Here is a 57,671-nt window from a genome sequence, read left to right on the forward strand (position 1 = left end):
CCAAAAAACTTTGAAGAAAATCCCTCCAAAGCCTTGACGAAAAACATAGGGACACCCCCCTGGCCCACAGGGTGGGGCCCGGGATCCTGCCGTTGTAGCTCCAGCCCGGGAAGTTGACCCCGGGGGCAATCTCGAAGTCCTGGTCCACGGCGACGATGTCCCATTCGCGCAGGGTGCGCCCGTCGGGCAGGGTGCTGGTCTTGCCGCGGTCGAAGTCCCGCAGGATCGCGGTGGGGTCGATCCCAGCACGCTCCGGCGGCACGGATCCTCCCGCGAACCCGGCATGCCCGGCATGGTTGGTCATCATGCTCTGGCTCGTGTCGGGAATCGAGCTGGCAGGTTTGGAGCCTTCGCCCAACAACGGTGCCGGGTCGCCGCCCGCGGAGCCGGAGTGCTGGCCATGCCCGCCATTGGCCTGCAATGCCGAGAGAGCCGGCACCGCGGCAAGGGCTGCGGTGCCGAAGAGCATCGAGCGCCTGTTGAGAAGCTTCTCCAGGCTAAGGTTCGGCATACCGACTCCAATGGTTTCGACGTTGAAAACAAAAATGTTCGGCTAGTCTAACATTCGGAGTTCGACGGGTAACACGGAGTCATGCTTCTTACGGATTTGTCGTCCTGGATCAGGACTACCTGAAGTTCATCTGGTCCGTCACGGAATGGTCCGACGCCCCGATTAGCGTCGGGGTCCTGGCCGAGCACCCTAGAATCCGCCCGTCTACCGCCTCCGAGAACAACAAAAACGATCTACCAAGACTTGGTCGTGCACGCACCGTAGGGCAGCATCGAACTGAAGGGCGATGGCCGAAAACACGCCCTCGCAATGGTCCGCAGGCATCGGCTCCTGGAAACCTTTCAGGTGGTCAGGGTTCTTAACTACGGTTGGGGCGGGGTCCGCGATGAAGCCGAAATCCTCGAGCATGGGGTCTCGGGCAAACTGATCGCCAAGATCGACAGTCACCTGGACCGCCCCACCCGCGACCCCCACGGCGAGCCGATGCCTTCCCTCGAGGGTCAGGCGCACCGGCCGGAGGCAAGACAGCTCTCCGCCGCGGTCGCCGTCACCCGTATGCGGATCTGACCACCATTCGACTGCGTGGACACGAACAGGACATCGACCTCGGCACACCAGCCGCGGACGCGATCTGGGTCCTCGCCCCCTAGCCCGATCCCGACCGCGGTCCAACCGGCGTTATTCGATGCGAGCACGGCAGCGTTGACCCTCGAGCGTTTAGCATGCGCCTAGATAGCAACTGTTAGCTTTGTTTGGCTCTGGCGCGAATTTTGTGAATGGTTGCAGATCTTCGTTGCGTGCGCCGTTCCCATACCAAGACAAGGTGCTGGTCAAACAGATGTACCGCGTAGACGGGATAATGAGGGTGTCGGTCCGAACCCGCGCGAATTGTGCTCCCGTGCCCAGACTGCAAAGTGGTGTCGCTGCAAACAGCTCGGAGCCTCGCTGATTCCAGGGCTTATGTTCGCGCACTGCCACAAGCGAAATTGGCTTGAGGTAATCTAGGAACGCTTCCGACAAGATCGAAATAAGTGGCTCCTACGTACAGGAGTAATTTCTAGCATCCTGGAACGTTCCAAACAAAAAATTCGCGTAGCTCCTTGTAAAGGGCTAAACGAATCTTCTTGGTTGCTCTAGCATTCCGGGACTGTTCGGTGGCGACGTTTCCATATTGTATTGATGATCGATAGGACCGCACCAAGTGCTGGAACTGCGATGACCAGGAACACGAAAACCATCTTTGCTCCTACTGAAAATCGAGGACTGCCTAGAACGAGTGCTGTTACCAACAAGGTCGGATACAGCGCAGAGAATCCGCAAGGCAAAGCTTGCGTTTTCCATGGAAGAACGGGCTTAACGTTCATGTAGTTTTCCTCCTACGAATGAGCAGTTCCCGCGTCAGAAGCTCCTTCCTGTAGCTGCAACCATAGCTCGCATGAACCCAATCCCGCCGAAACGGTGGAAGTTGCCTGCGCTATAGAAGGGATGTTAAAGCCGCCACAGCAACGCCCCACCGGTAAAAATCCTCATCCACTCGCCTGTCCGCTTTTAAAACAGTCCGCTTTTAAAACATGGGCTGCCTCAGTGCCGTAGACGCGAGCGACCTCAACCTGTTACATGATGCCTCGGATCTCTCCGACTCAAGCCTCTCCCAGAAGCTCACACGACTGGCAGATGCAGGTTTCGATGCGATCGAGAAACACCAATCCCGGATAGGCTCAAAGGGAAGATTATTTAGTGTGAGCTGGACAGCGGGACCTAGATCGGTTGAAAACTCCATTGGTGGGTGGATTGGAAGCCGAAGGGCACAAGTTCGCACCGATGGAGTTTGCTGCGTTAGTGCATGAAGAATCTTCGGTGTTAAGTGCCAAGCTGCAGAAAAAGCTACGCGAGGACGATGAACTACGTTATTGATATCGTGCTCAAATCGCAAGGATCAGCACAGGAAGACCCCGCGATTTTGGACAAATGCGTATACATCGATGACGTTGAGAGTGTGCAAGCTTCTTGCGAGGAGTTCAAGGCTGGAAGCTATGGCCGGTAGAAAGAAGGGCGTGAAGCATTCGAGCGCGGCGCAGATGCTCTAGTTGTCGCTCAATGCCAGCCCGCCCGTGAGGCATTTGTGGTCCATGCCCTTCCGCAGCGCGCGAAGATGCCGGCTAATAGTTAGCAAGTTAAATCCGAATCTATGTTCTACTAACATTCGTCTCTGTGACCTCCGCTGGTGGTAAAAGGCAAGACCGGAGCGCAGGCACCTGCTCTCGATGTGAATGGAAAGCCACCTGCTGCTGGAACCGGCAGGATCTCTGTGAGCGGGCTGTGGACATATGCTTGCCATCTAATCCCAAGATTTCCTTGCTTGGCGTTTCGTGCTCGTTCAGCGCGTCGGAGCGGGTGTCGCAAGACGGGAGGTGGACGCCTGCTTTGATTCTGGGCAAATACGCGTTCATGGACCATGCGCGGCACACTGCACACCGCCTTGTCGCAGGACGTGCGCTGGCGGATGGCACCGACCAAAGGGCTCACCCTGCAAAAAGCCGTACCCCGCTGGCGAGAATTTCAGATCAATACCGCAAACCATCGACCCGGCAACATCCCGGATCCATGACTACCTGCAGGCTCAGAGGAGTGCCAGCCGCAAAACGTTGTTCGCCGAACATAATGGCCGTGGCATCGAGACAAGCAACCGGAGCGGAATCCATTTGCTCATGGTCCGGGCGCAGGAAGCACTGATTGGCTTGGGACCGCTTCCCAAGGGAACGGACAAAGTCGCCCAAGACTCCGTGCCTATTGCTTGATCAGTTGGTCCGCACCCGCAATAGGCCACAGTATCCAACGCAAGAACTTCTGGTGCGTCACCTGACCTCGCACTTTCCGGCAACCTTTCGCGATGCTCCCTGGTATAGCGGGCAAACGGTGACCACCATCAGGCACATGGCAGCAGGCATCGGCACTGCTCTCGTGAGTACCGGTATTGATTGCAGGGGCGAGGACTTGTGGGTTGTGGCCGATTCTGCAGTGGAACGGCAAATTGCCGCAGACGAGCGGACTGTATTACCGCAACGCCTGATGGAGGAGCCTTAACGCGTATTACCTGCCTCACGCCGATTGGTCCACGGTAGCTACGAAGGAGGGTGGCAGATCTCACCGGGCAAAATGGCACGTTCCTGCCATTTTGGCTAGCTGGTGGTCAGGCCCGGCGTCCATAGAACGCAAAAGCAGCGCCGACCGATGCCCTCGGTGCGACGCTGCATCAGCGTAATCTAGCATTTTGAAGCGGTGAGCGGACCTAATGTCCGAAGGGATCCTCATCGGTACCCGGCAGCCAGGTAATACCGGGAACGCCCCAACCTAATGACTTCTTCGCCTTCAGCCAGCGCTTATCCCACCGGGGTACCAGCTTGTCCACGTACAGCAAACCGTCCAGGTGATCGAACTCGTGCTGCAAGATTCGAGCGAACCAGCCGGTCGCTTCGAATGAGACCGGCTTGCCAAACTCATCGAAGCCTTCCACCTTGGCGTACTCAGCACGCTTGAGCGGGAAGTTCAGGCCCGGTACGGACAGGCAGCCCTCGGCCTCTTCATCGGGGTCCGGCGTCGCCTGTGAGACCTTAGAGAGCGTGAGTACCGGGTTGATGAGCACCCCGCGCTCTGGAGCCGTATCTTGATCAGCGTAGATGTAGGTAAAGATGCGCAGTCCGACACCGATTTGCGGTGCCGCTAGTCCGACACCGTGGGCCGCATCCATGGTGGCATGCATATCAGCGACAAGTTGACGCAACTGGTCATCAAATTCGGTGACCTCAGCTGCGCGTCGGTGCAGCACTGGTTCTCCATATACGGTGATTTGCCGAATGGGCACGTGATAGGTCCTTTCCCAAGGTGCTAAGAAGTCTTCTCCAATAGTTTCACGGCTGATCTTATTTGTGCCACTGCAACAGTCCATCAAAAGCTCGCGGGCCACTGTATGCGCCGCGAGGCTGATGGTGTAAACACCAACGGATAGCTCGCTGGCCCACGGGTTTTCCGCGGATTCACTGGCAGTCAATACTCTCTGCAGGCGACGAGACAGTAATCGCGGGGGCAGGAACACGTGACCAGTGACTCAGCATTAAACTTGCGAATACTCCGCATGGACCGGGAGCACAATATGGCTTTCGGCCGATATTCGAATCCATCTTCGAATAATCTTGAGCGGACCTGCTCGACGCTCTTGGAGTCTTTTAAATGTGGAAGGCCAACGACCCCATGTCGTCAGCCTTCCGGTGAGCTTCCTAGGCGCTCATCCTGATGCGAGTGACTAAAAAGCGTTTCCCCAAAGGTCGAATTGTGAATCCCCCAAGATTCCCCATACATGCCTCGACCCTGTGAGGTTTAGTCTAGAGTGGCGTGGGCCCTATTTTTAGCAAAAGACCGGGACTAAGTATGCCTTTGCCAAGATACAGGTACCGAACCGGAAGTCTCGTCGAGAATTTCGTCGGTAATCGGCGTTGCATCGCTGACCGGAAGCAATTGGCGGCGATCGGTGATGCCCAGCTTCGTGTAGGAACGCTGCAAGTGTCCTTCGACCGTCCGAGGCGAGAGGAATAGCTCCTCTGCGATCTCCTGGTTGCTCGCGCCACGGGCTGCTAATACGCAGGTAGCGTACTCCCGCACGGTTAGCAGTGAGCGGACGATGCGCCCACGACCCAGCGACGGTGTGTTGACCTCTGCTAGCGGGCTAGCCAGTTCCGCAGAGAGAGCCACCAGCCGCGTCGCGAGCTTCCGCTGGCCCAAGTCTCTGGCCCGGACCGCGGCGCGATGGGCGACTTCACCTGCATAAAGCAGCCGGCCGGCCGAAACATGAGCTTCGGCTAGCAAGCGTACGTCTGCTTCGGTGGGCGAATCCATGACCCGCGCATACTCGGCGAACGTTTGCGCCATAGGCCCCTGAACCTGCGCGGCAGTTTCACTGAGCTGTGTCGCATCCTCTACGAGGTGCAGTCTCCAGGCGTCATGGAGCAATTGCATCCGTAGCAGCTTGCGGCCGAATTTATCGGCGAGGGCCAAGCATTGTGCCAAGTGTTCCTGCGCTGCCGCACGGCCTTCAAGCTCCAAGATCACGGGCAGCAGGTAACGCTGGGCCATGGGCCGCATGATCTGCCCCGCTACCTTGGGTGCGGCGCATGCCATGGCGTAGTAGCGACCCGCCTTTGCTGAATCGCCAACCATCACCGCACCGGCTGCGGCAAAGGACGCAGTGAAGCCCGCGACCAGGTATGGGTCGGACACCGAAATCAAAGCCAGGGCCTGCTCCAACGCATCCAGTGCGCGGAGCCCCAGCCCCTGTTCCAAGAACTCGACGCCCCAGCCTGACAAATAGTTCGCCGGATTCAATGCAACGCTCGTGAAGTCTATGGCGGCCAGTGTCTCGGTGAATTCCGGCCCACCGCCTCCGACGCTGGTCATCACCGCCAAGATGGCATAAACCAATTCGGACTGGACGGCAGGGGAGGACTTCTTCCAGAAATCCCCTTTAATCAATCCGGACAGCTCCTGGAGCGAGTCCACCGGTCTGCCGGCGTAGCAATCCTCGATGAGCACATGTGCCAGGCAAGCGGCGCGCAGTTCGGGGGTGATGCTTGAATCCGCCGCATACTCGCGTAGCTTCACGGAATCCATCGCCTGCTGTGCCCTGCTGAGCAGGAGCAATCGGTAGGCCCGGATCTCGGCCGGATTCTCCGGCCAGGAATCAATGATCTCCGTGGCCAAGTCGATGCGGCCCAATCCCGCAAAGGCAATATTGGCCGCAACACCACGCACTTTCGCACTGCCGGTACCGAACAAGGGCTTGAGCACCGCCAACGCTGCCTCCGCCTTGCCCAGCTCGTAAAGGGCGTCAGCCCGAAGTACCAGGATCTTCTCCAGCTTGCGCTCATCCGTGTATGACGAGTGCTCGATCGAATCGGTCAAGGCAACGACCTGCGCAAAATGCCTGGCCTCGGCCGATCCCACCACATCTTCGAATAGCTCGTCCGCTGAAACATCAAGCCCCAGCTGCACCCGATGCCCGGTGAACCATGCACGAGCCTGGGAAGTCAGCTGCTCGCGAGGGAACGCCTTGTCGGCGCGCTGGAGGTAGCCACGCAACTTGGTTTGCGTCAACGTGCTCAAGACCGTCTGCGGAGCCAGCCCGGAACTCAGTGCGACTGCCAATTCGCGCTCGCCGGTCGCGTCATCTTCGGATAGGACGACCAGCTCGACAAGCCTTGAATCCAGCACTTCGGGCAGTGCATCGCCGAGTAGCCGCTTGGCGAGCGGATAATGCAAGCGGCCCGTAACCGCCAGCAATTCGATGGCCTCGCGGATTTCGTGTGGCTGTTCATGCAGTCGGGAGGTGATGAGATCCGAAATCCTGGGTCCCTGAGGGATCCACCGCCGATCCAGGGTCCAATAGGATCTCTGCAGGGTCAGTGCATTCGCAGTTTGGGCATCCAAAGTCAGCTCGCGCAAATGCAAAGCGTTCCCGCCCGAGAATTCCAGGAGAGCTTCGACGGTGCTGGTATTCACCTGGCCGCCGAGCACGCCATTGAGCGTGGCCTCGGCATCTTCATAGGACAGCGCGGAAAGTTCCACGCGCTGGGTCTGCGGGCCGGCACGCAGATCCCGCAAGGACTTGGGGAGCCGGTGAACCGCGGTGGTTGCCATCACTAGGAGGATATTCCGTGTCAGGGATAGCTGTGCCAGCACGGCGGCGCTTTGCTCGTCGGTGTATTCTGCTTGGTCTAGGAATATGCACAGGGGTTGCTTTGAGGTGTACTGGAATAGCTCCGAAAGCATCACACCCGGGGTGAAGTTTGCGTTGCTCGTGGGTAACTGTGCGCAGAGGGCAGTCAGCATCGCGAAGGGAACACCCTGGATCGCCTTGGCAGCAGTGAGCCAATAGACGTTTCCGTCTGCCTCGGCGAGGAGCTGATGTGCGAAGGTCGTGCGTCCGCTCCCGTGTTGCCCAATGACAAATACCGCGGCCCTCTGGGCAGCCGCCGCACGTGCACTTTCGTAAGCACCTTGAAGCGATGGAAGCACCGCCGGTAGCGGGCTGAGCGGACCAGTCATAGGCTCAAGTTAGTACCGTCCAAGCCTGACGGTCAAGTAACCTATCTCAAAAGACAGGTAGCAGTGCGGGTAGGCGGCAGACGCTTGACTCGCCTATCCTACGCGTGCGCCTGATTCGGCGGTGCAAGGGAGGACTATAACCGGCTCCGGCTATGGTCCTGCGTCAGATATCCCCGTCTCTTTCACGAGAACGAAAATCGAGATCAGCAGTTCGCCAAGTTAAGAAAAAAATCAGCCTGATCCAAGTATTTCGTTTTGGATCAGGCTGATTGCCTTTGGGTGAGTAACGGGGCTTGAACCCGCGACCTTCTGGACCACAACCAGACGCTCTACCAACTGAGCTATACCCACCATAATTACTTTGCGACTAGTCGGAAGCTACAAGCTTCGGAACTCGTTTCAAGCAACGAGAAATACTATACATGTATCTGGGGTGAAACTAATAATCGGGGTGTCATCTAGCTAGAGCCATTTTTAAGGAAAACAAAAAACGGTCTGATCCACAACTTTCGTTTTGGATCAGACCGTTTGTCTGGGGTGAGTAACGGGGCTTGAACCCGCGACCTTCTGGACCACAACCAGACGCTCTACCAACTGAGCTATACCCACCATGTTCACTTCGACACTAGTCATTCCGCTTTTGCGAGCTGATTTCGTATCTGGCAACGAGAAATACTATACACATATCGAGGGGGTGAGTGCCAACTTGAAAGCCCCCTAAATCGCTGTGTTGTGCATCACCTGCGATTTAGGGGGCTGACTAGTGCTTACTTTTCCCCGATGGCGCTTACCTGAGCGGCGATTTTGCGTGCCTGATCGCTAGTTGGTCCGGGGGAGGGCACCATGATGGCCGCCCGGTAGTAGCGAAGCTCGTCAATTGAATCCTGGATATCACCTAACGCACGGTGGTTGCCGGTCTTGGCGGGAGCCGCGTAGTGCGCTTTGGTGAACCAGCGTCGGCTCAGTTCCTTCAGGGTGGAGACGTCGATGATGCGGTAATGCAGGTGGTTAATGATTTCTGGCATGTCGCGAGCCAGGAAGTTCTTATCGGTGCCTACGGAGTTTCCTCCAAGCAGGGCCTTGTTGGGCTCTGGGACGTGCTTACGGATGTAGTCCATGACCAGGCGTTGGGCCTGTTCCATTTGCATTCCGCCGTCGAGTTCCACCAGCAAGCCGGAGACCTGATGCATATTGCGAACGAAGTCATCCATCTGTGCCAGAGCCGCATCATCAGGCTTGATGACCACCTGGATGCCCTCGTCAATGATGTTCAAGTCCGAATCGGTAATCAGTACCGCTACCTCGATCAACGCATCATTGACCAGGTCTAAACCGGTCATTTCGCAGTCGATCCATACTATTTTCTCTGAGTTACTAGCCACGGAACCAATCTACCCTCTGAATTGCTAGTGAGGCAGCGCACGGCATGAAAGCAACAGGGATCTCGGTGTCACACCGGTAAGCGGATCGCAGGCGATGCTAAAATCATGGGAGATTTCATGACGTTGAACGATGAGCCTACTGCTGGCTAACCGGATGCAACGTCAATCTTTTTAAACGATCTTTTTGTCCAATCCAGCACGAGGTGTCCCGGTGTCCGCTAGTAAGGCAGAAGTTCTGGCTCCCCAGCCATACGCTGGTGTTAATAAGACATTGCTTAGCGGAATAATCGGCTCCTCGATGATCCTCTTCGGCTCCTTCGGCACGGGTTGGCTGGCCAGCGTTTCACCGCTGAACCGCGATCCTTTTTTCATCATGGTGCGCACCGAGGCCACCGGCGTCACGATTTGCGTGATCCTCTTGGCGCTTGGTTGCTGGTTGCTTTTTCGTGCATGGTGGCGCCTGGGGCAGAAGCTAAAGACCTGGGACGAAGGCTCGCTCAAGATTGTGCAGCGCGCGGTGATGCTCTGGAGCATTCCAATGCTCATCGCACTTCCCATCATGAGCCGAGACGTTTTTGCTTACATTGGACAAGGCCGCCTGGTTGATGCCGGGCAAGATCCTTATGTCGACGGCATTTCAAGTCTGAATAACTGGTTCCAGCTAGGCGCCGACACCATGTGGGCCCAAGATGGAACGCCCTATGGTCCGCTGTTCCTGACCATTGAATACATCGTGGTCAACATCGTTGGCGGGTCTACCGATGCGGCTGTTCTGGCCTTCCGTGCCATCGCGGTCATCGGTGTCCTGCTATGCCTGCGATATGTGCCCAAGCTGGCTGAACTGCATTCGGTTTCCGGCGCCAAAGCGACTTGGATGACCGTGGCAAACCCGCTCTTCCTAGTGAATTTTGTGGCTAGTGCGCATAATGACGCGCTGATGACTGGCCTATCGGTGTGGGCCGTGTATCTGGCGTGCAAACGACACGGCTTCTGGGCGATTGTGGTGCTCGCTGCCTCGATCGGCGTCAAACCCATAACCCTGGTATTGCTGCCGTTTATCGGTTTGCTCTGGGCCGGGCCGGAAGCCAAATGGCCGCGCCGATTCCTCTATTGGTTCTACTCCGGATCCATATTCCTGGTTCTGATGACCCTCGTGGGCTGGCTCAACGGCTACTGGTTTGGCTGGCTGAGCGTGTTGCTGAACTACACCGGAACTGGTGTTTCCATTGTCGCGCCGCTGGGAATGCTCACCATCGCGTTGCAAGGTATTTTCGGGTCATTCGGCATGGAAACCGACTGGATACTGTCGGTCATAAAAACTGGTGGCCGGCTGCTCGGTGTGGGGCTTGCCATCGTGCTGATGTTCCGCGGGAAGTACTCGCATCTGGTCCAACGCATGGGTATCGCGTATGCGGCAATTGTGGTGCTGTCACCGGTAATCCAGCCGTGGTATCTGCTGTGGTTGCTGCCTTTCTTCGCGGCGACCGGATTGCGCGATGACTGGCAGATGCTCTGGCTGCACCTGACCACAATATTCTTCCTGGCCTACCAAGCAGCGGATCAAATTTTCGTCTGGCAGTTCCTCCAAGAAGACCTGGTCCCACGGGTGCAATTGATCTCTTGGGGAATTTCGATCCTCTGTGCGCTATTCCTGGTCTTCTTGGATCCCAAGACTAAAAAAATATGTCCCGAGCTGCTGAGCTCCACAAACTGGCTGAAAAAGAAAGCCAAGTGAGTTTGCTGGTGCACAAACTAATGCGACGAGGCGTCTCGCTGAAAGCTCTGGGATGGCAAGGCTTTGCCGCTTCGGTGTTGATCACCGTGGCTTCTTGGGGCATCGGCTGGTTTCCGCGCAGTCAGCTCTCTCCGTTGGCCCGAAGCGGATTTTTTGTCGAATTCCGCACCGAAGCATGGGGAGTTATCAGCTGTATCATCTTGATGGCCGCCGGTCTGGCCTGGCTAACCAGAGCTTGGATTCTTGCTCGTCCGCTGGTTGATACGGCAGAACTGATCAGTACGCGGCAATTAGCGCAGCTATTCGTTAAGTGGTCTGCACCGTTGATGTTTTCCTTCCCGATTCTCAGTCGGGATGTTTACTCGTATCTGGCCCAGGGCCGGATGCTTCACGCCGATAAGTCTCCCTATCATGAGGGTATTTCGGCACTGCCAGGTTGGTTCGAAGGTGGTTCGGACGGGCTCTGGGCCCAATCACCTTCTCCTTATGGCCCATTCTTCTTGGTGCTGTCACGTATTATTTATTTTGTCTCCAACGGGGTGCCCGAAATTGGAGTAGGGCTCTTGCGCATTACCGCGTTACTCGGGGTCATCGGATGTTTTCATTTCACCGCCAAGCTGGCGAAAAAAATGGGACAAAATCCAAACTGGGCTAACTGGGCCATTGTGGGAAATCCACTATTCTTATTGACCATGATCGGCGGCGCTCACAACGATGCGTTGATGATTGCCGGAGTGTTCAGTGCTTTCGCGCTGGCTTATGACCGTCGTCCCCTCGCAGCCACGTTGGCTTTAGCTATCGCGGTGTCTGTGAAACCGATTGTGCTCTTGGTGCTGCCATTTATAGGGTTGATCCTATTAGGCCGCGATACGTCATTGCGTGCTAAATGCATGGTTTGGCTCAAAGTGCTCTGCTATTGCCTGATTTGGCTAACGATCATCGGAGCGGTGACTAACCTCTGGTTTGGATGGTTGCCGGCAATGTTTACCGCCGGGGACGCAGCCTTCCCCTACGCTCCTGTGGGTTTGACTGGTTGGTTGCTTGGCCTGCTGGTGGGAGTGCTGGGCGGCTCAGCAAGCCAGACACAGAGCATCGTGGTGTTCATTTTTCAGCTTGTTTCAGTGGCAATCGTGGCATGGCTTGCCTTGGCTAAAGACATTTCCCGGCCAGTGCGCCTGGCCGCGTGGGCACTGTCTGCGGTGATCTTGCTCGCACCGATCATCCAGCCTTGGTACATCTTGTGGATGATTGCGCTCTTCGCCATCTCGCATCGTGTCTCATGGTCCTCCGAGAAGCTGATGATCTATTTGGCCAGTTTGATTCTAGTGGTGGTCTTCGTGGATCAACTCTCGATTGAGCAATGGCACATCGTGTGGCTGATGCGGGTATTTGCGGCGGTACTGGCGGTTGGTTTATTTGCCGTCCTCTTCCGCTTCGACCCGAAGACCCGCACTGTCCTCAGTGGAGACACAGGGCCAGCTTCCATTCAGTAACCATCCAGCCAACGATGACTGACCTCACACCGGACGTCACAGGTTGCGTGTATTTTTCTCGGCTTAGATAGAAATATGCAAACGATGTTTTGGCCCGCGACGATCGCCATGCTTGGTGGTGTCCTCTTCTTAGGCGCAGCCGGTATTTTCCTGCTCGCCATCCAGTATCACCGTCATGGGCGGTTATCTTGGCGACGCACGTTGACCACCGGTGCCGCAGTGATCTACGGCTTTGGCCTCTTCAGCTACACGATGCTGCCCCTGCCCGAAACACGTGACGCATTTTGCCGCCCCGGGGTAGCTGTTCCGCAGCTGCAACCGCTGAACTTCCTCAATGACTTTGCGCTCTCATATGAACTGGGAATGCGCCACTTTCTGACCAGCTTTACGCTGTGGCAGGTCCTTTTTAATGTGATCTTGTTCATGCCGCTCGGTATCCTGGCGGTCCGCTGGCTGCGCGGGAACGTATTTCTGGGCACGCTCATTGGACTCACTGCCAGTCTGGCAATTGAGCTGACTCAGTACACCGGGATCTGGGGCCTGTATACCTGTGCCTACCGGGTTGCCGATGTTGACGATCTGCTGCTGAACACCTTCGGCGCGCTGCTTGGATCCATGGTGGCCTACCTGCCGATCTTTGCGTGGCTGACCGGGCCACGAGAACAAAGTGCTATGAAGTCCGGACCGCGCAAGGTGACCAGGCTTCGCCGCTTCATGGCCAACGGTTTTGATATCGCCTTTGTCCTCGGCCTGGTGATGCTCACCACTTTCGTGCTGGAGATCGCCGAAAAACTTGGAGCCCCGCAGGCCTCCTACAACCTGACGCAGCGGTGGATTCCCACGATCTCGGTGCTGCTGGTCTTCTTGCTTCCAACCCTGATGCCAGGCCGCGCGAGCCTAGGGCAGCGCTGTGCCTGGATTCGAGTGGCCGGACATGGCACGCGTCCAGCACCTGCATGGCAGGCAGTGGCGCGCAGCATTCTGGGTCTCGGCGGAATCTCTTTCGCTTTCCAAATTGCCGACAGCATCTGGGCTGCAAGCCCCTGGGCCTGGCTCAGTGCACTGGTACTTGGCTACCTGCTGCTGAGCTCGATTTTCCTCTTATGCGATCCGGCCGGCCGCGGAATAGCCGGCAGGCTCACCGGCACCAGATTCGTTGATCGGCGAATTCACTAATCGTTCACCACCAAGCTGTCAGCTGATGGGGCTAAAATAGTCCAGGTGGCCGGTACTCGATGCAACTGGCAACCACATTCGCTTAAAAGACGTTCCGTTTCATCTCTCCAAAGTTAGGCCTGCCCCGCAGCATGGATACTCAGCAAGAAATTCCGCACGAACCGCACCGCGCCGTCCTCGGCACCGCCGTCGGAGCCACGGTCCTGATCGCGATTGGTGCATTCGTCCTATCCTTCGCGGCGCTGACCGACTTGGCTGAACGCTCCGGCATCCAGTCGAATCTGGCCTGGATCTGGCCAATCATCATCGACGGCATGATTGTCGCAGCCACCGTTGCCATCGTTGCGCTGAACGGTTTTAACCGTAAAGCCATGATCTACCCGTGGTCCTTGCTGTTCTTCGGCGCTATCGTGTCGACCGCAGCGAACTCCACCCATGCGATCCTGACCGTGGATTCCATCGTTAATGGTGTGCCACCGCTGGTATCGGCCCTCGTTGCGGCCATGCCGCCTATCGTGCTGCTGGCCATTACCCACCTGACCGTGCATATGTACCAGAAGAAGTCCGAAGCTGCGAAGCTCCGCGCGGCCTTCGAATATGACGAAGAGCAGATCAATGCTGAGAAGTACGGCGTCGCCTACGATGACGGTTACAACTCCGCACTTTCTGATGCACAGCAGGCAGAAGCCGAGCGCACGGCCCAGCTGGAGCAGGAGCACCAGGACGCTATCGCCCAGGCCCGTGCCGAGGCCATCGCCCAGTCGCGTTCGGAAAAGGTCACCCCGCTGAAACAGGCGCCGGCTCCGGCAGCCGCTAAGCAAGCTGCCGCTGCCAAGCCGGCTGGCGAAGACAAGGCCCCGTTGTACGAGGATATGGCCAAGCGCCTGACCCGCCCATAGCTAGGGCACGCACCGTTTCGACCACCCGCGGCATTTCAAGGCATTAGGAGGCATCACTATGGATCAATTGACCAGCAACACCGAACCGGAACAGTTCAGCGAACAAATCGACGAGGCGGTGTCTCGTTTTGAAACCGTGGGCAGGGAACTCGATGAGGTGCTGCGGGCGATGAAATCAAAAATTCGCTCGCTGTTTATCGATAGTGAAGTCCAACCCTTGTTTGTGACCGGACGGGTGAAAACCGCCGAGTCCTTCCGGGCTAAAGCTTCGCGCCAGCTACAGGAAACTCCGGATTCAACCCCGGTATTGGAGTTCCCTAACCCGCTGCGGGAAATCCATGACATGGTGGGTTTGCGCATCATCGTGATGCTTCCCCACGAAATCCAGCAGGTAGCCACGCTCATCAAGGCGCACCGCGAGGACTTCGACTGCCGCAGTGACCGTGAGAAAGACATCGGTTCGGTGGAATCCGGAACCTATGGCTACTCCTCACGGCACCTGCTGCTCAAAACCCGCAACGAACCGAGCGTGTCAAAGTTCCAAACGGCTTTGGGCAAACCAGTGGTACCCAGCGGCAACTTCGTCTTCGAGGTTCAGATCCGCACGGTGCTCCAGCATGCATGGAGCGAGATGGAACATGACATCCGCTTTAAGCATCCTGGGGAAGCCGCGTGGAACCCGCAGATCGACCGGCATTTCACCGCCACCGCAGCGATGCTCGAAACGGTGGAAAACTACTTCACCGACATTGATGATCTCTACCATCGGATGAACGGCTACCACGACCGCGAAGGCTTGGGCACGGAGAAGCTGACCGGCGAGAAAATCGGCGAAATATGGCAGACGCTGCTTCCGCACGTGGACCGCAAGCGCGACGATGACTGGTCCTGGGCCGCCGAATTGCTCGGCTCCCACGGCATCGATCAAACGTGGCAGCTGGCCGAACTTTTGGATGCAAATGTAGTCACCGAGGTCCGTGCCGCACTGGATCACCGGTATTCTCCGGGGCCAGATAGGCTGCTTGACGACGTGTTGCTTTGGCGTTTTGGCAAGGCACATATCGATAAGACCAGTGGCTCGGATTTGAAACGCGAAGCCTCGCTTCGTCGCAGACTGATCCAAATGAAAGACTTCCGCTCCACGCAGCGCAGCTAGCACAACTGCCCGGCACCCAATATTGGGTGCCGGGCAGTGAGCGTTAAGATGTTGGTTCGCACACAGTAAGCCTGATCCCGCCTATACGACCGGTAGGATAGACAAGTTGCCCTTTATATGGGCGAATAGTTTTTCCTTACCCCGTTTTGAAAGGGCCACACCATATGATTTCCGTAGCCAACCTTGAGCTACGCGTCGGCGCCCGCTTGCTGATGGACGAAGTAAATTTCCGCATCGACAAGGGCGACAAGATCGGACTGGTGGGTCGAAACGGTGCCGGTAAGACCACCATGACCAAGGTCTTGGCCGGAGAATCCCAGCCGGCTAGCGGTAACGTCTCGCTGAAGGGTTCCATTGGCTACCTGCCACAGGATCCGAAGACCGAAGACATGGAGCAGCTGGCGAAGGACCGTATCCTCGCCGCTCGTGGCCTAGACGTTGTACTCAATAAGCTGGCTAAGGCCCGCGATGAGATGGCTAGCGATGACGCGTCCGTAGCGAAGAAGGCCATGGGCCGATATGACCGTCTGGAAGCCGAATTTATGGCTGCCGGCGGCTACTCCGCCGAATCCGAAGCCGCGGCCATCTGTTCTAACCTGGATTTGCCAGAACGTATTCTTGAGCAGCCATTGCGCACCCTATCCGGTGGCCAGCGCCGCCGTGTGGAGCTTGCCCGCATCCTTTACTCGGACGCCGAAACGCTGCTGCTCGATGAGCCAACTAACCACTTGGATGCCGATTCCATCACCTGGTTACGTGACTTCATCAAGAACTACACCGGCGGCGTGCTGATGATCAGTCACGACACCGGCCTGTTGGATGCCACCGTGAACAAGGTGCTTTTCCTTGACGCTAACCGCGCCACCGTTGATGTGTACAACATGAACTGGAAGCGTTACCAGACCCAGCGCGAAACCGATGAGCGTGCTCGTAAGCGCGAGCGCGGCAACATTGAGAAGAAGGCTTCGGTCTTGATGGCTCAGGCTAACAAGATGAAGGCTCGTGCTTCCGGTGCTTCCGCCGCGCAATCGATGCTCAAGCGAGTTGACCGCATGCTTTCGGGCCTGGAAGAAGTGCGCGCGAACGACCGTGTTGCAGCTTTGCGCTTCCCGGATCCTGCCCCTTGTGGCAAGACCCCAATGATGGCCGAGGGCCTATCCAAGGCCTATGGATCCCTGGAAATCTTCACCGATGTGTCGCTGGCTATCGACCGGGGTTCAAAGGTAGTAATCCTGGGCCTTAACGGCGCGGGTAAGACCACCTTGCTGCGTATGCTTGCCGGAGTTTCGGAGCCAGATACCGGAACGATCATCCCGGGACACGGTTTAAAGATCGGTTACTTCGCACAGGAGCACGACACCCTGGATCCAGACGCGACGGTGCTTGAAAATATGCGTCGCAACGCCCCGGATCACCTCGGTGATGCCGACGTGCGTTCGATTCTTGGTTCCTTCATGTTTGTTGGCGATGACGTCTCGAAGCCAGCCGGAGTACTCTCCGGTGGTGAGAAGACCCGTCTGGCCTTGGCCACCATCGTGGCTTCCAGCGCTAACGTGCTGCTACTCGATGAGCCTACTAACAACCTTGACCCGGCCTCGCGCGCCGAGGTACTTGGTGCGCTATCCAGCTTCCCAGGCGCCGTAGTGATGGTCAGCCACGATGAGGGCGCCGTGATGGCACTGAAGCCCGAGCGTGTGGTCATCCTGCCTGATGGCGACGAGGACCTGTTCAACGAGGGCTATCTGGAATTGGTCTCACTGACCTAAGCCAGTACAGCTTAAAAGCCGCGGGTCACCATTCTCTAAAGATGGTGACCCGCGGCTTTTGTGTTGCCCTGATGCTAAAGGGCAAGCCCACGACCGGTGGTCGTGGGCTTGTCGCCTTACTGGGGTTTGTCGCCGTCCTTCGGCGGATCTTCATCAAGCATGAGATCCTCATAGGCCTCATCGGTCAGCGACCCGTCGCGACGGAACTTCTTTTCTTCCTTCGCACGTAGCTTGCGGACCCGGTGAATTGGTTCTTCAAAGCCCAACGCCTGCGCCTCGGCGAGCTCGGCAGCGTCTTCGGCATTGATCTTGCGTTGTTGCTTCGCCGCGTACCAGAAGCCGACGAAGGATAAGATCCCAAAGAAGTACCACTGGAACTCATAGGAAAGGTGCGGACCTTCATCGGTGTCCGGTGCATCCAAGGGCTGTGGTGCTGTGGCCGGAGCCGGATCTTCCTCGTACATGATGCCGTAGGCACCTTCGGAGATCGGGTAGGGGAGTTGCGCGGCGTAGGCGGGCAGATGAATGGATGCGAGCTGGCCATCGGGGGCCCCACGATCCAGTTTGATCTCGCCGGCCTTCAAACGTGCGTTCACGGTGACCGTTCCGGCAGGAGCAGCGGGAACCGTATCGGGGCGACCGCCTTCGGAATTGCCGATAGGTAGGAAGCCGCGGTCGATAATTACCGTAGTGCCGGTTTCGGTGCGGAACGGAACCAGCACCTCATAACCCGGGCGGGAGGCCTTAATCCGGTTGCGCACGATGCGCGTGTCATCGCTGAGGTACTGACCGGTGAGCTCAACAGTCATCCAGGTGTCTTCTTCAGGCAATGAATTAAACTTGTCCAGCGCCTGATCACCGGAAACTGGTGTGGCGTCGTAGTTGTTGTTCACGTGGGAAATGCTGGTGAGCACTTCGGTGCGACGGTCAGACTGCCATTTACCTAGCCCCGCACAGGCTGCAGCAAAAATGACGACGAGTAGCAACCAGCCAACCCAGCGGGTGCTGGCCAAAAAACGGTACATTTACTGAGTAGCTCCTTCGCCCATGGGCAGGGTTTCCTTATAGAGCAAACGCTCCTTCAGATAGGTTTCTAACCACTCGCGGTGCTCAGTACAGGCCAACCAGATCTTTCGGCGCTCGGGAGTATGAATCTTTGGGTTATTCCATAAAATCTGAAAAGCTGCCGGCGCCCGGCATCCCTTACGCGAGCATTGAACTTCGGTAGGCGCAGAACTCGCGCCTGCTAATGAACCGAGAAGATCCATTTATGCCTCCTTAGACGTATCGGACGGGGGAGCAGTATCGGTCAGTGTGCCCTCGATGATCACGATCTCTGGTTCGTCCACCACAGTTGGCCGGACCGTATTTTCGATCTGTTCCGGCTCCTTGCCACTATAAAATTCTGCGGGAGGTTCGCGCCTAGTCAGGTCTGCTCCGCCATTGGCGATGACTACGGCAATATAGGGCAGGATCACTGCTCCGGCGAGCAGCACCCACCGTACCCAGCCTTCGAAGAAGAAGGCCAAGATGAAGCACACCATGCGCACGGTCATGGAAATCGTGTATTTGCGTATGCGCAGGTCGCGCTCCGAGGTGTGTGACTCGCGCGCTTCGGTAATACGGTGAACCGGCTGGTCCTTTGGACCATGGTTCGCATGCTGATGTGACATAGCTTTCGAACTTCGCTCAACGGGGCTATTTCTGTCTTCATTCTCTCACTTGTGTCTGTGAGAACCGAATTTCTACCTACCGTCGAAGCTGTAATACTGCGGGGTAACTAATAGGATTGTTTTCAGACTAGCTACTGACCTAAGCAAAGTGTCTGTTTTGGTGCCCCGTAACCGATGGTGTGCGCCGACGGCATGGATGGAGAATTACATTGAGCACGGAAACCACCAACGGCCGCAGCGTACTGGTGACCGGCGGAAACCGCGGAATTGGCCTAGCCATCGCGCGTTCCTTCGAAGCCAACGGTGACAAGGTTGCCATCACCTACCGCAGTGGCGAGGTTCCCGAAGGACTGCTCGGCGTGAAGGCCGATGTGACCGACAGCGAATCAATCGATGCGGCATTCAAAGAGGTCGAAGCGGCCCACGGACCGGTTGAAGTGCTCATCGCCAACGCCGGTGTAACCAAAGACACGCTGCTGCTGCGCATGAGTGAAGATGACTTCACCTCGGTGATCGACACCAACCTCACCGGCGCCTTCCGTGTGATTAAACGAGCCAGCAAGGGCATGCTTCGCCTCAAGCGTGGCCGTGTGGTGCTGATCTCCTCGGTGGTTGGGCTCTACGGTTCACCGGGCCAGATCAATTACGCTGCGTCCAAGGCCGGTCTGGTGGGCATTGCCCGCTCGCTGACTCGCGAGCTTGGCTCGCGTAATATCACCGCGAACGTGGTGGCGCCGGGCTTTATCAACACCGAAATGACCGCGGTACTTCCAGAAGAAACTCAGAAGTCCTACCTTGCGTCCATTCCGGCCAACCGCTTTGCCGAGCCAGAAGAGGTCGCCAATGTGGTGCGCTGGGTTGCCAGCGATGAAGCTGCCTACATCTCCGGGGCAGTGATCCCCGTTGATGGCGGCCTTGGCATGGGCCACTAGAACTACCCCCAATTTTTAGATACCTAAGGAGTAAGAAGTTGAGCGAATACAAGGGTGCAATCGTCACCGGCTCGTCGCGCGGAATCGGCGCGGTCACCGCACAGGAACTGGCCGCACAGGGCCTGGGAGTGGTCATCAACTACCGCGCCAAGGCACCGCGGGCGAACAAGATCGTGGCAGCTATTGAAGACAAGGGCGGCAAGGCCGTTGCCATCGGCGCGGACCTGACCGCCACCGAGGGCCCACAGGCTCTCGTTGACGCAGCCGTGGAGAACTTCGGAACGCTAGACGTGCTGGTGCTCAACGCCTCCGGTGGCATGGAAACCTCGATGGGGGAGAACTACGCGCTCCGGCTTAACCGCGACGCTCAGGTAGCCATGCTCGAAGCTGCGTTGCCGGCGATGAGCGCGGGCGGCCGTGTGGTCTTCGTGACCAGCCACCAGGCGCATTTCATCAAGCAGGTCTCCACCATGGAAGCCTATGACCAGGTGGCACAGTCCAAGCGCGCCGGTGAAGACGCACTGCGTGAGTTCATTCCAAAGCTGGCCGAGAAGAACATCAATTTTGTGGTGGTCTCCGGTGACATGATCGAGGGCACCATCACCGCCACCTTGCTCAATCGCATGGAGCCAGGTGCAATCGATGCCCGCCGCGAAGCGGCCGGCAAGCTGTACTCAGTTGAAGAGTTTGGTGCCGAAGTTGCCAAGATGGTCTTCGCTGATGTGGAAACCGGACACACCGAACTTGTCGGTGGCGCCGGGGACTTCCTCAAGCAGGCCGAGCAGTAAGAACCTGCTCGCCCAGTAGTTTTTCAGGCCTGTCGTTCACTCCCGCACCGGAGGCGAACGGCAGGCCTTTATGCTGCCCTGCCAGCGCCGTTTAATCCAGCGTCCGGCTCCAGCGGTAGGGCGTCGTGGTGGAGACCTGCAGCAGGCCGTAGCGCGCCAGGATGGGCTTGGAGTAGCCGGTGGAGTCACTGTGGATCAGTGTTTTGCCCAGTTCGAGGGCGGACCGTGCTCTCGCGGCGGTCAGCGCCCGGTAAATTCCTTGTCCACGGTAGGCCGCAACGGTTGCGCCACCCCAGATTCCTGCAAAATCCGTGCCGGGAACCGGTTCGAGGCGGCCAGCACTGAGTATTGTTCCCGTGCTGTCCTCGGCCACCCACAGTTGCATTCCATCCGCGGTGGCCAAGCGGCGGAGGATCGCCTCGGCATGACGGGGCGATACCGCTTCCCCGAAAGTCAGGTCCTGCATCGCGGTCATCGCGCGAACATCATCTTCACAGAAGATCCGACGTAGCGTGACCCCAGCCGGCAGCGGCGTTTCGGCACTCAGATCGGCGGCTCGCCCGATCATTATTGACTCGCTGGCGTCGAGGGCGAAACCGTGTGCGAGCAACTGCTCGTGCAGTCCCGGTGCGTGGTCATGGCCGCGGCTCTTCCATTCGACGTCGTTGATTTCTGGCTGCGCTCGATAGTAGGCGAGCGCCTCGCCGACCAGGGCAGCCAGATTGACGCCGCTCGTGGGAGAAATGTGCCGATAGGTGATGAACCCTTGACCGCCCGTAAAATTGATCAGACGCAGGGGACCTAGACGCTGGACCTTTACGGCGCTGGGAGTCTCCGCGTCGGTACGCAATTGTGCGTCGTAGTAACTGAGGTATTGCCTGGCTAAACTTTCACGCACAAATCCTCCTGCTGGAATCGAGTTCAAAAAAGGCGCCTTTTGACAGATTCAAAAGGCGCCTTGAAATTTTTGAGTTATGGCTTCTCGCCGCACACTACCTTGTGCCATGGCTGGTAGGTCCAGCTCTTGACATCTGGTGGCAGAGTTTTGGAGCCATCAATCGTGCTGCGGTTACGCGTAATGTCGATGCTAAAGCCCTTCTGTCCACCGCGTTCCGAAACACACTTGTCGGCAGGGTTATACCGAGTCTCAGGATTAGTCTTGTTGTACTTGCCCGAGCTCTTCTGGCTGACCTTCCAGTACTTGGTGCTCCACAAGCGGGTGTGGACACGATCGCCGCTGACCCATGCCTGAATCATCACGCCGTAGGGGGTGTTGTTCTTCCACACCATGTCGACCTGGCCCTCCCAGAGGGTGGCTTCACGGCCTGCTGGGTAGCGTTCAAACCACCGAGAGTGCGGCTTATGGGTCACGTCGTCATAGCCGGCGAGGAAGCCGACGTTGTACAGCTGAGTGGAAATCTGCGAGAGACCGCCACCCACTGCCTCGGTACTGAAACCGCTTTCGACCACACCGGAACTGAAATAGCCGTTAGCCACGGTAATCGGGCCAAGGGCCTGAAGCAGTGAGAAGTTCTCCCCAGGCTTGATCACGGTTCCATTGATGCGATTCGATCCGGCATGCAGGTTCTTGGTGCGCACCTTATCGGAGGTTGGATAAGGGGTGGAGAATTCAACGATCTCTTCCTTGATCCCCAACTTCTTGGCATCCGCGGTGGTGAAGTCGGCCTCGGACGTCTTGAGAACCACCTTTGCGGTGCGCTCTTTAGTTTCGGTGGCCGCTAGGACCTTTGCGCCCAATCCCTCAGTCTCCAAGGCCAGACCCGTGGTCGACTTGGTGATGGTTGGCTTGCCGCCGGATAGGGTAATGCGAGCATTCTTTGCGGTGCTGTTGAACTCGGAATTCGTCGTAGCTGCTTTAAAGAGTTTTTTATCATCCAAGGTGATCGCTGGCGTGCCATCCTTGGGCGTGTAGCTTGCCGCCGCCGCGATGGCTGCAGCCGAAATATCGACCTTCTTCTTATCCGAGGTCAAGCTCACTTTGTCCTTCAGCAGAGCTTTGACCTTGTCGTCGTAGAAAGACTGCAGCGTCTCCTCGGAAATTTCCGGCTTGGCGATGTCGCTGGGCAATTCGATCGCCGGTGCGCCGATTCGCCAGTCGCTGGTGAGGACCTGAGCGGCCTCATCTTGTTTCAGGCTCACCCCATCTACGGGCTTGACCAGTGTGGCCTTGCCTTCGGCGAAGGTGATATCGCCTTCGGTCACCTTGGCGTCAGCCTTCTTCGCGAGCGCCGCCAGCTGGGAATTCAGCTTGTCTTGATCTACATCGATGCTGGCGGTGGCCGTGTACTTGCTCGTCAAGCGGTCAATGAGTTCTACCGGGTTTGCCTCGTAGCCGGTCAAATCGGCCACGGTGTCGTCAACGTTGAGCGACAGCCCAGCTTTCACCGGGTCCATCGTGTAGCTTTGCGAGTTGACCAGCACATCGAAAGGCTTCGCAGCCAAAGGAGCAACAGACTTGTTCAGTGCCGCTCGGGCATCATCCTGGTTCATTGATCCGATGCTCACCCCGGCGATGCTGGCGTTCGCTGGAACCTGGGCGCTAATAAGTGCGGCGCCTCCGAAATAGAGTGCTGCTGCCGCCACCACGCAGGAACCAGTGATGATCCAGGGCTTGGCCTTGTTGCGGCCTTGGTCCTTGGTCCGGTTGCTTGGCGATGGCGAGGAGGAACTGTCCGGGGAGGGGGTCTGCACTTGTCTGTTAGCTCTTTCGAAAAGCGATTGGGGCCGGGCACGAGACGCGAATTTCTACTTCGCTGCGCATCGGTGCACCAAAAGAAATACTAACTGTTGGAACAACCGATGCATGGCGTTGCGGGGGTAAACGCCGAAATTGTTATCGACTTGTTGGATTTCACGCGTCAAAGTCCGCTAAAACTAGGTCGGCGATCACATCTAGGCGGCTGAAATCAATGCGCGCACCGGATTGCTCGCGCAAGGCTGGTTTCGCATTAAACGCTACACCCAGTCCGGCAGCGGTGACCATGTCCAGGTCGTTGGCTCCGTCGCCGGCGGCAATAGTTGCTGACATGCTGATTCCGTGTTCGGCAGCCCAAGCGCGCAGCATTTTTTCTTTCATCGCACGGTCAACGATTTGTCCGTGAACTGTGCCATCAAGCAATCCGTCGGTAATTCCCAGCGTATTTGCCAACGCGTGATCCAATTTCAGCTCTTGAGCCAGGGGATCAAGGATCTGCTGGAATCCGCCGGAAACGACACCCACTATGTGACCAGCCGCGTGCATCCGCTGAACTAATTCGCGTGCTCCGTCGGAGTAAATGACTCGTGAAATAACCTCGGGTAGGACCGACTCCGGTAGACCTTTGAGCGTTGCCACGCGTTGGATTAAGGACTGGGCGAAGTCCAATTCACCGCGCATCGCCGCCTCGGTCACGGCCGCTACCTCTTGTTCGCGTCCGGCGTGGGCCGCGAGAAGCTCGATGACTTCCTGTTTGATCAGTGTTGAATCTACGTCCATCAAGAGCAAGATGCGCTTGGCATCGGTCAGCGCGCTGTCCAGAACCGTAACGCACGCTTCGTCGGCGGAAAAAAATCCTGAGTCAACCAAAGTGTCAAAGCTAGCTAGAGCTTCGGTGCGCAAGTCTAAGGCGTCAATGTTTTCGATCCTGGTCTTGGCGACCCAGCGTGTAGCCGACTCGTGCACGCTAAAAATTGCCTCGGCAGCGGCTGGGAGTCGATTAACCAGCTGTGCAAGGAGTTCATCAAAACGATCACGGGGGAGTGCTGGGCGGGATACGAGGGTCAAAGTTGAAGCCATGAACCTATTTTCGGTGGTGCGAGCGAGTACGACCAAACATGACGTCGAAGTAAACGAGGTGAGATAAAACATCAACCCACTTGTACAAGTTAGTTGTAGAATATTTAGATGACCTCATCACCTCCAGATGCCAAGCTTGCAGATGACCTACTTGACGCCATTTATCCGTTATTCGGAATGCTCAATAAGGTTCGAAGTATTTCCGCCGGGAAGCTTGGCATTCTGAGTTTGGCTGAGGAACAAGGCAAAATTACGGCGGCCGCCATGAAAGACAAGCTCGGGGTAAGCCAACAAGCGATCTCCTTGGCTGCTAAGGAGCTGGTTGAAATGGAACTTCTGGTGCGTACCAAAGATCCGGGCGACCTGCGCCGTACGTGGTTCGCGTTGACCGACTCCGGGGCCCAAAAACTTCACGCCGAACGCCAACTGGCACGGGCGGTACTCGCTGACGTGATCAACAAAAATCTCGCTCCAAAACAGCAAGAATCGATCCGCCACGCAATCGACGCACTGACTCATATTTCACGCGGTGGGCATGAATCGAACTAATTCCAATCTTGTCCCCACATTAATTTTTGCGGCGTTATCCACCGCGATTGTCAGTTCCTTGGGGATGCTCTTAGTTCCGTCTATCGCAGCGACCTACCAAATTTCGGTCAGTGCAGCTCAATGGATGTTGACGGTAAACCTCCTAGCCGGTGCGGTGGCTACCCCGGTGATGGGTAGGCTCAGCGATGGACCGCACAAGAAAAAGCTCCTGCTATATTCGCTGGTGATCATTCTGCTTGGCTCCATCCTCGCGGCGCTGGCCCCTACCTTCGGGATATTCCTCATAGGACGTGCCATGCAGGGGCTGACCTATGGCATCGTGCCGGTGACTATCGCCTTAGCTAGGCGTTACTCGGATCCCAAGACCGTGCACCATGCGATTTCTTCGTTATCCGTCACCGTTGCCACCGGTATCGGCATCGGTTATCCACTGACCGGGGTCATCGCCGGGATGTTTAGCTTTCAGTGGGCCTTCTGGTTTGCCGCGGTTTTTGTATTCATCGTGATCTTTGTGGTGCTTCGGATCGTGCCCGACGGACCTGATGAGAATGCGCCCCGCACAAAATTCGACTTTGCCGGTGCGTTGCTCTTGGCTGCGGGCCTTGGCTTGCTCTTACTGGGGATCAGTGAAGGCTCACACTGGGGCTGGATTTCTGCTCGTACCGTCCTGGTACTTGGAGTAGCAATCATCTTGCTGTTCATCTGGGTGAAAACCGAGTTGCGGATAGCTCACCCGCTAATAAACCTGCGCACACTACGCCAAGGCGAAGTGCTGCTAGCTAACTTCGCCGCCATCGGCCTCGGTGCAGCCCTGTACATCGGCATGTCCGTGGCCAGTCTTGTCGCTCAAGCACCGGCAACCACTAACTTCGGGCTTGCACTACCGATCTTGTGGGCCGGATTTGTCATCATGCCACTATCGGTAGGCAGTTTGGTCGCTAACCGTCTGGTGCACCGGCTCGGGCACCGCGTGGGCTACCCAGCATTGTTACCCATCGGCGCGACACTCTTCGCAGCGGCCGCCACGTTCCTCTGGCTAGCGCACGGCGCACTGTGGGAACTGCTGCTGGGAATGTTGGTCTTTGGTCTAGGCATGGGTGCCAGCTACGCGGCCATGCCAGCACTTATCGCGCGGAGCGTCGCGGCCGAACAATTGGGTAGCTCGGTAAGTTTCAACCAGGTGCTGCGCACCGTGGGTAGTTCCTTCGGTACTGCGGTCTCCGCCGCGATCATCGCCATGCACGCAGATTCTTCCGGTGCCACCACAGGTCAGGGCGTCACATTGTCCTTCGCGGTGAGCGCCATTGGCTGCATTTTGCTCGGTCTGGCGCTGACTGTTCATTTCTTTTATCGCAAACAAAAGAGCAACGAGTCTTAATCCACATCGGCAATGGTGTTTTCAATTAGTGAATCAGGCAACGAAAGTCTAGGCTTAAAAACCATGAGCGAAGTGCTAACTTTCAACGATGTCACCGTGGTGCGCGGGCGTAAAGACCTGCTCAAGGACGTGTCCTGGGAAGTCAAAGAAGGCCAGCGGTGGATCGTGCTGGGCCCGAATGGCGCCGGCAAATCAACCCTGATGAACATTGCAGCCACCCGTCTGCACCCCACCCGCGGTACCGCGGGCATTCTGGGAGAAACCATGGGTAAGGTCGACGTTTTCGAACTGCGACCGTTGATCGGCCTAAGCTCCTCACTGGTCGCCAACGCTATCCCGGCCAATGAAACCGCACTAAATGTGGTTCTCACCGCCGCGTACGGCATGACCGGACGCTGGCGTGAGAAGTACGAGAAACTCGACGAACGCCGTGCGTTCTCGATGCTCCACCAGTGGGGCATGTCCACCTTCATGAACCAGCCTTTTGGCAAGCTCTCCGAAGGTGAGCGCAAGCGTGTGCTGATTGCTCGCGCGTTGATGACCGACCCGGAACTGCTGATTCTTGACGAGCCAGCTGCCGGGCTGGACCTGGCAGGACGCGAAGAGCTCGTTGCTCAGCTGACTGAACTTGCGGCGAATGAAGAAGCTCCGGCTTTGGTCTTGGTCACCCACCACCTGGAAGAAATTCCACCGGGCTTCACCCATATATTGATGCTTAACGCAGGTGAAGTAATCGCCGCCGGCGAGATCGCTTCCACCTTGACCGAAGAAAATCTCAAAGCAACCTACGGGATGGATTTGAGCGTGCGCGAAGTGGACGGTCGTTATAGCGCCGTCGCGCGCCGAGTGAACTAGGGGCAACACCACACCGTGATCGATTTTTGGCGTGAAGCGTTAATCCTGTTTGGCGGCCTGTGGGCCGGAACCATCAACACCGTGGTGGGTTCCGGCACCCTGGTGACTTTCCCCATCTTGGTGGCCTTAGGCTTTGCGCCGGTTAACGCGGTGGTATCCAACGCAATGGGTCTGATTGCCGGTGGATTCTCCGGCGCCTGGGGCTACCGTCGGGAAGCTGCCAGCGTCAAAAAAACCTTGTTAAAACTTGTACCGGTCTCCCTGGTCGGGGGACTGATCGGTTCACTGTTACTGTTGAACCTGCCCGAATCGGTGTTCGGCGTGGTGGCTCCGGTCTTGCTGGTCTGCGCGCTGGTGCTGGTGATCTTCCAACCCAAACTCTCCGCATGGGCTAAGACCCGGCAGGCGCAGCGCGGGGGAAATGATCCCGACGATGCCGACCGGGCCAAGATCCCCACTATCCTTTACGTGCTGGTCTTTGTTATCGGCGTGTACGGTGGCTACTTCACCGCCGCCCAGGGTGTCTTGCTTATGGCTGTCTTCGGGGTATTCCTGCAGGCTTCCTTGCAACAGTCCAATGCGATCAAGGTCATTCTTTCGCTGATGGTCAACATCGTGGCAGCCGCCATGTACCTGCTGATCGCCCCGGAACGCATTCACTGGATTGTGGTGCTGCTCATCGCCGTGGGTTCGTTGATCGGTGGATTTATTGGTGCCAAGGTAGGGCGCAAACTTTCTCCCGGCTGGCTTCGAGTCATCATCGTTATTCTTGGCGGTATCGCGCTAGTGAATATGGTGTACAAGTTGGTCGCTGGTGCCTGAGATCGTTAATCCCGAGCGCATTTTGCATATTGCAGACCTGCAAGATGCGCGCCTCGACGAGTACCTGCGACTCTCCGAAGCGCACCTAAGGATGCGCAGTGACGTGGAAAACGGTCTGTATATTGCCGAGAGCACCACGGTGGTTTCCCGCGCAATCAATGCCGGGCACGTTCCACGCAGCTTCTTGCTAGCGGAAAAGCATCTGGATCAGCTGGCGCAAGAATTTGCGCGTTTCCCGGACGTCCCAATTTTTGTCGGTAGTGATGAGCAACTTCAAGACCTGGTAGGTTTCCACCTGCACCGCGGGGCGATGGCCTCGATGAACCGTCCCGAACCGCTGAATTTGAGTGAAGTGCTTGAGCGGAGCTCGCGGATCGCTATCCTCGAAGACATCGCCGATCATACAAACTTAGGCGCGATTATGCGTTCGGCCTCAGGATTGGGCGTGGACGCGGTACTGATTACCCCCAAGTGTGTGGACCCCTGGTATCGCCGAAGCGCACGCGTCTCAATGGGCACCGTCTTTGACCTTCCCTGGGTCAGGCTCACCTCATGGCCCCAGGACATCAACATTCTTAAGGCTCATGGCTACACGATGCTGGCCATGGAGCTCACCGAGGACGCAGTGTCCTTGGCCGAGGTTGAAATGACTGAGGGTAAAAAGTTCGCGATGATCCTGGGCAACGAAGGCAGGGGAGTGACCGAAGAAACCCTGAGCCTGGTGGACCAGGCGGTGTTGATCCCGATGCACCGCGAGGTGTCCTCACTCAATGTTGGGGCGGCTAGCGCCATCGCCTTCTGGGAACTGTGCTCTTCGACACCTAAATGAGTTTCACGCAGCATGCTTGCATGAGATAGGATGGAATGTCTGTGTCTCGGCCTTAGGGTCGAAGACGCAGTAAAATTTCCGAGCAAGTGGTTGCTGGCAAAATCCAGTGGCCTATCAACATAAAGGTGTATAGCTATGAAGGCTGATATTCATCCAAAGTACGGTCCAGTTGTCTTCAACGACCTGGCATCCGGCGAGCAGTTCCTGACCCGTTCGACCCGTTCGTCGGACAAGACCGTTGAGTGGGCAGATGGCAACACCTACCCAGTGATCGACGTCGAAATCTCGGCTGCATCGCACCCGTTCTACACCGGTAAGCAGCGCATCATGGACACCGCTGGCCGTGTCGAGCGCTTCAACGCCCGCTTCAAGGGCTTCGGCGGCAAGAAGTAATTCTTCGCCCCTCGCAAGCTTTTTACGGCACGATTCCAGTTCAACTGGAATCGTGCCGTTTGCGTTTAAGCACAGGTGACAAGACGATAGAATCGACTTATGATGCATCATGGCGAATACAAGGTGGTCGGCGGCAAATTAGTCGTCGTTGATCTCGATAGTGACAACGGGGTGATCGTTAACGCTTCACTTAACGGCGACTTTTTCCTCGAACCGGATGAGGCACTCGAAGACCTCAACGCGGCATTGAACGGTCTGCCTACCGGCGCTAGCCATGGCACCATCCGCGACGCGGTCAACAACAATTTGCGCGAAGGCGCGGTGATGTTCGGTTTTGATGCCGACGCAGTGGCGCGCGCGGTCCGCCGAAGCCTGGGTCACGCCACCAAATGGGAAGATCACCAGTGGGAAATTCTCGGCCCAGAAATCATTCCCGTAGCCGAACAGGTAGCCCTCGACGAGGTGCTCACCCGGCAAATCGGAACCGGTGAGCGAAAGCCTACGATCCGTTTTTGGGACTGGGACGAATCCGCGGTCGTTATCGGCTCCTTCCAATCCTTAAAAAACGAAGTGGACATGGAACAAGCCACACACCACGGCATTAAAGTGGTGCGCCGCATTTCAGGTGGCGGGGCAATGTTCATGGAAGCCGGAAACTGCATTACCTATTCCCTGTACGCCCCAGATTCCTTGGTGGACGGAATGAGCTTTGCCGATTCCTACCCATTCCTTGACGCGTGGGTCATGCAGGCGCTGAAATCACTGGGCATTAATGCCTATTACAAGCCACTGAACGATATCGCCACGCCGAGTGGAAAGATCGGGGGAGCGGCGCAGAAACGTCTGGCTAAGGGCGCCCTGTTGCACCACGTCACCATGAGCTACGACATCGATGCACAGAAGATGGTGCAGGTGTTGCGTATTGGGCGCGAGAAAATCTCGGATAAAGGCATTACCTCGGCCGTTAAGCGAGTGGATCCGCTGAAATCACAGACCAGCGAAGATCGAGCGCAAATCATTTCCACCATGATGGATACCTTTGCAGCTCGTACCAACGCCACCGTTGTTGAGTTAGATGACATAACGCGAAAAGCCGCCCAAGACCTGGCTCAAACTAAGTTTGATACCGAGGCCTGGACGGCTCGCGTTCCGTAAACTACTGGCTAGCGCGGCTGTGCTGCTGCGCGTTGAGGCTTCGTTCAAGCTCTGCGCGCTGTTCGATGAGAATGCGTAGCAGTGCTGCCGGAGCGCCCTGGTGATGTTCCAGCCAGACGTTTCCGGCCTGCAAGGTTGGATTTTCTTCCGGTTCGCCGGTGAGATCCTGCGAACCCGGGTAAAGGCCCTCGATGACGCGAGTGGCAAATTCCATGCTCATCGTTTCAAAGACCGGCAGGATTGCAGCCCAGTAACGCGACTGGAAACCAGCTAGCAGGCTAGCCGAGCCCATCGCAAAACCATCGGCGATAGCCGAAAGTGCATCGTTTGATAATGGACCGTGTTCATCGTGGCCCATCAACACGGTATCAAAAGCAGCTTCTTTCACGTCCGTATCCGGACGGGCAGCCAACGCGGTGCGGACCGCGTTTTGTGCCACGCTCGTAGGATTGCGCTTCGCAGCCTGATGCATCCGCGCTTCGGCCTGCGCGTCCAAGCCGCCCGCGGCCGCCAAAGCAATGTAGCTTGCCCAGCGAAGTTGTTCGTCAACTGTGACCCGGTAAGGATTCTCTTCCTCGGCAAGGAAGGAATCAATCACCTCGCGCGCCACACCGGAGCGCGCCAAGCGAGCTAGCGTGCGCGCGGTAGTGGTCTGCTGGTCGCTACCAGCTTCGAAATTCGCCAGCCAGCCGGTGAGAACTTCGGCAGCACGTTCGCGGATCGAGACTCGCAGTTCCGGGGCAACATATTTCGAGATTGAAGTGACCAGCTGATCAAGCAGCATCGCAAAGACACCGGAATCGGTCACCGTGTGCGCATGTTCCAAAATGGCGTTGACATAGGTCTGAGAAGCTAGCTTTGACTGACGTACGCCGTCCCATAAGGAGGCCCAACTGGTGGCGCGTGGCAAAGATTCCTGCAACGATCCAAGATTTCCCAGCAAGGTTTTCAGTGAATTTTCATCAAACTCAATGAGCGCGTAGGTTTCATCGCCCACGTTGGGCAAGATCAGATCGGGTAGCGGCTGACCGACGAGGAAATCTAGTGCGACGCTATCTCCGGAAAGTTCAACACGCTGTGTTGCGGTGCGCGTGAGCACGCCATCGGTCAGCGTGTAGGCGCCGACGGTGAGCACATGGGGTCGCACAATTGCTTGGCCACTAATCGGATCTATGCCGTGCTGTTCAAGATTCGCAGCGGTCAGGATCCCGGCGTCATCCACGGTGTAGTTCACCGCGAGTTTGGGCACGCCACTAGTCTTCAGCCAGGCATCGGCCCAGCTGCGCATATCGCGTCCGCTGGCTTTTTCTAGTGCCTGCAGGAAGTCTTCCAAGGAGGTGTTGGCGTATTCGTGTTGACGGAAGTACGCACGAGCCGCGTCGCGGAAGGCTTCTGCCCCGACAAAGGCGGCCAACTGCTTGAGCACGCTAGCGCCCTTGGCGTAGGTGATGCCATCGAAGTTCTGGTCTGCAGCCAGCAGATCTGGAATATCGGCCACGATCGGGTGGGTGGTTGGCATCTGATCTGCCACGTAGGCCCACGCCTTACGACGCGCGGCAAAGGTGGTCCATGCGGTGGTGAATTCTGTGGCTTCATCGTTAGCAAGCGTTCCGATATAGTCCGCAAAGGATTCCTTCAACCACAGATCGTCCCACCAGGCCATGGTCACCAGGTCGCCAAACCACATGTGCGCCATTTCGTGCATGAGCGTATTAGCACGCTGCTCATACTGGGCTTCGGTGGCCTGGGAGGTAAATACATAACGTTCGGTGAAGGTGACGAGGCCAGGATTTTCCATGGCACCGAGGTTATATTCCGGAACAAACGCCGAGTCGTATTTGCCCCATGGGTAGGGGTAGTCAAAGAGCTCGTGGAAATAATCCAGGCCTTGGCTGGTGAGCTTGAGAATTTCTTCGCCGTCAAAGTGTTCGGCCAACGAGGCGCGGCAGGTGGCTGCCATTTCAATGTCTAGCGATTCGCCTTCTGCAAGCTTTTGCACGTGGGTACCGCGCACCACATGGTATGGGCCGGCAAGGACCGCGGTGATATAGGTGGAGATCGGGCCGGTTGGTGCGCAGGCGACGGTTTTGGTGCCGTCACCATGATTCATCTCGTCGATGATCTGCTGGTTGCTGGCCAGATGCCAGTCTTCCGGGCCAGTCAAGGTGAATTGGTAGCTGGTTTTGAGATCCGGCTGTTCAAAGCAGGCAAAAACACGGCGTGCTTCCGAGGGCTCAAACTGTGTGTAGAGGTAGGTCTGGCCATCTTGTGGGTCCACGAAGCGGTGCAGTCCCTCGCCGGAACGTGAGTAGCTGGAGCGTCCGGTAATGCGCACGGTATTTGCCGCGTCCGTGCGCAAACCATCGAGGTAGATGCGGGCGTCGAGTACCGCGTCCGCGACGGAGATTTCGGCTCCATTAACCACGATGCTTTCAATCGACTCATGAATGTAGTCAATGAAGGTTTGCGGTGACTTTGAAGAGAAATTCAGTGTTGTGATCGCGGTGTAGGAAGTTTCCTGCGCTTGGGTGGCGTTGCTCAGATCAAGCTCTACGGCTGCATAGTGCCAGCTGATGTTCGCGGCACGCCAAGCGGCCTCATCGCGTCGAAGGTTCTCATTGGGTGCATAGCGTTCTAATGTGTCCACCCTTACAGCTTAGCTGTGAAATGAATGTTTGATAATGCTGAGCTAGACGAAAATTAATTTACCCGGCCGCGCATTACGGCGAGTAGCTGGCGGATTCCTTGGAAATGATCTGCGAGTAACAGGCGCGCGGCATCGATGTCTTTGGCGCGCACCGCATCAAAAATTGCGCGGTGTGCCGCCGCGGTTTCAACCAGTGCTTTAATGCATTATTCAGGCTTGCGAAAAGCCTGGCGATACTCCATCGGGGAGACACCTTTGAGAACACGGAATCGTTGGCGGAAAGTCACAGGCGTTCCAAAACCCACAGCCGCCGAGACCTCAGCAATGGATCCGTGACTTTCCTCAAGGAGCTTGCACGCTTCATCAATACGCCAGCTCATCGCCCATTGGTGTGGTGTACTGCCCGTTTCGGCCAGGAAGTGGCGGAGAAAGGTTCGCTCCGACATACACGCCTCACCGGCAAAATCGCTAAGCGTAAGAGTTCTTGTCGGGTCTTTCATCATTAGAGTGCGAACTGTCATCATCGCTTGACCATCACCGTGCTTCACCGCAACCGGTGTCGTGAGAAATTGTGCCTGACCACCCGTACGATGTGGGGCCATCACCATGGAGCGAGCGATAGTAGAGGCAACCGACGATCCGCAGAACTGACCTATCAGGTGAATGCTTAAATCGATTCCGGCCGCCACACCAGCGGAAGTCCAGACTCTGCTTTCCCCAACAAATAACACTGCGGGGTCGACATTGATTTCTAGGAAGCGACTCGCTAGCTCATCGGTTAAGGCCCAATGAGTGGTAGCGGTAAGACCATCCAATAATCCGGTCTGGGCCAATACAAAAGCGCCCGAACAAAGTGAGGCCACCACTGCTCCGCGTTGATGAGCTTCACGTATCGTTTCCAGATACTGATTGGGTGGTGTGGCTGTGAAGTCTCCAAGCCCGGGGATCAAGATCAGATCTGCATTTTGGGCCCATTCCAGAGTCTCATCAGCCATAGCCTGCGACGAGTCGGTCAGTTCTACCATCCCTTTGTTTATCGCACACCGGCGGAGATCGACGTTCAAGTCAGGCGACGATAAACGCTTTGCCGCCCAGGTCTCGGTCACAATTGAGACATCGAAGAGTCGAGTTCCGGGCATGAGCAAAAGCGCGACATCGATCATAAGCAAAGTATATGGCGATAAACCATCGGACATTGTCAAAACTGTCACTCACTGTGCACCGACCATGTCAGGCAAAGTATTAAACATGGACAACACAGACTTTTTTCAGGCGACGTCTACGTCGTTTTCCTCCGAGAAATTTTCGCAGAGCAGCTGCCCCGACGCTGCGTTAATCATCATCGATGTACAACGAACTTTCGATGATGAATTATTTTGGGGCATCCGGGACAACCCGCATGCTGAAGAGCATATTCAGGAACTTATCCAGAAGTGGGAACAACTGAACATGCCAATAGTCATGGTTACCCATAGTTCAAATCGTCTCGAATCAACTTTTCATCCGGTTCATGACAGTTCAAAACTGAAAGGATTTCTCGATTCCGTGCAACCAACTATTTCGATCACCAAGACGGTGAACTCTGCGTTTTATGGAACACCCGACCTAGCCGAGTGGCTCGAAAAGGAGAATATTCGGCAGGTCGTACTGTGCGGAATTCAAACAAATATGTGCGTCGAAACGACCGCGCGTATGTCCGGAAATCTTGGGTTTCACACCACAGTGGCATTTGATGCTTGCCATACATTCAGTTTGAAAGACGCTGACGGAAAGATGGTGGACGCTGCATCACTCGCCCGTATCAGTGCAATAAATCTTGCACGTGGGGACTTCGCAAGAGTCACATCAACGGAAAGAATTCTGAAGGAATTGGCAAACCGGTAATCACGAATAGTTGGTGGTTTGCTTGGCAGGCCATTGATCCCAGCTGATCCGTGGGTTGAACGGCTATTTTCCTGCGATTGGCTTCCGAGATTTGTGCATCCTGTACTCATACCAAGTCAGCCAGAGGATCAACAGGTCAAAGACGGTTAGAAGCGCCATGCCTAGGCTAAATTTTACGGCAAGCTGATAGACCTGATAGCCAATAAAAATTAGTAAGAATGCCATCATCCATGGGTACGCCCAGAGGAAATTTCGAAGCACCGCCCAAGCCAAAACAACTTTCACGAACCCATGCAGAAGCAAGTAGATAGCACCAAACAAGGAAGCTGAGAGTGTCAGTCCGTGAGCCGCGATAATTAGAGCGTTGGCTACAAGGTCTTGAGGATCCTCAGAAAGTTCGTGCTGGGTGAGAATCCGGACAAAGGTGCCAATTTGGTTCGGTGGAACCAGCAACAAAAGCCCGCCGCCTATTAGCTCGAGTAAACCGTCAAGTCCCTTCAGATCCAAGGTCACGCGAAAGATGCGGTTGAGAGCACTTCCTTTGGTTTCTCCGACACTATTCCCGACGTCTCCAGGCGAGAGGAATACTTCTAATTTGGATTCTGGCACATAGCGGTGTCATTAGAGAATTGAGTGAAGTGTTGCGTTTTCTTCACGAGGTAAGCTTCTGATCCAATGGAAAGATATCCCGAAGAGCAATTGACCAAGGCAGCAACCCGAAATGGCCATGTGGCAGACACGGGACTTCAGCAATGGCTGTCCACGGTGCGCTCGGTACCTGAAACTGCAACGTCCCCAGACTTGGAAAGTTTACGGTTGCCGCGTTCACGCGGGCCAGGTCCCGATCTGTATTCCGTGCGGAACTTTCAAATCCCGAGCCAAAAGACAATTCCGGTTCGGTATTACCAGACGAGGGAGCAGTCGCGGCCATTGGTGGTTTATGTTCATGGCGGTGCATTTACTTTTGGTGATCTCGAATCGCACGACCGAACATGTCGGCGACTAGCAGTACACGGTGATGTCAACGTGATGGCAGTAGATTTTAGGTTGGCACCCGAGCATCCTGCCCCTGCAGCAATTGAAGACGTGGTTGATGTTTTGCGTTGGGCATCAAATGAGCAAAGTCAGATAAATCAGCCAACCATACCGGTGGCTCTTGCCGGCGATAGCTCTGGTGGACTCATTGCCGCCTTAGCAGCGAATGAGTACATTTCAACCGGGGGCCATGTATCCGCAGTGCTACTTGCCTGCCCGAATACTGACCTAACGTTGAGCAGTCCCAGCATACGGACCAAAGGACAGGGTTGGGGTCTTAGCAGTGCAGACTTGCGGTGGTTCATCCAACAGTGGGTTCAGGATCTGGAACCAGAAACGCTAGAGAAATATAGTCCACTGCACGTAGAACTAAGAGCGCTACCCACAACAATGATTGCGATTGCAGAACATGATCCGCTACATGATGAAGGGGCAGAGTTAGCCAAGAAACTGAACCTGCTTGGAGTAGACGTTCAATTACTAGACCATGAGGGCCTAGTGCATGGGTTCTTGAGCCTAGACGAAGTGTCGACTGCAGCTGAAGTGGCAGGCACCAAAATGTTCACGCTTTTTGGACAGGTTTTACACGACCAGTTATCTCGATCGTTGCCCCGAAATAGGGGGCGCTAGATATGGTGGCGTTCACTCACGCAACTATCGCATGCGCGAAGCTGCACGGCCCCAGGAGCAAAATCATCTCTCAGGCAATCCGCTTTAAACCCGTCAGATGGATGCAAGATTTATAGAATCGCGGATTTGCTAGCAAACTCTTTTTCACTCAGGTAGTCTAAAGCGTGGTGTTTGATCGAGTTTATGGTTTCATCTGAAGAACAAGAGGAAGGGAGAAAAAATGCCAAGTAGCGCAAATGAAAAGTTAAGTTGCCCTGCTGGTACTCGTCGTCTTTTTCTTGTTGCTCCAGTCTTGGCCCTTGTATTGACCTTTATGGGCTATTGGTTGGCCAGACCTTTTATCCCTGGACACGTTGCAATCCACATGGGACCCGATGGTGTCGGCTATGGATCCGCATTCCGCATGCTGATGGTTTGCGCAGTTATCGCCGCGGTGGCTTTTGTTGTTGGCGGAATAACAGCGCGAGGATTTTTAGTCGCGGGCCACTGGTACCAGGTAGAAAAGGCCATCGTGATTAGCGTTGAAGCTTTCGCCTATGCAGTGCTCGGTGTTGGGCTGGGCTCGGTTCTGAGCACCCTGGGTGTGGAATCAAACGGCACCAGTTCCCAAAGCGTGGGCTTGGGGCTTTTGTCGTTCGTAATCGTCTTTATTCTTGCCTCGATCATTTACGTCGTGGCACTTCCCAAGGGACGATTTGAAGAACTCCAGGCTCGACAACAACCGACGGATTAACATTCAGTAGTGTTTTCCTACTTGCGGGGCTGTTCATTCGCCTGCGGGTCAGCCTCGCGCACAATGCCCGTGGCAGGTGGAGCCAGTGAACGATACGTTCGTCCATCTCCCGTGTTGATCACGATGGAATGCGGAATGGAATAATCTACTTTTTCGTACCAACCCGGCAACTCTTTGGCCAAGTTGCAAAAGCGACATCTGTAGGACGAATTATGTACCGAGGTTGGTCCGTTCAGATGGCGTTGCACCACGTGGTCAATTTCTTCAGGAACACCGTCACAGTAAGGCGTCATGCAATGGGAATCTCGAATTCGGATGAACTCTTTTAGCGACTCAGGGAATTCACGAGCCTTTGAATCCATAGCGATGAGGTCTTGATTACCGGGTGCGGTGTAGATCCTTTGAATTTCCGGGAAAGTGAAAATTCTGCGGTTCAATTCATCGTCTTTCAGCGTCAGGTGGAATGGATCTTCGAGGTCCACCTTCGCTCCAGCGACTAACTCACGAGCATACTGCGCCGGTATGATTCCGTAGCCCGGCAGGTTTGCCGGCTCATGGCTGCCTGCAAACAGTGTCTTATCGGTCATGATGAGTTTGACGTCCAAGAACAGCGGAACCTTCGGCGGAAAACCTTCCAATTGACTGCAGATGAGCATGTCTGCCTGGAGCTGTTGCTTGGTGCGTGGGTCGTTGCCCATGCGGAAGATTGCCTTGGCGCGTTTTTTGATGGACTTGGCTAAGGCTATGCCTTCGGCCAAGGGCAGCTTCGCACTGAGCATCACACAGTCCTTGCTCTTGCGGAAGCGGACATAACGTTTCGCGGCTTCATCTTCAATCTTGACGGCCTTTTCACTGCTTTGAAATCGCTCGGTGAATTTTCGAACGAGGTCGCTGATGGCCCGCACCCCAAGATTCTCAAACATATCCGTGTGATCAGCGAAAATCGCATCAAATTCACGACGGCCATTCGCGTCAACTTCTTCAAGTGGTTCGGTAATGGCTTTGATCTGGCGCTCGGTCAGATGCCCATGGGCAAAACAATCGAAGAGGTTCGGGGTGTCTTCGAGGAGGATCCGGCAGGCTCTTAGGTAACTACAGGCCCCATTGGTGCTTTGCCGACGATTGATGGCAATAGCCGCTGCGGCGCCACGTTCACTTTGGTATATGTGCACCCCGCGGTCCTCATTTTCACGGACAACTTGCTTCTCGTAAAAGTAAGCCATTCTGGCTTGCTTGGCACTAAAGCTGGCCTTGCGACGTTCAGTCTCGTTAATATACTGGGCGAGTAAAGAATTATCATGAAGAGCGATGGCATCGTCGATGCCGTCATCTATAGCTTGCTCGCTGAGCTCGGTGTAATCGAGCGCCACGGATGTAGGTGGTCTCGTTGGCGGCGGAGCTTCGAACTCCTTGTCAGGACTAGCTTCTTCTTCGTACATAGTTTCACTTTACGCCGTTGTACCGACGTTTTAGGCTCGCAGGAACCGTTTGTGGATAAGTGGGTATATTCTTTTTATACTCAGGTCAGCCGGGTGATCACGAAAAATCTGCCTGGTAAATTTGGCGTAAATCATCAATTGACAGGATGGTACGTAAAATGTTTTTGCATCATGTACAGCTTTCGATGGGATCAGGAAAAGAAACGCTTGCTCGCAGCTTTTACGTAGGGGCCTTAGGCCTCACCGAGGTGCCCAAACCGCCGTCGCTACAGCAGCGCGGCGGGTGCTGGTTTCGAGCGTTCGAAGGCGAACAGGTGGTCGCTGAAGTGCATCTTGGTGTTGATCAAAACTTTGTCCCGAGCGGCAAGGCGCATCCGGCATTTCTAGTCAAGAATATTGCCACATTGGAAGCGATGGCCCGGCGGATTGAATCGGGTGGGCATGAACTGTCTTGGGTGGAGCGGCATAGCTTTGAGGGTTACCAGCGGTTCCACTGCCGTGACCCGTTTGGCAATAGGATCGAAATCCTTGCACGTGATCTCAATAATAATTAAATAGAACAACTCTGATTTGGTAAGCTTAAATCAGGTAGGTAGAAATTTTATGCCACATTTGGGAACTTTCACGAGAGGGTGTCGTGTCCGAAGAGGACCAGAGATATAACCGCAATTGGATCATCGGCATTATCAGTGGATTGCTGATTCTTGCCCTGTTGGCAGGCGCCTGGATGGTTATGGTCAAGGACCAGCTGCCGGCGGAACTCGCGACGCACTGGAATGGCCGCGGCGAGGTAGACGGTTATGATTCCCTCTTAGGTCACGTGCTGACGATGACCTTTTTCTCTGTGTTTGTTGTCGGGGCTATCGGATGCGCGGCGATCATGACCCGCGCTCAGTCGATCATGCTGGCCCGGATTGGTCTCGGATTCGCGGTGGTGCTTGGACTAATGATCAATGGTTTGAGCCTTGCTTTGGTCGTGGGCCAATTGGGGATGGGCTCTGCCCAGTTCGCTTCCGTGCACGGGCTGACACTTGCTGTATCTTTGACCGGATCCGCACTGTTGGGCCTATTAGTATTCTTCGCCTACCGTCCGCGGGAGGTGATGCACGAACAATCACACGAGATCATCGCCGCGGATTTGGAAGCTAACGACCCAGCCTCTGCTGTGACGCTTAGCCAGGCACAGCGCGCGCAGCTCGACGAGGTATCGCAGGTGACGCTGACAGTGCCCGGGATGCGCTGGTTGATTGCCGCAGTTGCGATACTACTGATGCTGATCGGTTGGTACGCCGACCAATTCGTGGTGATTTTCGGCGCGCTGGCCGGCGGCCTGTGCTACTGGTTCTTCTTTGCTGGAGCTTTTGAAGTCGACGGACAAGGCACACGGATTGTGGCTTCCAGATGCTTTAAGGTCATGAAGCTTCAGTACTCGGATATCAAAGCCGTGCACGTGAAAGACGTAAGGGCCTTGGAATACGGTGGGTGGGGCTACCGCTCGGACATCTCGCATAAGGGGTTTTTGACCGGCAATGGGCCGGCCGTCGTCATCGATATGGGCTACTACCAACAGCAGATCATCTCGATGCCGGACGTAGCCACGGCCAGCCAGATTTGTGCGCTCATCAACGCTTATCGACTACTTGAGACGACCAAGGCCGCGACCACCAAGTAGGTAGCCGCGGCCCTGAAGCGAACTTACGCCTTGGACTTCTTCAACGACTTCTCGCTGACCGGAGCATTGTCACTGGCCCGTAGCTTGCGGAAGTACTCCATGGCCTCATCTTGGCGGGTGGCCTCGATACCGGTGGAGATCTCCGCGCGCAGATGCTCCTGAGTGTAGCCAAACGCGTCAACCAGATCCTGAGCATGGGGGCGCAGGCGGTCTAGCAGACGATTGAGGTAACCCGGGAGGGTGCGCGCACGCTGCATGGACAGTCGGCCGTGGGCCAAGAACCAGCCCAGATCATCTTCGATCAAGCTCAGTGCGAAGACATCACGCAACCAGGTCAACACCTCGGCGGTAGTTGGATCCTCAACCTTGGTCAGCGCCGCGGTGAAAGCTTCCCAGCGCAACAGCTGCCCGTGATCACGAGCGGCCGAGATCAGCAGGTCTTGATTCTCGTTGAAAGCCTTGGCGCCCTTGACTTTATCCTTGCCTGCCGCGCGTAAAGCGTTTGCCACCTCTGCAACTTTGGCGTTGACCCGGTCGGTCAACAGCTCGCGCTGGTTCGCCGGATCCTTGAAGAAGTTTGCGCTCTTACGCTCATCGGAGACATCGACGAAGGCCTGGCCCACGCTGCGCAACCCCGAACGGTAGAGCGCTGTGGTACCGACCTGCTTGGCCACGTAACGGGCCATCGCCCCGGTATCTAGCTTGCGGAACTCCGCCGCGTAATCGGTGAGCAGGCGCTTGCCCACCAGCTGCAAGAGCACATTGTTATCCCCTTCGAAGGTCACGTACACATCCAGATCCTGGTAGAGCTGGGTGAAGCGATTCTTGGCGATGTAACCCGAACCGCCGCAGGCTTCGCGTGATTCTTGGATGGTGTCTAACGCGTCCCAGGTGCTCAACGGCTTCAACGCCGCGGCCAGGGTTTCTAGATCTTGACGATCCTCGTCGGTGTCTTCGCGGCCGGAGAAGACCGCGTCAAACTTCGAGAGCAGTTCATCGTGTGCAAAGGACGCGGCGTAGGTGCGTGCCATCCGGGTGATCAGCCGACGCTGATGACGCTGGTAATCCAAGATCGTGGTTTCTTCGGTATCTGAGACGCTGTTGAACTGGCGACGCTGGTTGCCGTAAGTTACGGCGATCTGCAGGGCCATCTTCGAGGCGCCAGTTGCTGCGCCGTCGAGTGAGACTCGACCCTGGACCAGGGTGCCGAGCATCGTGAAGAAGCGTCGGCCGGGGGAGGAGATCGGGGAGCTGTAGCTGCCATCGGCGGCCACATCGCCGTAGCGGTTGAGCAGGTTGGTGCGTGGGATGCGCACGTTGGTGAAGTGCAAACGGCCGTTGTCGATACCGTTCAGTCCGCCCTTAAGCCCGTCATCCTCGCCTCCGACACCTTCAACGAAGCTACCGTCTTCATTGCGGATCGGCACGTAGAAACAGTGCACGCCGTGGTTTACCCCGTTGGTGATCAGCTGCGCGAAGACCGTCGCTGCGGTGCCGTGCAACGCGGCGTTGCCCAAGAATTCTTTCCAGGCAGCGGCGAAGGGCGTGTGGATGACAAACTCTTCGGTTTCCGGGTCATAGGTGGCGGTGGTCGCTACCGCAGCCACGTCGGAGCCGTGGCCGATCTCGGTCATGGCAAACGCGCCAGGTACATCCAGGTTCATTGCGCCCGGCAGCCACTTGGCGTGGTGTTCTTCGGTGCCTAGGTGCATGATGGCACCGGCAAAAAGACCCCACTGCACGCCGGCTTTGATCTGCAGCGAAGGGTCCGCGGCGACAAGTTCCACGAACGCGGCGATGGAGCTTCCGTGGTCATCGAGCCCCCCAAACTTCTTCGGGAATGCGCGCTGTACCGCTTTTTGATCAACTAAGACCTTCAGCTGGCGCAGCACCTGTTCGCGGTGTTCATCCATGGACCACGCAGGGTCACGCTGCAACTGCGGGTCGGCGGCGCGAGCACGCGAAGCCTTGCGGATTTCTGCGTAGGGGCCAAGGAGCTGTTCGGCCAGGGCTTTAACGTTGATGCTGTTCATTTGTTTGCCTTTCATGCGCTGCGTTGGGTGGTGGAGATGCCGTGGGTGAGCCAAGAGCTGAGGGCCTGGGCCATTTCATTCAAAGTTGCTTTGTCTTCGCCTTCGGGCTGGCGCAACCAGATTTCTCCGGCGGAGCGGATCATCCCGAGGGCCGCGCGTGGCCACAATCCGGTGGCCTTGGAGGCACTGTGCGTATTGCCGGCCAGATGTGCGGTTAGCCGCTCATTCATCAATGCGGTGACCTCGTCGAAGAAGGCATTGAGTACTCCCAGGGAGCCGGTTGCCGTGCGATCTGGTGCGGTGAGCACGTCCGGGGCTTGGGCGGTGACAAAAAAGTAAAGGTTCGGACTGCCCTTGGCTAGCTCCAGGTAGGCGGTAACCATTGCGCGTAGCGCCCCGGCTTCGTCTCCCTCGGCCAGGCCCGCGGCGATGATCGAATCGCGGAAGTCTGTGATAACCACCGCGCCGAGCGCTTGGCGCAACCCTTCCTTATCTCCGAAATAGCGGTAGTAGACCGGTTTGGAGGTTTTGGCGTGCGCGGCGATGTCTTCCATGGACACCTGCGGGCCCAGCTTATGTACCGCTTTGCGGGCGAGCTTGAGCAGCTCGGTATGGCGTTGGCTGCGATGCGCCTGCCAGCGGGCCGAACGACCATCGGTGACCGCATCGTTATCTTGGGTGATTTTGTTCACGTAACTCAGAGTATCATGTACTGTTGGTTACAGTAATACTTCTCACAACCCTAGGAGTTCTTCCATGGCCGATCAGCCAGTGCGCCACGCGGTAATCATCGGTGGCAACCGTATTCCCTTTGCCCGGTCAAACACCGCCTACGTGAACGTCTCCAATCAGGACATGTTCACCGCCGCGCTGGAAGGCCTGGTAGCCCGCTTTGGCCTGCAGGGACAGCGCATCGGCGCGGTCTCCGGCGGCGCGGTACTCAAACACTCCAAGGACTTTAACCTGATGCGCGAGTGCGTACTGGGTAGCTCATTGGACGCGGCTACTCCGGCGTACGACGTACAGATGGCTTGCGCCACCGGCATGGAAGCCATCGGTTCGCTGGCAAATAAGATCAAGCTCGGCCAGCTCGACTCGGCCATCGGCGGTGGCGTGGATACCACCAGTGACGCGCCAATTGTGGTCTCCGAGCCATTGCGCGCTATCCTGCTGGAACTTTCGCGGGCGCGCAGCACCAAGGCCAAGCTCAGCGCCTTGGCGAAGATCCGCCCGGCACACCTAGCACCCAGCGCTCCGGGCACCGGTGAACCACGCACCGGGATGTCAATGGGTGAACACCAAGCCATCACCACCCATGCCTGGGGCATCACCCGCGAAGCCCAAGACGAACTAGCGTTGGCCAGCCACAAAAATCTTGCAGCCGCCTATGACCGTGGTTTCTTCGATGATTTGATCACCGCGTTTAACGGGCTAGCCAAGGATAATAACCTGCGCGCCGATTCCTCCATGGACAAGCTGGCAAAGCTTAAGCCAGCCTTCGGCAAGTCGCTGGGGGAGCAGGCCACGATGACCGCTGCGAACTCCACCCCGCTGACCGATGGCGCCTCGGCAGTGCTTTTGGGTAGCGAGGCTTACGCTCAGGAAAACGATCTGCCGATGTTGGCGAACTTTGTAGACTTCGAAGCTGCCGCGGTGGACTTTGTCCACGGTAGCGAAGGACTACTGATGGCTCCTGCCTACGCCACCGCCCGACTGCTCAAGCGCAATAACCTCAGCTTCGAAGATTTTGACTTCTTCGAGATCCACGAGGCCTTTGCCGGCACCGTGCTAGCCACGCTGAAGGCGTGGGAGTCCGAAGAGTTCTGCCGCGAAAAGCTGGGACTAGACGAACCACTAGGCACCGTGGACCGCGCCAAGCTCAACGTGAATGGTTCCTCGCTGGCCGCTGGCCACCCATTCGCCGCCACCGGCGGACGACTGATCGCCAGCACCGCAAAAATGTTGCATGAAAAGGGTTCGGGCCGCGCACTGATCTCCGTGTGTGCCGCCGGTGGTCAGGGTGTTGTTGCAATCTTGGAGGCACGAAAGTAAATGGCTGATAAGTACCTAGAACTAGTGAACAGTGGGATGACCAAGAAGCTTGCGAAGCTGCTTGGACTTCCACGCCCACCGCGCCTGCGCCGCTACGGGGTAGACACCCCGCTGCTTCCCGGTCCGGTATTGGTCTTAGGCACCTCCGCCCGTGCCCAGGAACTCAGCGACGTCATGGTCTCTTGGGGATTGGATGTGCGCCGCCACGATGCGGGGCAGAGCAAACTAGGTGGGCTGGTGTTGCTACTCGATGAGCTGAGCCATCCCGAACAGCTCTCCGCCCTGATGCTTGCCACCGGTGCTGCCTTGCGCAAACTAGTGCCCGGAGCCCGGGTGGTTTCCGTCTCCAAGCCGGCGTTGGCTAACGATGAGCCTGCGGTCGCCGCGGTCCGCCAAGGCATTGATGGCGCGATGCGTTCCTTGGGACGCGAAATGCGCGGTGGAGCCACCGCCAACGGCATCGTCTTAGCTGGTGACACCAGCATTGTCAGCCCGAGCGCACTGGGAGCGCTACGCTTCTTCTTCTCCGGGCGCAGCGCATACGTGGATGGTCAATTTTTGACCGTCCGCACCGAAGCTGGAGAACTTCCCGATGACTTCCGGGCACCACTGGCCGGTAAGGTCGCAGTCGTCACCGGCGCCGCCCGTGGTATCGGCGCGGAGATTGCCCGCACCCTGGCCCGTGACGGTGCCAAGGTGGTCTTAGTTGACATGCCGCAGGCGGGCGACGCGCTCGCAAAGGTGGCAAATCAGGTCGGTGGCACTACGCTGCAGCTAGATGTCACCGCCAAGGATGCTGGCGCACGCATCATGGACCACGCGCTCACTCGGCACGGCTCGCTGGATTTGGTAGTGCACAACGCCGGAATCACCCGGGACAAGCTACTGGCAAATATGGATGCCGCCCGCTGGGATTCGGTGATCGCTGTTAATATCGCCTCGCAGCTGCGCATGAATGAGGTCTTCCTGGCCGCAAAACTACCCGGGCTACGCGTCGTCAGCCTGGCCTCGACCTCCGGCATTGCCGGTAACCGCGGCCAGACAAATTACGCCGCCAGCAAGGGCGGGGTCATCGGCATGGTACGGGCCAGCGCCGCACTATTCGCCGAAAGCGGTGGCTCGATCACCGCCGTGGCACCGGGCTTTATCGAAACCGAGATGACCGCAAAGATCCCGCTGGGCACTCGAACCGTGGCACGCTTGGTGTTGCCTTCGCTCATGCAGGGTGGCTTGCCGGTAGATGTCGCCGAGGCGATTGGATTCCTTGGCTCTGACGCTGCCGCCGGCCTCAACGGCCAGACACTGCGTGTCTGCGGTCAGTCGCTAGTGGGTGCCTAAATGGGTGCCGAAGTAGTTTCCGCGATCCCCTCGATGGGATCGGTTTATGCGCGGGCGGTCAAAACGCTGAACCGTAAGAGTAAGAACCCGGTGTTGCCCGAGGTGACGCTGGTCTTCCAAGGGGCTCAAGCCGACCGGGAAAAACTCGGAGAATTCCGCCGCGCGGTCAAAGCGCCGGCCAACGGTAAACTGCCTAGCCTCTACGTACATTCGCTGGCGTTCCCGCTGGCGATGTCCTTGATGCTACGCGAAGATTTTCCGCTGCCGTTGCTGGGCATGATTCACCTAACCAACCAGGTGGACGTCGCCGAGCCGCTGGGGGACGCCGAGTTATTTGACGTGGAAGTGAACGCCGAGAACTTAGTGGCACACCCCAAGGGGGTCTGCTGCGATCTGCTGGTAAAGATTGTGGTGGACGGGCAAACCCGAATGTTGTTGCGCAGCACCTTCCTGGCTAAAGGCGTCAAAATTGATGGCCAAACGCCGCCGAGTGTGGAGCATAGTGAGTTTAGTGCGCCGCAGCGCACCGCACAATGGAAACTGGGAGCAGGTGCTGGACGGGCATGGGCTTCCGTGGCCGGGGACTACAACCCGATTCACCTCAGTGCACTCAGCGCGAAGGCCCTAGGAATGCCTCGGGCCATTGCCCACGGTATTTATTTGGCGGCTCGCGCGCTGGCAGGAATTGAACCGGCTAGCGGAAACTATTCGTGGCGCATTGAATTTAAAACTCCGGTGCTACTGCCGGCCACCGTAGATCTGGGATTTGAAGCGACCAGCCAGGGGTACAAAGTGCAAGGGTGGAACCCGCGCAAGCTCAAACCACACTTTGAGCTGGACCTGACCCGCAAAGACTAAAATTTAGTGGTCCGTAGCAATTAGCTACGGACCACTAAATTTATACGGCCATTGCGGGGATTCGTGTTGTAGCGTGATGGCTTCCTTCGGCCGCCAAAAGTACGCGGACGGCGCCAATCCAGACCAATGCCGAACCGACTAGATGCAAAACGACCATCAGCTCGGGCAGGTGAGTTAGGGACTGAATGATTCCCAGAGCTCCTTGGCCTAGAAAAACGAGAATAAAAAGCAAGGTCTTGTCTGCGAGGAGCTTCTCGCCGGCCCGCTTCGCACGGCACCATAAGCCGACTGCCAAGCTGAACGCCGCCAGCGCCGCGACACCATGGATCAGGGTGACCCAAATCCAGGAGAACGGCATGCGCGGAACGTTGGCCGAATCGCCGGCGTGAGGGCCTGTACCGGTAACCACGGTTCCCAGAATGACCAGCACCGCGGTCATGGCCAGAAGCCAGCGGGCGAGCACGCGTGAATTCCGCGAACCGGCGGGCAGCTGCGGCTTATCGAGGTTCTGACTTTTCTGCCAGGTGATGGCCGCGGCAGTGAGCAGCCCGGTAGCCGCCAGGAAGTGCCCAGACACCACATACGCATTCAGATCGACCCAGACGGTGATGCCACCGATGACGGCGTTCAAAACCACAAACCAGAACTGCATCCAAGCCCAACGGGTCACCTCCGGAGCCTGCCTGCGTTGCAAGCGAGCGGTAATAATTACCCAGCCCACCACGACGCATAATCCAACGGTCAGCAGTCGATTGACGAACTCGATAATGGCATGCAATCCCATCTGCGCACTCGGTGCTACTGACCCGCCCGCGCAGGTGGGCCAGTCAGGGCAACCGAGCCCCGAGCCAGTAACGCGGACTACACCGCCGCCAAGAATGATCAAGATCGCTGCAATCAGCGCAGCAAGTGATGCGATACGAAGTGAGCGACGTTCTAGTGGGAAACGATGTGCCAGCCAGAAGAAAGGGGTACGCATGTGATCCTTAGAGCTGTTGCGATGGTGTCGGGGCCGGGGTGCTCGCCATGCGATAGCTGGCTAGCGAAGTCACAGCTGCCCGTTCCCAAGTGAACTCACCACTATGTTCAAGCGCTGCGTGCCCAGCCTGGGTGACCATCGCAGGATTGCGCGCGAGTGTCAGTAGCTGTTGTGCCCAAAGATGGGGAGAACAATCTTCCATCAACCAGCCCGATTCACCGTCGTTGACCGCATAAGCCAATCCGCCCACATGGTTTGCGAGAACCGGGGTGCCGCAGGCCTGTGCCTCAGCAGCTACCAACCCGAAGGTTTCTGATAGCGAGGGTACTGCCACCACGTCGGCGTTGGCGAAGACTGCGGCAAGCTGTGCGGGCTGTAGCGGACCGAAGAAGCTCAATACATCGGCGACTGAGTGTTTCTCGGCAAGAGCTGGCAGGTCGTAATCGGCGGAACCAGAATTCGCACCGAACAATGACGCGGTGATTTTCAGTGTCGGGTCCTCGGCGCGGGCGAGGGCGATCGCCTCGATCAGTACATGGGCACCCTTGAGCCGCTGTAGCCTACCAGCGTAAACCAGATGGAGATCATCGGCACCTAACGGGCGGCGGAGTTTGTTCTGGTCGGGGTGGAAAACCTTGTGGTCAACCCCCGGCAGCACCACATCGAGCTTTTCTTTATCTACGCTGTAGAACCGGGAAAGCTGCCTGGCCTCGACCGGAGTGTTTGCGATGATGCGAGTTGCTCCGGCGAGGAGACGGCGCTCGGCTTCCTTGCGCTCTTCGGGCTCGGGAATACCAGACTCAAACTCTTTGGCGGCAGCGGAGGTATGAAGCGAAACAACTAGGGGAATTTTCCATGCTTCGGCTAGTTGTAAACCGACCATCCCAGAGAGCCAGTAATGACCGTGGATGATGTCGATGTTCAGGCCAGCCATATGTTCCTTGAGCAGGGAAGCGGCTTCATCGATGATGTCCGGCAGTTCTTCTTTGGACAACTGAGCCCCAGGACGTATCTGCACCTGATGCATGAAGACGGCCGGGCTCACTTCGCTCGACGTTGATTCATCAGCGGTACGAGTGAACATATGCACCTCATGGCCCAGCGCCCCGAGGGCTAAGGAGAGGTTTCGAATGTATACATTCATGCCACCCGCGTCGCCGGACCCGGGTTGTTCCATGGGCGAGGTGTGCAGGGAAAGCATGGCGATTCGCATTGGGTCTCCAAGATGATGAGCGGATAGCGGGCCGCGCCACCTAGCGAGCAGCCATATTCGATCATATCAACTTGGATGCGACAGCGTATCAAGGGGCTTGTATCCATGCCTCACGACTGTTGTTAGTGCACTGCCGAAGCATGTAATTGTTGTTCGGCTGTAGAGGCTGATCCCGGTTAGTGAGGAAATTTGAAGATGTCGCTCATCGAAAAATGATTAAGGGCGAGTTCGGGAGATATTGCGAAAACGTCGTTATCTTCCAACGCACGATCCTTTAAATACCTCTTTTCGAACGAAGCGAATTGTCGGAGCATCTTAGATAACCACCTGACTCCAAAAATTGGATCTCTCTGTCGAATGAAATCTATTACATGCCAAGCCAGATGGATGGTAAAGGGATTTTTATAATGGCAGGCTCTAGAAAACGAAATTTTGATATTGGTTTAGCGGTTCATGCAAAGATTTAAACATTGTTGATTGTGCTTACTTCAAGTCACATCGTGCGAGTGCGATGAGAAAATTTGGTGCGAAAAGTCAATACCTACTAAACGATTGGAACTACGTAGCGAGTACATATGAGAAGCACGTTTAATGTCACTCTGGGAAGCAAAAACTAGTATTTGCTCGCCCTATTGTGTCCGCTATTTGGGGTAATCTTCAAGTGAATCAACGTAGACTTATCTCAATAGCAAAGTCTTTAAGGAGTACGGCATGTTTAACCCTCTCGATCTGGATGGTAATTCGTCTTCACCGGCAGTAAGCCCGCTTAAATTGGAACCGCCTCAGCCTGTGCCGGAAGTGACGATTCACTCGCCAGAAAAAGTAGGTGGCATGATTCTGGTCGACGTAGATGCGCAAGAGAAACATGCGTTAACTGCAAATAGCTTTGTGGATGATCTTTTGAGCACTCCATTACAAAGTCCAGAGTTTCAGGCAAAGCTGGCACAGCTCACACGTCTTGGTGAAGGGACTATGCAGCTAGCGGGTACCGCCTCCAATCGCATGCTGAAGAGGCCCGCAGCCGCATTGGCTGCGACCGGTGCCGACCCTGCGTCACGTACCGGAAATAGTTTGGTAGAGCTACGCCAGATTGTGACCGAGTTAGATCCGCAACGTCATGATTTGACTGGTGCGAAAAGAATCTTCAAGTTCTTGCCGGGTGGGAACGCCATACAGCGATACTTCTTGAAGTATGAATCGGCGCAAACGCAACTTGATGCGATTACAAAAGCGCTGAAAGGTGGTCAGGACGACTTGCGTCAAGACAACGCGGCCATTCAGACAGAACGTGATGCGCTCTGGGCGGCAATGGGACAACTAGCCAATTATGCAGTCCTGGCGAACCATCTCGCCGACGGTTTAGAACGAAAAATCGAGGGGTTGCAGAATGCGGGTAACTCGGATGATGCCACAACGCTTGAAGTTGAGGCTCTCTTCTACGTCCGCCAACGCCACCAAGACCTACTCACCCAAATGGCTGTTTCTGTCCAAGGTTATCTTGCGCTTGATGTCGTGAAGAAGAACAATCTGGAATTGATCAAGGGAGTTGATCGAGCGCTTGATACGACCCTATCTGCTCTTCGCGTAGCGGTAATTGTTGCGCAGGCTCTTGCACAGCAAAAGATCGTTTTAGCGCAGATCGATGCACTGAATTCGACCACGGCAGACATTATCGTTTCCACGTCGGAACTTCTTCGGTCGCAGGGCACTGCAATCCATAAAAATGCCACACAAGCGACGATCGATCCGGCGAAACTACAGCAGGCCTTCAACAACGTGTTCCAAGCCATGGATGAAATTGACAGATTCAAGATTGAAGCAAACAAATCCATGAAACAGACTGTGCAGGTCCTTGAAGGACAGGTGGAACAGGCAAGGCATCAACTTGAGCGAAGTCACCTGTCAGACAACACGAACACCAGCGTAACGAAGGGGTACTGATGAAACGGTTAACTGGAGGCAATGTTGTAAAAGTTGTACTAGCTTTTCTGTTCTGGTTGTTTGTTTCCTTTTTGGTGCTTGTTATTGGAATATTCGCTAAGCGCAAGAATGTAATTATTGAGGGAGCAATTTACGCGGCTGCCTTCGTCTCGGCGTTCGCTGTACCTTCATCATCACCGATTTTCGGAATTGCTGCTTTTGCTGGGGTGGGATCAATGGTGGCTTCTGCCATTCGATCCTATTTCTTACGGGATCTATGGCTTCCACGTAGGGGTACGGTTATCCCAGTTCAGGAGAGGGCCCGTCCAGTTGTGGCCAATCCATCTCCGCAGTACCAAACGCCTGCGGTAATCCGGAACCCTCAGGCGCCAGATGAAAGGTCAGCGGCGCTGACGTGGGTTAGTTCACAAGCGAAACAGAATAAGCACAGGCTTCCTAATGGAGCCTACGTAACGATATTGGAGACTTGCCAGCTGCTCGATTCCGTAATTGATGCTGAAAATCGTCAGCCATCAGGCGATGCCAGGTTTGAATATGAACTAGACGCTGTTTCGAAAGAATATCTGCCTTCCGTACTTCAAGGATTCCTTGCTATACCTCCGAACATGGTAGAGAACACCCAGCCGAATGGACGAACTCCAAATGATGAGTTCGTTGAACAGCTCCAGCTGTTGTTTAGGCAGGCTGAAACGTTGCATTCAACTCGACACAGCCAGACATCAACAGATTTGACCAGTACCGGTAACTTCTTGAGGGAACGGTTTGGACACCATCAGCAGGGTGGTTTCGACTTCGGAATCAAGTAGCAGCATTCTGAAGTTATTGGTTAATTTTGGCGCCATGACGCTGCACATCAGATATATAGGTGCTCGACATCTCTAGATTTTGCATTAATGAAATACTGAGATGAGAGAGTAATTCAACATTTTCAAAAACTCCCCAACGTTTCTATTGATACATCAGATAGGAACGCTGGGGAGTTTTCTGTAGCTTTCAACTGCCAAGGCAGTTGGACCGTTGTAGTGTTATTTCCTCAGAACATTTCTGGGTATCCATGAAGGATAAGGAGGACTTCCTTGCGGCAGCGCTTTCTATGTTGGATGTTTGAAGAGCGTTTCGGCAGTTCACCCGAGCAGTCAATGCGAATAGCGCTTAGGAGATTGTTGCAACCGCGGTCACTGCTGACCAGGTTGTTGAATCCCAATAACGAAATTTCGGGTGAAGCCCTTGAAAAGTATTTTGGGTAAACGGCTGAAAGTTAGGCAAGCATTATAGTTTCCCCGTTTGTCCCGATTTTGGCCGCATTTCCCTAGCCAACCAGTAGATGAGATTTGGCCTTACTATGCGCATCGTTCCTTTAGGATGCGACCGCTAATATCGTGTTCGGCTTCGGTCATCCAGAGGCCGTATTTGTGCTTGACCTCAACCTGTCGCGTGGTGTATTCGCACCAGTAGCCGCGGTTCGGTGGTAGCCAGGATGCGGCATCGGAGTCACCTTTTGATGCGTTGGTTGGACCATCCACTGCGAGGAGGTTGAGGGGGTCGTTTGAGAATGACACTCTACGTTCGGCTGATAGCTTTTGTGCTCCTTTCTGCCAAGCATCTGAGAGCGCTACGACATGGTCAATCTGGACGGCGTTGCTAGTGCCTTGTCCACGTTGGAATTCAATCGTCTGGCCAGTAAAAGGATCAAGCAAAGTACCGGTAAGAACAACGCATTCGTGTGTGCCCGGCTTATAGGTGTGCACATCTAGGTCGCGGTCAAGGATATCGTTACGGGCGTCGCACCCGTTTCTGTCCGGATCGCCCCACCCGCTACCGAACAGGTCGCGGTCATAACCTGTTTTCGGTGCACGTCCCTTGACCGGAATTTCCGCTAACAGTGAGAGCGTGCCAGTAGCTTGGCCAGTTTTCTTCGCCTTCGGTGCCGTGGACATAGTGGGTTCAGGTGTGCCGAACTCTTTAGGTTCTACTGTTAGTGATTCCGGTGTAGCAGTGGGCTCTTCCGTGCTGATAAGGATCGGTGGTGCTTCGGTACGAATGACTATCTCAGCCGGTATGTTCGGCGAGATTGCACCAGGTGACGGTTCGGCGCTACCGGCCTGGGCGCCACATCCGGCCAGTAACGCTGAAACCAAAGTCACCCCTAGGGTGTTGACTAGCTTTCGCAAGCGACGCCATCCCCATCTCTATCGAGTTTGCCTGAATAGCCTGGATCGCCACGGTAAATTGGCGCGGCGCCAGCGGCTTTCACAGCACTGCAGTTCTGGTAGTAAGTGGAAACCGGTGCAGGTGCTTCATAAGCTTCTTCGATGGCCTCTCGTTCAGCGATACGAGCGGCTTCTTCCCGTTGCGCGATGCGTTTTTCTTCAGCCTTCTGCTCGGCCTTTTTAGCTACGGCCATTTCTGCGGCTTTCTTTTCCGCTACTTTCTTGTCAGCGGCGGCTTTCTCAATGGCTTTCTTTTTCGCGGCAGCCTCTCCTTTCGCTGCTTTTTCTTCAGCTACTTCCTTGGCCGCCAAAATAGTTTTGTCATGGTCATCTTGGTTAGCCCAAAGCAAAACACCAGCTGTGCTTTCGTCGCAGTAGAGCTTCTCCGCTCCCTGCTCCATGAGCAATTCTTCACCCTCGCACTCCTGTCCGACGAAATCAGCAATGGCTGTAGAGGACGGGGACTCTGACGGTGTAGGGCTTGGCGACTCACTGCTAATCACCATAGGATCCGCAACAGCAGGCGCCGGATTGTCAGCGGCATACTGGGATGAGCCGGTGATGGCGGACGCGACGAACAGCAAGACCATTACTCCACCGAACCCGGCGCTTCGTTTACGATCGCGTAGCCAGGGGAGACGTCCGATAATGATGCCGATTATTGCCGCGATGATGCCAAGAATGCTCAGGGCGAAGACTAGCTCTGGTTGAGCGATCATCAATGCGAAAGCAGCTACGATGACTACGGCCAGGATGATCCAGCCTAGTTTCCCCATTCCAGGCTTCTTCTGTTTGACGGGTCGATCGGGCGCGATGGGGCTAGGAAAGTGGTCCATTGATCCTTCTGGAGGGTTGCGAGTGAATACTAATTATTAGTTTGACGAACCCCATGGGTAAAGGCAATTTAAAGGTTTTAAGTTCAAGTTCCCGCGTAATTTATGTACCAGAATGCACGTGAAATCAGTAGCAGAAAATTAACGTGGCATGAAAGTTAATGGCTCGAAAAATAACTAAGAAAAAAACTTTTGCCAGATTTACTGAACATGAGCCTTGCTAGTCCAATAGTAGAGGTTCGACCAACAGGCGACGCAAAAAACAGTTATTAGTCTCCCAGCGGTCAAATTACACACTCCCACGCATTCCCACGAGGTTTACGGGAACCTTGGACCCAACCATCCCGCGCTTCAAAGAAAACTGAATATCTCCAAATGTGTGCAGGTCGAAGCGATTGAACACGTCCTCCGTGGTGTTTCGAGATAAATGCTGAGCGGAGAACGCCGTGACCATCGAGCAAATCGACGAACGGGCATGACGCACGGAGTCGCATTCGGCGAATAACAACGAACTTAATCTAACTGAAAATATCTTCAATGTAGGTAGAGCGGTGACTGGTTAGGCAGCTGCTCAGCCATCGGTGCATGAGCGTAGAAAGTCAGTGCTGTATTTAGTACCACAACCAACGAGATCGGACACTCTGTCTCTGTCGAATGCGCCGCAAAGAGCTAAGTATTGGCCTATGAGCCGGAAATGACGGGTTAAACGCGAAGATGGCCTCGCTCCGAGGAGCGAGGCCGTTTCTATATGCGTGATTACGCCTTCTTGCGAGTCAAGAATCCCCAGATAATGAGAACAATCAACGAGCCGCCGATTGCCAACAGCCAAGTCGACAACGACCAGAACGAGCTAATGTCCGCGTTGAACAACGCGGAGCCGATCCAGCCGCCAACAACGGCGCCAACAACGCCAAGTACCAACGTAGCGATCCAGCCGCCACCCTGCTTACCTGGCTTGATTGCCTTTGCAATCGCACCGGCAATAAGACCCAAAACAATCCAACCAATGAAACCCATGACTATTCCTCTTTCAAGTTATAAGTGACTTCGTTCAGCATCTGGACTGAGATGCACTCGCAGAACATTACCGATGAGTAGCAGTGATTACTAATCAAGAACTGTGTAGCTCCTGTTGTTGGGTCCAACCGACCGGTAAATTCGCGTCGTTGGATTAGTTTCCCGCGAATTGGATAGTGAAGTTTGATCCTGGACTGAGCCTAAATAATCACATGACTATCCAAGTCAGCTGAGGTTTCATGGTTGTAAACATAAAATACCTAATTATGGAGAGTTGCCCGAAAAGCGACATGTGTTGCTTGCGTTACAGGGACCAAAATCACAGTATTTCGGCCAGGTTAGCGAGAGGCAATGCCTGGGACTCGAAGCATTACTCAGGGGAGTGAACGACCTAATCAAGACCTGAATCAACATTGCTGAGCTTCGCTCGAAAATTTTCTGCGTTGGAGGAATCTGCCGGAACCCAGGCGATCTGGCCTATGTGCCATGTCCTACCGCAGTACTTAGATTGGAACTAAGTTGGGGCAGTGAAGTGATCTGGGGAATCTGGTGATGAGTCGCGCCGGCTCGCGAATGCCTTGCGCGGGGTGCTTGTCAATGCTTGTCAGCAGATGACATCTTTATGACTTGAGTTCCATACACACATTTTGGGACTTAACCCAGATTTGGCGTTCCTGTCAACATGGGTAAAAGAAAACCCCGATCGACCGAAGTCAACCGGGGTTTCTACCTGTGCGCGAAAGGGGACTTGAACCCCCACCCCCTTGCGAGGACTAGCACCTCAAGCTAGCGCGTCTACCTATTCCGCCACCCGCGCAGGTCATGCGTTGTCTGCGTTATTACCGCTGGCAACGAAGTAAAACTCTACCACCAGATATTCATGAACTCCAATTCGGCAAGCTCGGGTCCTCGGAGGCTTGATTTTCCCGGAATCTTGCGGATAAATCGCAGTTGAGTAGTGCTTTCGAAAGCGAAATGACGCAATCCGTGTCAAGGGTCACAGGCAAATTCTGTGCGTATCGACCAAATGCGTATCCACGCGGGTATTAGCTTTTGTGCAATAGTGCGCGCAACTGTGCCGGGCTAAGTACTTGATTGAAAATTTCCCCCTCAGGCTCCAGCAAACTGCCTTTGGGTAGCTCCCCAACTAGAACCGGAGTGAAACCTAGGGTTCTGACTAGTCGGGCTACAAGAACCGCATCAGCTTCATGATCCGATGCGACGGCTAAGGCGCGCTGCTGAGCTTGTCGAGTGGAACTGTCCGAATCCAGGTCCCAATGGCTGATGTGATTCAACGCCTTGACGATTCGTGAGCTAGCAAAATGTTGCGCAATAACTTCGGAGCTAGAAAGCCCAGCGGCCTGTCCGTCTTCCAGCCAGCTGGGCAGGGGCATGTCTTCCCAACGGTTTGTTGCATCGATGAGTGTTAGTCCGGCCAAGGATTCACGGTCCACATCATCGAGATCGTCTTGCGGCACCATGAGCACGACTAAGGAAACGTCGGTGCTAATGTCTTTGGCTGGTACTGCGGTGGCCTTTGGGGCATATTGAGCTAGATGATATTTCATCTGGCTCGGTGATCGCGAAGAGGCGATGTTCACTGGAATCCCGACAGTCGCCGCTGCACGCGCCAAAGCGGTGCCGGCTCGCCCAGCGCCTAAGATGCCAATGCGGTTGGTGAAAGGCGCCGTATCTTCCTGAAGGGGACTCAAATTCTTATCCTGGGTAGTCATTGCCTTCAGCGTAGTCGCTGCCGCCTAACTCACGAACGAAAAGAGGCCTTCATCCCGTATTGCTCGGGATGAAGGCCTCTTTGGACGCAACTCGCTAACCGCCGAAGAGCGGTGCGAGGTTCTTGATCAGTTGCTGGATGCCCAGCGCAATGAACAGTATCGCGGTAATAGCCAGAGCAGTGTTGGTGTGCCAACGGTTGGCCCAGCCCTTAGGGATTCGCTTGCCGTTAAGCAGGCCAAGCAAGGTGATCGCCAAGAATGGCATGAACAGCGAGCCGAGCACGCCGTAGGCCAAGATTAGCGCGATTGGCTTGTCCAGCAAGAACAAGACCATTGGCGGGAAGGTCAGCCAGAGTACGTAGAACTTGAAGTACTTGCCACCGGTCATGGTGTCTGGGTGGCCAGCTGGCTTCTTGCGCATGTGGCCCCAGAAGTCAGCGAACATCAGCGAAACACCGTTCCATACACCGATGATCGAGGAGAAGGAAGCGGCCCAGAAGCCCACAAGGAATCCGGTGCCTACAAAGGTGCCGTAACGTTCGTTGAGCACATCACCCAAGTCCAGCAGACCGCGGTCGCCTGCGGACAAGGAAACGCCAGCAGCCTGAACTACTTCGGCGCCCACAATCAGCATGGCAATCACGAAGATGCCGGTCATGACGTAAGCCATCGAGTTGTCGATACGCATCACACGCATCCACTTTGGGGTGTACCAGCCCTTTTCACGCAGCCAGTATCCGTAAGCAGCCAGGGTAATAGTGCCGCCGACACCGCCGGCTAGTGCCAGGGTGTAGACCACGCCGCCGGACGGAATCATTGGAACAAGTCCCTTGATCATCTCCGGGAAGTTCGGCGCAGCAATGACTGCCAAGCCAACTACGGTAATGAACATGATGCCCACCAGAACCGCGGTGACCTTCTCAAAGAAGGAGTACTTGCCGAACCAGACCATCGCAAAACCGGCCAGGCCCATCAGGACTGCCCAAATTTTCAAATCCACGGCCGGGAAGAGTGCTGCCAACGGCATGGCCGCAGAACTCA

50 protein-coding genes, 3 tRNA genes and 1 pseudogene (1 of these 54 running past the window's edge) are annotated in these 57,671 nt (G+C 55.9%); 27 read left to right on the forward strand and 27 right to left on the reverse strand.

All coding sequences use genetic code 11. The annotated features are described in order from the left end of the window. Positions 1-511 (reverse strand): annotated as a pseudogene (locus IEX04_RS11720) (hypothetical protein); the annotation flags it as partial. A 309-nt stretch (positions 512-820) separates the two neighbouring features. Here IEX04_RS11720 and IEX04_RS18840 point away from each other — a divergent pair. Together IEX04_RS18840 and IEX04_RS19140 are read left to right on the forward strand one after the other, a co-directional pair. Next, on the forward strand, positions 821-1,078 hold the full coding sequence (locus IEX04_RS18840) for an iron dependent repressor, metal binding and dimerization domain protein (protein ID WP_229677119.1): 258 nt from the start codon (positions 821-823) through the stop codon (positions 1,076-1,078). A gap of 2,235 nt (positions 1,079-3,313) precedes the next feature. Beyond that, positions 3,314-3,595: a DNA glycosylase AlkZ-like family protein gene (locus IEX04_RS19140; RefSeq protein ID WP_407646316.1), complete on the forward strand. Its 282-nt coding sequence runs from the start codon at positions 3,314-3,316 to the stop codon at positions 3,593-3,595. 205 nt (positions 3,596-3,800) lie between these two features. Here the strand turns inward: IEX04_RS19140 and def are convergent, their stop codons facing one another. The 5 genes from def to orn all read right to left on the reverse strand — a co-directional run bounded on the left by def (position 3,801) and on the right by orn (position 8,988). Next, on the reverse strand, positions 3,801-4,373 hold the full coding sequence (def, locus tag IEX04_RS11740) for a peptide deformylase (RefSeq protein ID WP_188686142.1): 573 nt from the start codon (positions 4,371-4,373) through the stop codon (positions 3,801-3,803). Positions 4,374-4,930: 557 nt separating this feature from the next. Then, entirely contained in the window at positions 4,931-7,606 is a 2,676-nt protein-coding gene (locus tag IEX04_RS11745) for a helix-turn-helix transcriptional regulator (protein WP_188685882.1), read from the reverse strand. Between the two features lie 278 nt (positions 7,607-7,884). Next, a tRNA-His gene (locus tag IEX04_RS11750) sits at positions 7,885-7,957 on the reverse strand. A gap of 182 nt (positions 7,958-8,139) precedes the next feature. Next, positions 8,140-8,215, reverse strand: a tRNA-His gene (locus IEX04_RS11755). Between the two features lie 158 nt (positions 8,216-8,373). Then, positions 8,374-8,988, reverse strand: coding sequence for an oligoribonuclease (gene orn / locus IEX04_RS11760; protein WP_188685883.1), 615 nt, complete (start codon positions 8,986-8,988; stop codon positions 8,374-8,376). A 211-nt stretch (positions 8,989-9,199) separates the two neighbouring features. Here orn and mptB (IEX04_RS11765) point away from each other — a divergent pair, with 211 nt between their 5' ends. The 6 genes from mptB (IEX04_RS11765) to abc-f all read left to right on the forward strand — a co-directional run bounded on the left by mptB (IEX04_RS11765) (position 9,200) and on the right by abc-f (position 17,213). Next, entirely contained in the window at positions 9,200-10,723 is a 1,524-nt protein-coding gene (gene mptB, locus IEX04_RS11765) for a polyprenol phosphomannose-dependent alpha 1,6 mannosyltransferase MptB (RefSeq protein WP_188685884.1), read from the forward strand. After that, positions 10,720-12,216, forward strand: a complete 1,497-nt coding sequence (gene mptB, locus IEX04_RS11770; protein WP_188685886.1) for a polyprenol phosphomannose-dependent alpha 1,6 mannosyltransferase MptB — start codon at positions 10,720-10,722, stop codon at positions 12,214-12,216. Before mptB (IEX04_RS11765) ends, mptB (IEX04_RS11770) begins: the two co-directional genes overlap by 4 nt. A gap of 84 nt (positions 12,217-12,300) precedes the next feature. After that, positions 12,301-13,392, forward strand: a complete 1,092-nt coding sequence (locus tag IEX04_RS11775; RefSeq protein ID WP_194446451.1) for a VanZ family protein — start codon at positions 12,301-12,303, stop codon at positions 13,390-13,392. A gap of 131 nt (positions 13,393-13,523) precedes the next feature. Next, entirely contained in the window at positions 13,524-14,291 is a 768-nt protein-coding gene (locus IEX04_RS11780; RefSeq protein ID WP_188685890.1) for a DUF2637 domain-containing protein, read from the forward strand. A gap of 58 nt (positions 14,292-14,349) precedes the next feature. Then, positions 14,350-15,447: a GTP pyrophosphokinase gene (locus IEX04_RS11785; RefSeq protein WP_188685892.1), complete on the forward strand. Its 1,098-nt coding sequence runs from the start codon at positions 14,350-14,352 to the stop codon at positions 15,445-15,447. A 164-nt stretch (positions 15,448-15,611) separates the two neighbouring features. Then, entirely contained in the window at positions 15,612-17,213 is a 1,602-nt protein-coding gene (gene abc-f / locus IEX04_RS11790; protein WP_096253665.1) for a ribosomal protection-like ABC-F family protein, read from the forward strand. 116 nt (positions 17,214-17,329) lie between these two features. On the opposite strand, the gene IEX04_RS11795 is transcribed toward abc-f, so the two are convergent. The 3 genes from IEX04_RS11795 to IEX04_RS11805 are packed head-to-tail and all read right to left on the reverse strand — an operon-like array spanning position 17,330 to position 18,886. Further along, complete coding sequence (locus IEX04_RS11795; RefSeq protein ID WP_096253666.1) at positions 17,330-18,238, reverse strand: SURF1 family cytochrome oxidase biogenesis protein; 909 nt, start codon at positions 18,236-18,238, stop codon at positions 17,330-17,332. Further along, positions 18,239-18,481 carry an acetone carboxylase gene (locus IEX04_RS11800; protein ID WP_096253667.1) on the reverse strand — a complete coding sequence of 81 codons (243 nt, stop codon included), beginning with the start codon at positions 18,479-18,481 and terminating at the stop codon, positions 18,239-18,241. Beyond that, positions 18,482-18,886 (reverse strand): DUF3099 domain-containing protein, encoded by a 405-nt coding sequence (locus IEX04_RS11805; protein ID WP_188685894.1) that lies wholly within the window; start codon positions 18,884-18,886, stop codon positions 18,482-18,484. It lies immediately after the preceding gene. Positions 18,887-19,095: 209 nt separating this feature from the next. On the opposite strand from IEX04_RS11805, the gene IEX04_RS11810 reads away from it, so the two are divergent. Together IEX04_RS11810 and IEX04_RS11815 are read left to right on the forward strand one after the other, a co-directional pair. Further along, positions 19,096-19,818 (forward strand): beta-ketoacyl-ACP reductase, encoded by a 723-nt coding sequence (locus IEX04_RS11810; protein ID WP_096253669.1) that lies wholly within the window; start codon positions 19,096-19,098, stop codon positions 19,816-19,818. Positions 19,819-19,856: 38 nt separating this feature from the next. Beyond that, a complete protein-coding gene (locus IEX04_RS11815; RefSeq protein ID WP_188685897.1) occupies positions 19,857-20,606 on the forward strand; it encodes an SDR family oxidoreductase in 750 nt (249 codons plus the stop codon). 91 nt (positions 20,607-20,697) lie between these two features. Here IEX04_RS11815 and IEX04_RS11820 read toward each other — a convergent pair whose 3' ends face one another. The 3 genes from IEX04_RS11820 to serB all read right to left on the reverse strand — a co-directional run bounded on the left by IEX04_RS11820 (position 20,698) and on the right by serB (position 24,402). Then, positions 20,698-21,531: a GNAT family N-acetyltransferase gene (locus tag IEX04_RS11820; RefSeq protein WP_308422419.1), complete on the reverse strand. Its 834-nt coding sequence runs from the start codon at positions 21,529-21,531 to the stop codon at positions 20,698-20,700. Between the two features lie 47 nt (positions 21,532-21,578). Continuing rightward, positions 21,579-23,318, reverse strand: a complete 1,740-nt coding sequence (locus IEX04_RS11825; RefSeq protein ID WP_188685899.1) for a VanW family protein — start codon at positions 23,316-23,318, stop codon at positions 21,579-21,581. 160 nt (positions 23,319-23,478) lie between these two features. Beyond that, positions 23,479-24,402 carry a phosphoserine phosphatase SerB gene (serB, locus tag IEX04_RS11830; protein ID WP_188685901.1) on the reverse strand — a complete coding sequence of 308 codons (924 nt, stop codon included), beginning with the start codon at positions 24,400-24,402 and terminating at the stop codon, positions 23,479-23,481. 108 nt (positions 24,403-24,510) lie between these two features. Between serB and IEX04_RS11835 the strand changes: the two genes are divergently transcribed. The 7 genes from IEX04_RS11835 to lplAB all read left to right on the forward strand — a co-directional run bounded on the left by IEX04_RS11835 (position 24,511) and on the right by lplAB (position 30,383). Beyond that, positions 24,511-24,951, forward strand: coding sequence for a MarR family winged helix-turn-helix transcriptional regulator (locus IEX04_RS11835; RefSeq protein WP_096253673.1), 441 nt, complete (start codon positions 24,511-24,513; stop codon positions 24,949-24,951). Next, positions 24,938-26,329, forward strand: a complete 1,392-nt coding sequence (locus tag IEX04_RS11840; RefSeq protein ID WP_188685904.1) for an MFS transporter — start codon at positions 24,938-24,940, stop codon at positions 26,327-26,329. The genes IEX04_RS11835 and IEX04_RS11840 overlap by 14 nt, the downstream gene beginning before the upstream one ends. Before the next feature lie 63 nt (positions 26,330-26,392). Next, positions 26,393-27,184 carry an ABC transporter ATP-binding protein gene (locus tag IEX04_RS11845; RefSeq protein WP_188685906.1) on the forward strand — a complete coding sequence of 264 codons (792 nt, stop codon included), beginning with the start codon at positions 26,393-26,395 and terminating at the stop codon, positions 27,182-27,184. A gap of 15 nt (positions 27,185-27,199) precedes the next feature. Then, positions 27,200-28,006: a sulfite exporter TauE/SafE family protein gene (locus IEX04_RS11850; RefSeq protein WP_096253675.1), complete on the forward strand. Its 807-nt coding sequence runs from the start codon at positions 27,200-27,202 to the stop codon at positions 28,004-28,006. Beyond that, the gene (locus tag IEX04_RS11855) at positions 27,999-28,835 is read left to right on the forward strand and encodes a TrmH family RNA methyltransferase (RefSeq protein WP_229677121.1); all 837 of its coding nucleotides are present in this window, start codon (positions 27,999-28,001) and stop codon (positions 28,833-28,835) included. Before IEX04_RS11850 ends, IEX04_RS11855 begins: the two co-directional genes overlap by 8 nt. 135 nt (positions 28,836-28,970) lie before the next feature. Next, positions 28,971-29,228 (forward strand): type B 50S ribosomal protein L31, encoded by a 258-nt coding sequence (locus IEX04_RS11860; RefSeq protein ID WP_096253676.1) that lies wholly within the window; start codon positions 28,971-28,973, stop codon positions 29,226-29,228. Positions 29,229-29,327: 99 nt separating this feature from the next. Next, the gene (gene lplAB, locus IEX04_RS11865; RefSeq protein WP_096253677.1) at positions 29,328-30,383 is read left to right on the forward strand and encodes a lipoate-protein ligase LplAB; all 1,056 of its coding nucleotides are present in this window, start codon (positions 29,328-29,330) and stop codon (positions 30,381-30,383) included. 1 nt (position 30,384) lies between these two features. On the opposite strand, the gene pepN is transcribed toward lplAB, so the two are convergent. From pepN to IEX04_RS11880, 3 genes are read right to left on the reverse strand one after another with little or no spacing between them, the layout of a single operon-like run. Further along, positions 30,385-33,030, reverse strand: coding sequence for an aminopeptidase N (pepN, locus tag IEX04_RS11870; protein WP_188685908.1), 2,646 nt, complete (start codon positions 33,028-33,030; stop codon positions 30,385-30,387). A 53-nt stretch (positions 33,031-33,083) separates the two neighbouring features. Beyond that, on the reverse strand, positions 33,084-33,233 hold the full coding sequence (locus IEX04_RS19145) for an FCD domain-containing protein (protein ID WP_096253679.1): 150 nt from the start codon (positions 33,231-33,233) through the stop codon (positions 33,084-33,086). Between the two features lie 3 nt (positions 33,234-33,236). Then, positions 33,237-34,226, reverse strand: coding sequence for a GlxA family transcriptional regulator (locus tag IEX04_RS11880; protein WP_188685910.1), 990 nt, complete (start codon positions 34,224-34,226; stop codon positions 33,237-33,239). A 52-nt stretch (positions 34,227-34,278) separates the two neighbouring features. Between IEX04_RS11880 and IEX04_RS11885 the strand changes: the two genes are divergently transcribed. Continuing rightward, positions 34,279-34,914, forward strand: a complete 636-nt coding sequence (locus IEX04_RS11885; RefSeq protein ID WP_188685912.1) for an isochorismatase family protein — start codon at positions 34,279-34,281, stop codon at positions 34,912-34,914. A gap of 63 nt (positions 34,915-34,977) precedes the next feature. On the opposite strand, the gene IEX04_RS11890 is transcribed toward IEX04_RS11885, so the two are convergent. Beyond that, positions 34,978-35,523, reverse strand: a complete 546-nt coding sequence (locus IEX04_RS11890) for a DUF2127 domain-containing protein (RefSeq protein ID WP_194446453.1) — start codon at positions 35,521-35,523, stop codon at positions 34,978-34,980. A 66-nt stretch (positions 35,524-35,589) separates the two neighbouring features. On the opposite strand from IEX04_RS11890, the gene IEX04_RS11895 reads away from it, so the two are divergent. Together IEX04_RS11895 and IEX04_RS11900 are read left to right on the forward strand one after the other, a co-directional pair. Next, positions 35,590-36,579: an alpha/beta hydrolase gene (locus tag IEX04_RS11895; protein ID WP_188685916.1), complete on the forward strand. Its 990-nt coding sequence runs from the start codon at positions 35,590-35,592 to the stop codon at positions 36,577-36,579. Between the two features lie 220 nt (positions 36,580-36,799). Then, a complete protein-coding gene (locus IEX04_RS11900) occupies positions 36,800-37,312 on the forward strand; it encodes a hypothetical protein (RefSeq protein ID WP_141392818.1) in 513 nt (170 codons plus the stop codon). Positions 37,313-37,329: 17 nt separating this feature from the next. Here IEX04_RS11900 and IEX04_RS11905 read toward each other — a convergent pair whose 3' ends face one another. Continuing rightward, entirely contained in the window at positions 37,330-38,751 is a 1,422-nt protein-coding gene (locus tag IEX04_RS11905; protein ID WP_188685917.1) for an HNH endonuclease signature motif containing protein, read from the reverse strand. 158 nt (positions 38,752-38,909) lie between these two features. Here IEX04_RS11905 and IEX04_RS11910 point away from each other — a divergent pair, with 158 nt between their 5' ends. Both IEX04_RS11910 and IEX04_RS11915 read left to right on the forward strand, forming a co-directional pair. Next, positions 38,910-39,305 carry a VOC family protein gene (locus IEX04_RS11910; protein ID WP_188686149.1) on the forward strand — a complete coding sequence of 132 codons (396 nt, stop codon included), beginning with the start codon at positions 38,910-38,912 and terminating at the stop codon, positions 39,303-39,305. An 83-nt stretch (positions 39,306-39,388) separates the two neighbouring features. Continuing rightward, positions 39,389-40,423 carry a DUF1648 domain-containing protein gene (locus IEX04_RS11915; protein WP_188685919.1) on the forward strand — a complete coding sequence of 345 codons (1,035 nt, stop codon included), beginning with the start codon at positions 39,389-39,391 and terminating at the stop codon, positions 40,421-40,423. A 23-nt stretch (positions 40,424-40,446) separates the two neighbouring features. Here IEX04_RS11915 and IEX04_RS11920 read toward each other — a convergent pair whose 3' ends face one another. After that, complete coding sequence (locus tag IEX04_RS11920; RefSeq protein WP_308422420.1) at positions 40,447-42,456, reverse strand: acyl-CoA dehydrogenase family protein; 2,010 nt, start codon at positions 42,454-42,456, stop codon at positions 40,447-40,449. Positions 42,457-42,467: 11 nt separating this feature from the next. Then, a complete protein-coding gene (locus IEX04_RS11925; protein ID WP_096253768.1) occupies positions 42,468-43,148 on the reverse strand; it encodes a TetR/AcrR family transcriptional regulator in 681 nt (226 codons plus the stop codon). A 64-nt stretch (positions 43,149-43,212) separates the two neighbouring features. On the opposite strand from IEX04_RS11925, the gene IEX04_RS11930 reads away from it, so the two are divergent. Genes IEX04_RS11930 through IEX04_RS11940 form a run of 3 tightly spaced genes read left to right on the forward strand, consistent with a single transcriptional unit; the run spans position 43,213 to position 46,704 of the window. Further along, positions 43,213-44,508: an acetyl-CoA C-acetyltransferase gene (locus IEX04_RS11930; RefSeq protein WP_188685923.1), complete on the forward strand. Its 1,296-nt coding sequence runs from the start codon at positions 43,213-43,215 to the stop codon at positions 44,506-44,508. Beyond that, complete coding sequence (locus tag IEX04_RS11935; protein ID WP_188685925.1) at positions 44,509-45,846, forward strand: 3-oxoacyl-ACP reductase; 1,338 nt, start codon at positions 44,509-44,511, stop codon at positions 45,844-45,846. Then, positions 45,847-46,704 carry a MaoC family dehydratase gene (locus IEX04_RS11940; RefSeq protein ID WP_188685927.1) on the forward strand — a complete coding sequence of 286 codons (858 nt, stop codon included), beginning with the start codon at positions 45,847-45,849 and terminating at the stop codon, positions 46,702-46,704. A 40-nt stretch (positions 46,705-46,744) separates the two neighbouring features. On the opposite strand, the gene IEX04_RS11945 is transcribed toward IEX04_RS11940, so the two are convergent. Together IEX04_RS11945 and IEX04_RS11950 are read right to left on the reverse strand one after the other, a co-directional pair. Next, complete coding sequence (locus IEX04_RS11945; protein ID WP_188685929.1) at positions 46,745-47,683, reverse strand: COX15/CtaA family protein; 939 nt, start codon at positions 47,681-47,683, stop codon at positions 46,745-46,747. A 7-nt stretch (positions 47,684-47,690) separates the two neighbouring features. After that, positions 47,691-48,896 carry a glycosyltransferase gene (locus tag IEX04_RS11950; protein ID WP_188685931.1) on the reverse strand — a complete coding sequence of 402 codons (1,206 nt, stop codon included), beginning with the start codon at positions 48,894-48,896 and terminating at the stop codon, positions 47,691-47,693. Positions 48,897-49,607: 711 nt separating this feature from the next. Here IEX04_RS11950 and IEX04_RS11955 point away from each other — a divergent pair. Next, positions 49,608-50,837 carry a toxic anion resistance protein gene (locus IEX04_RS11955; RefSeq protein ID WP_188685933.1) on the forward strand — a complete coding sequence of 410 codons (1,230 nt, stop codon included), beginning with the start codon at positions 49,608-49,610 and terminating at the stop codon, positions 50,835-50,837. Next, positions 50,837-51,643, forward strand: coding sequence for a hypothetical protein (locus IEX04_RS11960; protein ID WP_188685934.1), 807 nt, complete (start codon positions 50,837-50,839; stop codon positions 51,641-51,643). The genes IEX04_RS11955 and IEX04_RS11960 overlap by 1 nt, the downstream gene beginning before the upstream one ends. 534 nt (positions 51,644-52,177) lie before the next feature. On the opposite strand, the gene IEX04_RS19095 is transcribed toward IEX04_RS11960, so the two are convergent. From IEX04_RS19095 to IEX04_RS11990, 6 genes are all read right to left on the reverse strand, one after another. After that, the gene (locus tag IEX04_RS19095; RefSeq protein ID WP_308422421.1) at positions 52,178-53,008 is read right to left on the reverse strand and encodes an HNH endonuclease family protein; all 831 of its coding nucleotides are present in this window, start codon (positions 53,006-53,008) and stop codon (positions 52,178-52,180) included. Further along, complete coding sequence (locus IEX04_RS11970; RefSeq protein WP_229677122.1) at positions 52,996-53,823, reverse strand: excalibur calcium-binding domain-containing protein; 828 nt, start codon at positions 53,821-53,823, stop codon at positions 52,996-52,998. Before IEX04_RS11970 ends, IEX04_RS19095 begins: the two co-directional genes overlap by 13 nt. 813 nt (positions 53,824-54,636) lie before the next feature. After that, positions 54,637-54,897, reverse strand: a complete 261-nt coding sequence (locus tag IEX04_RS11975) for a GlsB/YeaQ/YmgE family stress response membrane protein (protein ID WP_188685939.1) — start codon at positions 54,895-54,897, stop codon at positions 54,637-54,639. 733 nt (positions 54,898-55,630) lie between these two features. Continuing rightward, positions 55,631-55,714: transfer RNA gene (locus tag IEX04_RS11980), tRNA-Leu, on the reverse strand. A 229-nt stretch (positions 55,715-55,943) separates the two neighbouring features. Next, positions 55,944-56,609 (reverse strand): NADPH-dependent F420 reductase, encoded by a 666-nt coding sequence (locus IEX04_RS11985; protein ID WP_229677123.1) that lies wholly within the window; start codon positions 56,607-56,609, stop codon positions 55,944-55,946. Between the two features lie 115 nt (positions 56,610-56,724). Then, positions 56,725-57,671 carry the 3' portion of an Nramp family divalent metal transporter gene (locus IEX04_RS11990; RefSeq protein ID WP_188685943.1) on the reverse strand. It continues 355 nt past the right edge of the window, so only the last 947 of its 1,302 coding nucleotides appear in the window; the start codon falls outside the window, past its right edge — the gene reads right to left on this strand; the stop codon is at positions 56,725-56,727.

The organism is Glutamicibacter ardleyensis (genome assembly GCF_014644555.1).
Classification (GTDB): domain Bacteria; phylum Actinomycetota; class Actinomycetes; order Actinomycetales; family Micrococcaceae; genus Glutamicibacter; species Glutamicibacter bergerei.

What these genes read in the sequence shown, in the direction of transcription:
- IEX04_RS11805 (WP_188685894.1), bottom strand. Translation starts at nt 18,886, where the DNA reads ATGTCACATCAGCATGCGAACCATGGTCCAAAGGACCAGCCGGTTCAC.
- IEX04_RS11970 (WP_229677122.1), bottom strand. Translation starts at nt 53,823, where the DNA reads ATGGGGAAACTAGGCTGGATCATCCTGGCCGTAGTCATCGTAGCTGCT.
- IEX04_RS11885 (WP_188685912.1), top strand. Translation starts at nt 34,279, where the DNA reads ATGGACAACACAGACTTTTTTCAGGCGACGTCTACGTCGTTTTCCTCC.
- IEX04_RS11795 (WP_096253666.1), bottom strand. Translation starts at nt 18,238, where the DNA reads ATGTACCGTTTTTTGGCCAGCACCCGCTGGGTTGGCTGGTTGCTACTC.
- IEX04_RS11935 (WP_188685925.1), top strand. Translation starts at nt 44,509, where the DNA reads ATGGCTGATAAGTACCTAGAACTAGTGAACAGTGGGATGACCAAGAAG.
- IEX04_RS11905 (WP_188685917.1), bottom strand. Translation starts at nt 38,751, where the DNA reads ATGTACGAAGAAGAAGCTAGTCCTGACAAGGAGTTCGAAGCTCCGCCG.
- IEX04_RS11950 (WP_188685931.1), bottom strand. Translation starts at nt 48,896, where the DNA reads ATGCGAATCGCCATGCTTTCCCTGCACACCTCGCCCATGGAACAACCC.
- IEX04_RS11780 (WP_188685890.1), top strand. Translation starts at nt 13,524, where the DNA reads ATGGATACTCAGCAAGAAATTCCGCACGAACCGCACCGCGCCGTCCTC.
- IEX04_RS11920 (WP_308422420.1), bottom strand. Translation starts at nt 42,456, where the DNA reads ATGAACAGCATCAACGTTAAAGCCCTGGCCGAACAGCTCCTTGGCCCC.
- IEX04_RS11955 (WP_188685933.1), top strand. Translation starts at nt 49,608, where the DNA reads ATGTTTAACCCTCTCGATCTGGATGGTAATTCGTCTTCACCGGCAGTA.
- IEX04_RS11880 (WP_188685910.1), bottom strand. Translation starts at nt 34,226, where the DNA reads ATGTCCGATGGTTTATCGCCATATACTTTGCTTATGATCGATGTCGCG.
- IEX04_RS11945 (WP_188685929.1), bottom strand. Translation starts at nt 47,683, where the DNA reads ATGCGTACCCCTTTCTTCTGGCTGGCACATCGTTTCCCACTAGAACGT.
- IEX04_RS11930 (WP_188685923.1), top strand. Translation starts at nt 43,213, where the DNA reads ATGGCCGATCAGCCAGTGCGCCACGCGGTAATCATCGGTGGCAACCGT.
- IEX04_RS11745 (WP_188685882.1), bottom strand. Translation starts at nt 7,606, where the DNA reads ATGACTGGTCCGCTCAGCCCGCTACCGGCGGTGCTTCCATCGCTTCAA.
- IEX04_RS11900 (WP_141392818.1), top strand. Translation starts at nt 36,800, where the DNA reads ATGCCAAGTAGCGCAAATGAAAAGTTAAGTTGCCCTGCTGGTACTCGT.
- IEX04_RS11895 (WP_188685916.1), top strand. Translation starts at nt 35,590, where the DNA reads ATGGAAAGATATCCCGAAGAGCAATTGACCAAGGCAGCAACCCGAAAT.
- IEX04_RS18840 (WP_229677119.1), top strand. Translation starts at nt 821, where the DNA reads ATGGTCCGCAGGCATCGGCTCCTGGAAACCTTTCAGGTGGTCAGGGTT.
- IEX04_RS11835 (WP_096253673.1), top strand. Translation starts at nt 24,511, where the DNA reads ATGACCTCATCACCTCCAGATGCCAAGCTTGCAGATGACCTACTTGAC.
- abc-f (WP_096253665.1), top strand. Translation starts at nt 15,612, where the DNA reads ATGATTTCCGTAGCCAACCTTGAGCTACGCGTCGGCGCCCGCTTGCTG.
- serB (WP_188685901.1), bottom strand. Translation starts at nt 24,402, where the DNA reads ATGGCTTCAACTTTGACCCTCGTATCCCGCCCAGCACTCCCCCGTGAT.
- IEX04_RS11785 (WP_188685892.1), top strand. Translation starts at nt 14,350, where the DNA reads ATGGATCAATTGACCAGCAACACCGAACCGGAACAGTTCAGCGAACAA.
- IEX04_RS11840 (WP_188685904.1), top strand. Translation starts at nt 24,938, where the DNA reads ATGAATCGAACTAATTCCAATCTTGTCCCCACATTAATTTTTGCGGCG.
- IEX04_RS11960 (WP_188685934.1), top strand. Translation starts at nt 50,837, where the DNA reads ATGAAACGGTTAACTGGAGGCAATGTTGTAAAAGTTGTACTAGCTTTT.
- lplAB (WP_096253677.1), top strand. Translation starts at nt 29,328, where the DNA reads ATGATGCATCATGGCGAATACAAGGTGGTCGGCGGCAAATTAGTCGTC.
- IEX04_RS11860 (WP_096253676.1), top strand. Translation starts at nt 28,971, where the DNA reads ATGAAGGCTGATATTCATCCAAAGTACGGTCCAGTTGTCTTCAACGAC.
- IEX04_RS11910 (WP_188686149.1), top strand. Translation starts at nt 38,910, where the DNA reads ATGTTTTTGCATCATGTACAGCTTTCGATGGGATCAGGAAAAGAAACG.
- IEX04_RS11845 (WP_188685906.1), top strand. Translation starts at nt 26,393, where the DNA reads ATGAGCGAAGTGCTAACTTTCAACGATGTCACCGTGGTGCGCGGGCGT.
- IEX04_RS11800 (WP_096253667.1), bottom strand. Translation starts at nt 18,481, where the DNA reads ATGGATCTTCTCGGTTCATTAGCAGGCGCGAGTTCTGCGCCTACCGAA.
- IEX04_RS11940 (WP_188685927.1), top strand. Translation starts at nt 45,847, where the DNA reads ATGGGTGCCGAAGTAGTTTCCGCGATCCCCTCGATGGGATCGGTTTAT.
- IEX04_RS11775 (WP_194446451.1), top strand. Translation starts at nt 12,301, where the DNA reads ATGTTTTGGCCCGCGACGATCGCCATGCTTGGTGGTGTCCTCTTCTTA.
- IEX04_RS11975 (WP_188685939.1), bottom strand. Translation starts at nt 54,897, where the DNA reads ATGGGTTTCATTGGTTGGATTGTTTTGGGTCTTATTGCCGGTGCGATT.